Origin of the sequence: Tautonia marina (assembly GCF_009177065.1) — a bacterium.
Taxonomy (GTDB): Bacteria; Planctomycetota; Planctomycetia; order Isosphaerales; family Isosphaeraceae; genus Tautonia; species Tautonia marina.
This window is the reverse complement of the sequence record NZ_WEZF01000012.1, coordinates 1-57,671: the sequence shown is the minus strand read 5'-3', so window position 1 is coordinate 57,671 and position 57,671 is coordinate 1. Positions and strand designations below refer to the sequence as shown.

Here is a 57,671-nt window from a genome sequence, read left to right as displayed (position 1 = left end):
GAGTTTTGTCCAGTCATTGTGCCCGAGCGACACCTTGACTGTCGTCGGCGATCTGTGTGACTTTTGGTTCTCGAGCCGACAGCGGAATAAAGAGCCCCTGAGTTGTCCCGGTCTTCACGCCCTGGCCGATTTTCGTGACCAGGGCGGAAGACTCTTGATCTTACCGGGAAACCACGATGCCTGGCTCACTTCCTTTTACGAATTGAATCTTGGTGCCGAGTGTGTGGATGGTGCCTGGGAAGGTATCAGCCATGACGTGAGAGTCTCCGCGGTTCATGGACATCGTCTCGGTGCTCGCAAGCCCTGGAAAGCGATGATGGAGAGTCGCACTTTCCTCGCCGCATTTGAAGCGCTCCCGGGTCCGATCGCCTGGAGACTGGCCGATCGGCTCGAACGTTCGAATTCCCAATCACTTGCAGAAACGCATCATCGCCATCTAATCATCTACCGTGATCATGCCAGTTCAAAGATGAGTGACGGACATTCGGATCTTGTCCTCCTCGGCCACGTTCACGATGTTTTCGATGAAATGATTGGAGGGGGCCGAATGATCGTGCTCGGAGACTGGATCGGTGGTTCCAGTTACGTCCGCATCGACGAGCAGGGTGTCTCCTTTGTCACGGATCGACCCTTGGCGACGACCTTACAATCGGCTGTCCGATGATCTGGTGGCAGTTCCTCGATCCTCGGAACCCTCGGCATCGTTCGGAGTGATCGAAGCGTGATTCTGGAAGTCGCCAGCCTCATGAGAGTGGACACTGAACTCTCGCGAAGATGAACCCTCATTCGAACATTGATGTGGTTCAACTGCCGTTTCTGATTCAGAAATCGTCTCTCGTTGCGCTCATCTCAACCCGTTGGAATCTCATGTTCAAGATCGATCATCATCTGCATACGACCCGGCACTCTCCCGACAGTTATATGGAGCCGGAGGAACTGATTGAGCAGGCCAGAATTGTCGGTCTGAATGGGGTCGTGATCACCGAACACGACGCTCTCTGGGATTCCGAGGAGCTCTCGGAACTCTCAGCAAAGTTCGATGACATAACGGTTCTCTCAGGCGTGGAGGTTTCTGCCCGCGAGGGGCACTTCCTGGTCTATGGGTTGACCGACCTGGATGACTGCCCTCCTGGGGTCGAGTTGGCAGAGCTTTTGAAGATTGTCAGAGCCCAGGGGGCGGCGATCGTCGCGGCCCATCCGTTTCGATGGGACCAGGATTTCGACGCCATCGTTGCCGAACACGGCCCGGTTTTCGACGGGCTGGAACTGGTCAGTAATAACGTTTTCCCGGAGATGCGAGTTCAGATCGAGGCCATGCTCGCTCGTTATCCGAACCTGGGAGCAACAGGATCGAGTGATGCGCACGACACAATGACCGTCGGCTGTTACTTCACGGAGTTTCCGGTTCCGATTCGATCGATGCGGGAGTTCGTGGCCGCGCTGAAAGCGAAGGCGGGGCGCCCACGTCATCGACCGGGCGCGGTACTCCTCGGCGGGCCAATCGATTGAGGAGGCGCTTGCCGAACAGCGGATCGGGGCGTGTCTGGCGATTCAGGTTGTGTTGCGCCTGAGTCCAGTTGTCGATCGCCGGTCGAGTCAGCGTGGCGAGCGCTTGCTCAAACAGGAGAAACTCGTCGCGAGTGGGAGGTTTGAACAAGGCTCGAGCGGCGAGTTGCCGCACCGTGCGATAGGACTCGGAGGTCGATCCTTGATCGAATCCAGACGGGTTCCCGACAAGCTGACGGAGTGAAGCGAGAAGCGCAAGACGACGATTCTCGATCTCCGCTGGATCTCCGGGAATCATAAGAGGAGGGCGTCTTGCGATGTTCGGTTGTTTGGGAACCACGACGAAGACCGGGTTCAGACCCCGAACCGCGAGAGCTCGATACTCCTGATCAAGCCTCCAGAGAACTTCAACCATTCGTCCCCAGTAGGCAATGCGATCGGAGGTCGCTTGCTCGACCTGTCGATGCTGGATTTGCACAGCGGCTGAGCTGACCAGGATTGTGAGTCCGACGAGCCCAGCAACCCGAGTCGTTCGAGACTTCCGCCAGAGCAACATCCTGCGGTCGAGAAGCCCGACGAGTCCACCAACGATCGCTCCCGCCGCATGGCCAAGGTTGTCGATGTTCGGGAGGATGAATCCAAGGAGCGCATTGGCAAGCAAGATTGCAGCCATCCAGATGGGTGCCCGCCGCGGAAATTCCGTGGGATTCCTCCAACCCACCACCGCAACCAGCCCGATCAGACCCAGCACAACGGTCGATCCACCGCCACTGTGCAAGACCAGGGCCGACCCCCCACTGGTCCACGGCCGTAACAGGTTTGCGATCAGATTTGCACCCGAGCCGAGCACGACGTAGATGGCCAGAAATTGCGACGATCCGTACCACGACTCCACCACTCGTCCTAGTTGCACGAATGCGATCAGATTGAGTGTCAGGTGTAAGAGGTTGAAGTGAATAAATGTCGCAGTGAGGGTGCGCCAAACTTGACCACCGTACAGCCCTTGCGGTGTGATGTCACCGAAACCGTGGCTGATCTGTGAGGAAATGAAACCTCCATAGATGAGCGATTTGGGAAAAATCGGCTCGTCCCGAGCGAATCCGAGCAGCACAAAGATCAGAATCCAGGTCAGTGCGATGAGAGTCGTGACGGGAGCGCTCAGCAGAGTGGGACGTTCACATTCTGGGTCTGCCGGAGCGCCCATCAAAACGCTCCCCCATCAGACTCTTGCAAAGCCCGGATTCTCGCCATGCGTTGGTTCAGTGTTGTGTCGTCGAGAGTCGGAATCAGTTTGTGCGTCCCCACGGGTTCATCCAGCGGAACCCAACTCTTGCAGCCGCTTTGCTCCTGGGTCATGACGATTCGAGGGGGCGGATCGGCCCGAAGGACTCGCACCCCCAGTACCCAGAGCCCTGGCCTTCGATACTCGAATCGCTTCAAGACTGTTTCGGAGGTCCAGACGTGAAGATCACTGATCGCATCTAACATGTCGGGGTGATCCACCCAGGTCATGCACTCGACCAGGGCCAAGGCAGGCAGTTCGAGCATGCCTGACGGAAGTGGTTTTGCTGCTGGGGCACGCGTGTCTCGGAGTCCCTGCTGCGCTTCATGCAGGTGCGTCGGGTACAGCCAGAACGAGGGGTGCTCAGGACGAAACTCCCCTGCGTCCTCAGCGATGCCCCCTTTGCGGAGGATCAACGATTGACGACCATCGGCCAGAGCGTCACACACTCCCGCCCATTCCTTGAACGCGATGGCACACGTATGTGGAGGAGTTGACTCAGGGATCACGGCCACTCGTCCTTGGTTTCTCGATCCATGAGGTCGGAGACGGCTTCACTCGGTGATTTGCCATCGAAGAGAACCTGTCGAAGTGCCGTGGTAATCGGCATTTCGATGTTGCGCTGATGGGCCAGCTCGGAGACGCCTTGGCAGGTCGGCACTCCCTCGGCAACCTTGGGGCTTGAAGCCAGTATTGCGGCGAAGGATTCTCCTCTCCCAATCCGTTCTCCAAAGGCTCGGTTGCGACCGAATGGACTGTAGCAAGTGGTGATCAGGTCGCCGACCCCTGCAAGTCCAAGGAAGGTCGCGGGCCGAGCTCCCATGGCCGAACCGAAGCGAGTCATTTCGGCCAGACCCCGGGTGAGCAGCCCTGCTTTGGCATTATCTCCAAATCCGAGTCCATCGCAAATGCCTGCTGCGACACCAATCACATTCTTTAGTGCACCGCCTAGCTCGACTCCAATGGCATCAGAATTACTGTAGACCCGAAACCGATCGGTGTTGAACGTATCTCGGACAAGACGATTCAAGGGGCCATCGGTGCCCGCAACAACCACTGATGTTGGTAATCCTCTGGCAATTTCTTCCGCGTGACTCGGACCGCTCAGAACCGAAATGGGCCGTTCTCCCAGTTCCTCTCGGATGACCTGGCTCGGTCTTGCAAAGGTCTGCTGCTCAATCCCCTTGATGACACTGACGACCGGCAATCCAGGGGGCACCACGGAGGCCGCCAATCGAAGTGAGCCTCGAAGATAGGCAGAGGGGATCGCCGCGATCAGGAGGTCCGTTCCGTCGATGGCCTCTACGATGTCGCTTGTCAGAAGGATCGAGTGGGGAATGGGAATTCCGGGAAGGTAGCGTTCGTTCTGCCCGACCGCTTGGAGTTCTTCAACAAATTCCGGCCGACGAGCCCAAAGCCGAACCCGGTGTCCGGAACGATCCAGAAGGACCCCCATTGCGGTCCCCATCCCACCGGCCCCGAGGATGGTGATCTGATCGAGTGTCACGCGGTTGACCTTCAGTCAGAACCGTGAAGATGCGCCAGAGTTCATGATCGCGTTCAGTATACTCAATCACGCAACCGCTGGCCGCAGGGAAGGAGTCTCCCCCGATTCGGAACCCAGACCCGAACCATTACCCCAAGAGCTCCAATGATCGTCGAACCGATTCGAGTCCAATCCATCCTGACACGAACCTCCGGGTACCTGGAAGGGATTGCGTCACACTCTCTTCAGCCCTACCGAGGCTGTGCTTTCGGTGCCACCCTGTGTGGCGTCGGATGCTACGTGCAACATGCCCGTCATTTGCACAAGGGAAGGCGTTGGGGATCATTTCTCGAAGTTCGGACCAACGCGGCCGAGCGGTACTTGAGTATGGTCGATCGTGAACGTCGTTGGGCGAGGCGCGAACACAATCGCTTCGGGATTTTTCTCTCCAGCGCGACCGAGCCGTTTCCTCCTCAGGAGGCTCATTGGGGAATCACCGGTTCGGTCCTGGCCGCAATGGAATTGGAGCCACCGGACCTCCTCATTATCCAGACTCATTCCCACCTCGTGCAGCAGTCCGTGTCGGCACTGTCGCGACTGTCAGAGCGGTGCGTGCTGCGGGTCCATCTTTCGATTGAAAGCGACCTCGACCGCCTCCCCGGTCTTCCGGGGCATGGTAGCTCGATCGATCGACGTTTTGAAGCCGCATCACTATTGAAGCGATCGGGCCTGAATGTCGTGATCACGGTCGCTCCCTTATTACCGATCCGTGAACCCGAACAGTTTTTTGAACGGATCGCCGAAGTGGCCAACGCGGTGGTTCTCGACCATTTCATTGGAGGAGATGGGACAGAGCAGGGGGCTCGCACCCGACAAACACCCTTGCCCGCAGCGATGGCAAAGGTCCAACCCCTGTCGGTGAAGCTGGCCTATCGGGATCGCATGGCTGAGATTGCCGAACGATTCCTGCCTGGTCAAGTCGGAGTCGGACGCGCAGGGTTCGCAAGCAGATGGGGGAAGTTCTGAGCGGTATCGGTTCTCATTGCTGGTGTCAAACCGGGAACGAAATCTCGTGATCAAAGGCCAGTGTTGACAGTCTGTCGCAGAGATCGCAAAGATCTCGAAGGGAATGAGGAAGGCCTCGTGATCCTGTTTTCCGAAATTTTTTCGGAGAGGCGCGAACATCTTCAGACCGGAATCGGTCTATGGTCGCGTGTGGCAACTCGGATTCGCAATCCGCAGACGCCACTCATACCCAGAGAGCCTCGGATGGATTGGTGCGCACACTGGCCCGATTCATCTGGCTGATCGTGTTGGTTTCTTTCGTCCGTTTCTGTTCGAGGAATGTATTCTCCTGCGACGGCCGAGCCTTCGCTCCGCGATTGGTTCGGTCCTCCGACGGCGGTCATGCTACCGCCGATCTGAATGTCGCCTCACCACCGTTTCCACCTCGTTGAGGTGGCTGTGAGGACTCCTGCGATGTTGACCAATCACACCAACCTGACCCAATCGGCCACGCAGACCCTGCTGACCATCGGCACGCGGTCGCTCGCCCTGGTGGTGGATGTCAACAAGGCGCAGGCAAATGCCCCTCGCTGCCACAAACGCTTCCACCTCCATGTCGGGCCATTGATGTCCGCCGGAATGACGTCCAGGTCGATGAACCCCGATCCCATTCGGATTCATGACTGTAAGCGCATTCCGGGTTCACCGCTTGGCGAAGGCTGGCCGGGTTCCGGTCAGTCGGAATCGTCGAGTTCGTGGTCGCTGGTCCAGTTGCCCTCGCGTTTCAGGGATTCTGTACGACGTGTCGTGACCAGACGACGTGTCGTGAGGCCCGGACAGTTCACAGGGATTCCTGTGGCAATCCGGGCTGCTTTCGCCTCGAACGCGTTTGCGACTGCCAACGATCGCGCTCCCTTCTCGGCACTGGCCGCATGGTATCGGCCTGCCCTGATGGGGGGGTGAACGCCAACCCCCGGCCGCCTCATTGACCGTATCGTCGTGTTCCGATGCGCTCGCAGCTCGATCCGTTCTCTCCAATGTTCGGGAGAGGTCTGATCTCGCCGCAGCTCCATCAAGACACGACGTGCTTTGAGAGCCGAGCGGGTGGTTGGCCCGCACTTGGCGCCGCCTCATTGTGCCAATCGAGCTTCTCCAGCATCGGCACATCGGGAGTCGGGTCGCCACGTGCCCGAGCCGTCACCGTCGGGTCCGGATGGTTCCGTGATCTGGCCGTCTGCGCTGCTCCACGACCTCATGCCTCAACCGGCGTTTGATACGCCGATCCTGAGCGTTTCGTGTGGTCAGGGGTCGCTGAGGACGAGCCTGCCCGAACCAGTCCGCACCTGTGGACCGCTTGACGCCGCCAGTTCGCTCTGCGCCTCTCCCTCATTCAATCAGGAGGTGGCCGGCGAGTTGGTGACACTCCGGAGGATGGGAAGACACCATCGTGATCGCTTTGATTTCTGAGGAACAGGTCCGCTCCAACCACTGGTCGAGCACTGCGGCTCTGGTGATTCGGGCTCGGGACGGGGATCGTGAGGCGTTCGGGCAGCTGGTCGAGCAGTTTCAGCGCACCGTGTACGCGGTGGCTCTGAGCCGGCTTGGCAACACCAGCGAGGCAATGGAACTCACTCAGGAAGTCTTCCTGCACGTGATGGGACGCCTCGATCAGTTGCGCGAACCAGAGCGGTTCGCGGGCTGGCTCCGTCAGGTCACCGTTCGGATGGCGATCAACCGAGCCACCCGTCGCATTCCACCAACGAGCATTGAAGATGAAGTCCTCGACGGCGCGGCGGTTCATCGTCATGAGCCGCTTGACGAACTCATCTCCCAGGAGCGAGCCCGAAGGCTCTGGGACGCCTTGAATCAACTCAAGTCCCTGGACCGTGAAGCCCTTGTGGCCTTCTACATCCGGGACCTGTCGCTCATTGAGATTGCAGAGGAGCTTGGCGTGCCGATCGGAACGATCAAACGACGGCTGCATACCGCTCGAAAGCGGCTGAAGGCCCAGCTTCGGGCCGTTGCCGTTGATCCCGAGGAATGGGCTGATGCGTTCGAGCCCGAGGAGGAGGAAGAGCCCGTCGCGCTTCTTGCCGCCTGCTGATTCCTCTTGTGGAGCCCTCGGTCGTTCGTGCAATCAACGACCGAGGGTGACCTTCTTCGTCTCCCAGATTCATTTATTGAACGTACCGGGATTGATTCTGCTCGGATCCAATCTTCGCCTAGACCTGGCAGCCAACCTGGGTTACTCGTCTTCAAATTCTCCGAGAAGGTCATTGATCTCCTCGTCCAACTCGTCCATCTCAAACTCGTTGGAGGAGGAACGCGCGGTGATGTCCGGGGGTTCTTCTTCCTCGAGTCGGGGCTTGGAGGGATCAGTCTGCGTCCTTGCTCGGAGGTACAATTTGATCGGGACATCGTTAAACGGGAGTTGCTCCCGAAAAACATTCAAGAGATAACGTTGATAGGTTGGATCGAACAAGCCAGGTCGGTTCACGAAGAGGACGATCGTCGGTGGGGCTACACTCACTTGCGTGGCGAAGTAAATTTTCGGAACGCGGTTTTCCCGGACTGGTGGGGCGTGGGCAGTCACCGCTTCTCGAAGAATTCGATTCAAGGTTCCGGTTCCGATCCGTCGATGGGCGCGTTTGTACATGGCCTGGGCCAGGTTGATCAACGCCTTGACGTTCTTCCCGGTTTGTGCCGTGATGAAGGCAATGGGGGCATAGGACATTCCCTTGAACGCATGCTGGACCATCGTCGCATAACGGCCGGTTTCTCCCCGAGCCGGTCCGGCGAGGTCTGAGAGAATAAGGTCCCATTTATTGATGACGATCACGCAGGGCTTGTACTGCTTCGTGATGTAATCAGCGAGTTGTTTGTCAAGCCGGGTCACTCCCTGGGTCGGATCAATAAACAAGAACACCAAATCAGCGCGACGGATGGAGCGTTCGGCGCGGTGAATCGAGTAAAAATCCAGATCGTCACGGATTTTCGCCTTCCGACGCACCCCGGCTGTGTCAATTGCGACAAACGGTAGCCCATCAAGCTCGAAACGAACATCGACCGAGTCGCGGGTAGTTCCCGGGATTTCGGAAACAATCATGCGTTCCGCGTGCGCAAGCGTGTTGATAAAGGTTGATTTTCCCGTGTTCGGTCGGCCGACCACAGCCAGTTTCATCGCCTCAGAAGCAACCTTCGACCCATCATCTTCCGGTGGAAGGTGGTCGAGGATGAGCGAGATCAGTTCGGATTTGTTGCGGTTCTGGTGCGTTGAGATCGGAATCGGCTTTCCGCGGCCGAGCTTGTAGAATTCCTGGCCCTGAGCATCGAATTTTGGATCATCGGCCTTGTTCAGTGCCAGAATCACCGGAGCCTGTACGTATCGGAGACGGCGTGCAACCTCCTCGTCGAGCGGCATCATGCCATCTCGAACGTCGACGACGAAGAGGACGACATCTGCCTCGCCCAGCGCCGTCTCAATCTGCCGTTCAACATGCTCGCTGAGATCATCGCGATCAACGATCCCCACGCCTCCGGTGTCGATTAGTTCGATAAAGCGGCTGTTTCGGCCGTCCGGCAACTCGGCGAGGGTGGCAACACGGTCTCGTGTCACGCCGGCAACATCGTCCACAATGGCGATCCGACGCCCAGCGATCCAGTTCAGGAGCGACGACTTCCCCACATTGGGCCGACCGACGATGACGACACGGGGCAGGGGCATGGCGATGACGTCCCAAGTACCGAGCTCACGCCTTGACGTGGCCTCGGACGGAGGGCGATCCTTTTTGAGGTGGGGAGAAACGAGGAATCTACGACCGGGCGCCGAGACTCATTGTAGTGAACCACGAAACGCCGGGACCGTTCCATTCTAAACCGGCTCGCTTGAACTGGACAACGTTCGGGGGCCTCGATCTGACATGAATGACAATTCGGAGGGATTGATCAAACGGTCTGGGACGATTGCAGCAGGATTCACACTGCTCGATGGAATCGCGCTGGTCATCGGCGCAGCCATCGCCTCAGTGCATCTCAAGCAGGCTGCTCCCCCCGATCCCTTGACGGGAACCGGATGGGTCATGATGTGGCTCACCTTTGCCGGAGTCGCACTGACTGCTTCCGGGCCGTTTCTTGCGTGGATTCGACGCCGTTCAGGTCGTCCGGGAACCAGTCTGCGATTGGGAGATTGGCTCTGGGTCCTTCTTGGAACACCCTGGGCCCTCGCTGCAATCCCTCGAATTGTGACGGGTGCCCGCAACGATGAGCAGCACGATCTTGCGCGCCAGCTTTACGACGTGATTTTGATCTCAGGACTCGGAGCCGCCAGCCTTGTCACCCTGGTGATCGTCTGGGCTCGATGGGTGATTGTCCCTCCCAACCCGCCGGACGTGGGCCAGGGGACATCGGGAAGCTGGACCGAACGGATTGGCCTGACCCTGGCGGTCGCCTGGCCGTTACAATGTGCCTTTGGGATGGTGGTCCTGGGTACGCCTTCCTGAAGGAATTCGGCTCCGGATCCACCTGAAACCGTAGATGGAGAAGGGCCGAGTGTCTGACCTGCCGAGGAATCCCGATCGCAGCAGGCGTCAGCGAGGGCCTCGGTTGATCGATCTGATCGGCCTGATCGTGGGCTTTGGAACTGCCGCTCTCCTGATCCGATCGCTCTGGCCGTCCAACCGATCCATGTCTCCCGAAGTTGGGGTGGTCGTTGGTTTGCTTCACCTCTGGCTGGGGCTCGCCATGGCGGGACCGGTTTTACTGCTGATTGATCGGAGAGGATTGCATGATACCACTCGCCAGCTCAGTTGGGCTCAGGTGGCCTGGCTGCTGATCGGATCGTACTGGCTCGCACTCACCGCGCTGGTCGTCCCGACCCGGATGCTAGTGCATCCCTTGCTTGGCGTCTTACCAATTCTTGCCGCCTTGCTCCTGCGGGGGATTGGTCCGAAGACTTCCGAGGCGAGACTCCGAGCTCAGAACTGGACCGACCAGGTTGCCCTTGGGCTCATGGCCACCTGGCCCCTGGCCTGGATCGCCTTGATCCTCCTCAGCAATACCCTTTTCTGACCACCAGGGACAGAGTGTTCCACGACGGGATGCGCTGCCGAATGAGCGTTGATCTTGAAGCCGGTCTCGTCGGACGATAGACTTTGTGGTTTACCCTTGCACCTGCAATAAAGGGCTTGGACCGACTTCCCGGTTTCGACGTCAGAGGACGCAACCTCAATGCCTCGTAAACGCTTCGGACGAAGCCGCAAGAATCGTTGCCGCTTTTGCACCCCCGAGGGATGCCCCCGGCCGGCTTACGTCGACTACAAAGATATGAGCCTGCTGAAGAAGATGCTCACAAATCAGAGCAAGATGTTCTCTCGCAAGCGGAGCGGCAACTGCGCAGCGTTCCAACGCGCTACCGCTGATGCCATCAAGCGAGCACGCTACATGGCCTTGCTGCCGTATGTTGGTGAGTGAGGCGAATCGGCCTTCTCGGATTTTCCTGCGAGCCGTCCGTTCCATCCTTGCAATGGTTTCTGTTCGACGTCCTGACCTATCTCCTCCTGAGAAGGTTCAGGGCGTCGATGATCGTTTCTAGCGGACGCGATCAATCAATCGTGACCGATTCCTGCTCGATGCGTTCGGGACGGATCGGCTGGGCGACAAATTGACGAAAGAGCTGGTCAAGCAGAACGTAAGAACGATCGAGGTGGGTTGAGAGATCTTTCTCCGCTCCGGCTCGAAATTGTCCCCGATAGGCATCGCGCGCGTAGTTGAGAAATGCTTCACGGTAGGTGCCGTGATCGTGATCCATCAAGAACACGGTTAGGGCGATCGCCTGCGCATAGTGAAGATGCGGATCCCCTCCGTTGCTTCCATTGAAGGTTGCTCGATCCAGGGTGACGAACTGGTCGATCGGGATCAACTCGTCTCGTTCGACGTGACGACGGTGTGCTTCCTCGAAGCGCGGGCCGACGCGGCCACCATAATGGATCGATCCGTCCGGCTGGTGTTCCAGGGTTTCGAAGTAGGTTCCCAGACCCTCAAACACCCAGAAATTGCCTGCGTTCAAGAGATAATCCGAACGACCAGCCAATTCGAACAGGAGTTGGTGTGAAACCTCGTGGTAGAGCGTGGCCTCGACCGGGAGGACTCCCCCTTCGTCCTTGAAAAAATAACTGCTCTTTTGCGTGTCGAGATAAATCCCGAGCGTATCCTTGATCCCAGGATCCCTCAGCCGAGGGGCAAGATAGTCCACGTATTGTTGCTTCGTTCCGAAATAAAAGACTCGGTGTTGGCGAGGAGCATTCGGGGGTGCCGTGGCGGAGGATGACCGCTTCAATTGGGCGAGCTGAAGCCGTTCGGGGCCGATCAGATCTGCTCCCACCGATGTGAACAGGTCGTAAAACGCTTCGAGTCGGCGCCCGAACTCGATGCCCTCGTCCAGGGGTACGCTCGCCTGAATTTTGAAGTGGGGGGTGGTGATTTGCCAACCACTGGTGATGGAACCCTGCCGAGCCGCATCAGCCTCTGAGGCAGGCACCCATCGCAAGCTGGACCTTCCCTGGCGAGAGGGCGCGGGAAGCAACCCTTGCTCAAGGTTCTCAACCCAGTCAGCCGGAATCCAGCCGTAGGTCGGATGGGGAATGTCTCCGTTCTTGAATCTCAGGATCGCATGCGGGGTGGCCCAGCCTCCCTCGTGCGGAACGTATCCCAGAAGCCGACGTACTTCGGAATGGTCTGGGCTTCTACGGAGGACCTCCCGGAGACTCGCATCGGCGAGGGCGAAACGTTCTTGCTCGAAGGCCTGGTTGGCAAGTTCCTCATACTTCTTTGCAGCCTCTTCACGAATGACAACGACCTCGGGAAGATGCCTCGCATCCTCTTGTTCGTTGTCCGATGCAGGAACGATTTCGAGCAAAGGGAGGAAACGCCCTGGTCCGTCGGGCAGAGGAATTGGTTCGATGACAGCCCGAACAGTCTGAGCTTGTAAGACTTCCCCGCTCGCCTCCAGACGATTCGCAAGTTGTTCAAGCGCCTGCGATTCGGAAGCCAGGATCTCGAGGCGTTTGGCATGAAGCGCGTGACGATCGTCCCCCCGGGGAGGGATCGCTGCCGCCTCGTCTGTCTGAACGAACCCAATCCCAAGCAAAAGTAGACCAAGTAGTCGTAGGGACCATTCAAGGATTGCCAGATTCTCCACTGGACCCACGAAACGGATGGTCGCAGAATGCCCCCCAGGTGTCAGAACGATCTTCGAGGGCTGAAGGGTTGGTAGCATGGCGATTCGATCCCTCGTGCCTTGCGTGCTGGGAATGCTGGGGGGCCTGATTATGGGCTGGCTTGCAGCATCGTATTCTACCCCGAGTGTCCGGGCCGGTCAGGGGGATCGCTCGGGTGAGTCCATCCTCGCTACGGGGCCTGTCTCCGTGGAGATGGATCGGGTGACAAAGCAACTGAGCACAACCGACGCGGTTTATTTCCTCGACTATTCTGGTGGAAGACTCCTGGCGACCATACCGAGCCTTCGACAGACGGTTTCGGGCACGCAGGTTCTGGGTGATTTCGCGGTTCGAGACCTGGTCGCGGACTTTCAGCCTCCTCGAGGGGCAACACCTCGATTTGCCATGACCATCGGTCAGGTCGGTCTGGGCACCGGAACGGGGTGGGCGCCCCTGTTTGTCCTGGAGACACAGACGAGGAAAGTGGCAACTTACCGCCTGACCCCCGGCCCACTTCGCCCAGGGGGAGAGCAGCCTCCCACGTTTGAACTCCTAGAACTCAAGCAACTTCCCTGATTCGATCACCGACTCTTGCCCATGAATCTGATGACAGAGACAATGACAGCACACGAGACACCCCCGGATCGTTGTGTTGTGCAACACCTGCGCGATCGGATGACGAATTTCTCGACGATCGTGAGAATCCTCCGAGGTGTTTCGACCGGACTTCGGCCCGATCCGATCGCTCCCTGATTGCATCATGAATGTTCACGAGCAAACCGGCGGAACGGTTCCTGATTCTCCTGAACCTCACGTTCAAGAGTCCAATGACCCTGTGTCGAAGAGACGCCTTTTCCTTCTTGGCGGAGGGATATTTCTTGGAATCCTCGGTCTCGTTCTCCTCCTGAGACCCAACCCCGACCCTGACCGACTCTGGCAAGACGCTCAGCAAAGCCTGAAAGCCGGTCGTATCGAGGATGCCGAACTCGCCGCGAAACGGCTTGCTCAGCTTCGCCCGCCGACGGATTCGGATCAGATGCTTTTTGCCCAGGTCGCGATTGCTCGGGAGCGAACAGACGACGCGCTTGCCATCCTTGCCAAACTTCCCGAGGCAAGTCCCCTCCGCCCTCAGACTGAGCTTCTCGCCGGACAACTCGAATTGCGACGCGACCGGATGAGAATCGCCGAGGACTTTTTCCTCAAGGCAATCGAACTCGACCCGACCCTGACGCAAGCTTACCGTGAGCTGATCTATATCTATGGCTTTCGGTCGCAATCTGACGAGATCGACAAAACGTTTCGTCGCCTGTCTCAGCTCGGGCCATTGAGTGCCAACGAGGCGTTCATCTGGTCATTTATTCGAGGAGTGCAATGGACCCCCGAGGAAATCGTCGAGACCCTCTCCCGGGCTGTTGAGGCTGACCCCGAAGATCTTCGTTCTCGGATCGCCCTGGCCGATGCACTCCTCGAACTCACGCGATTTGAGGACGCGGCCACGGTTCTCGCTCCCCTGGATCGCTCAGATCCCGACGCAAGAGCCGCTCTCGGTCGTCTTGCCCTGGAACGAGGGGACGTCCCCGCCCTTCAAAAATTACTGGCCGATGCTCCCGAGAATCACGCGGGCATTGCGCTGCTTCGAGGAAAGTTGCAACTCCAGCTCCGTGATCCCAAGTCCGCGGTGAAGTCGTATCGATCAGCCCTCGACCTCAGACCGAATGACCGAGAGGCACTTTCCGGCTTGGCCCAGGCCCTGAATCAATCCGGAAGGCAAGAGGAAGCGTCCGAGGTGGTTGAGCAACTCAACCAGGTCAACGAGCTCAACAATCTGTTAAGCCAGCTTCCTTCGTTCGACGGGAATCCCAATGCTGAACGTTATCTCGAACTCGGTAGGATTTGTGAGTCGATCGGCTTTTTGCCACAAGCCCGGGCCTGGTATCAGAATGCAATCCGGACCGACCCTTTCCACAAAGAGGCCCAGCAAGCGATCGCTCGAACGGGTGAGGGACAATCCGAAGCGCGTGATGAGGATCGAGAGACGGAGAATTGACCTCGATCCCCAGCTTTCAGAATCCTGTATTCGTCGGAGCGAGCCCGGCGGCGGCACCTGCCTGGCCCCCGGGGATCCCTGGACCGCCTCCTCCTGGCATTCCGGGCTGGAGTTCTCCTCCCGGTGACGCACCGTTTGGAGCAGCGTCAGTGCCTCCTTGCGAGGTCATTTCCTGCCGCCAGCCTTCTCCGAACGGCCGAGCATCTTCCTGGTCGATCAGCCAGCGGCCCTCGGGATCGAAGACACGCTTGTTCTCAAACTCGCCAAACGGATCGATCGCCGTTTCATCGTAGGTCGAGAACGGATAGCCGGTCGTGTGTTGAAAGAAGGCAAGGAAGCGGTGGTCGAGTCCCATGCCAAACGGAGGGCGGGTTTCGTGACCCACCACGTTGAAAATCTTCTTGTGGACCGGCGCCGTGTGAAAGACCAGAATCATGAACGAGGTGGCCACCGCGGCCGCCGCCAGCCCGAACCCGATTCGACCGGCGTGGAAGACCGGCATCGGGAACCGGATCATCGTCGGTCCCAGAGAATCGGTCGTGAGACGGAGGACCACGAACGACACCAGGAACAGGACCAACAGACACACCAGATCGGCATATCCGTACGACCACGATCCGGCATTTTCCGTGATCAAGGTCGCCAGGGGCTCATAGAAGTTAAAGGCGATGACGCTGGCAAACAACACGTTGAAAAAAACGAGAGCGGCACCCCAGAGCCCTTCGCTCATGACCGTGTAGGTCAGTCCAAGAAGCACGGCCACGATGCCGAGGTGAACGACGATTTCCATTCGGTTGAGTCCCCTTCGGACCTCGCTTCGAGGCGGAAAATGGAGTGAGAATGAGGCCGAGTTACTTGACCACCCGCATGAGTTCTTCGATCGAGGTGCGTCCCTGGATCACCTGTCGTAAGCCATCTTCGGTCAGGTAGATCATCCCGTTCTTGCGCGCCTCATCCTTAATCGCCTTGACCGAGGGATTCTCTCGAATCAACTCGCGCATGGGGTCGGTAATCAGCAAGAGTTCGAAAATCCCGGTTCGGCCCATGTAGCCTGTGCCGCCGCACATTGGGCAAACTTGCTCGGGTTCCTTGGGAGGACGGTAGAAGACGTCCACCTTGTCAGGAGGAAGGTTTGCCTTCTTCAGGAACTCTGCCTTGGGCTTGTAGGGTTCCTTGCAGGTTTCGCAGAGCAGTCGGACGAGCCGCTGACCGAGGATGGCTGTGATTGAGTTGGCGATCATGAAGGGCTCGACCCCCAGGTCGAGCATTCGAAAGAGGGCCGTCACCGTGTCGTTGGCGTGGACGGTCGAGAAGACCATGTGACCGGTCGTCGCTGCCTGGCAGGCGATTGTCGCAGTCTCCTGATCACGGACCTCACCGATCATGATCACGTCGGGGTCCTGGCGCAGAATCGACCGCAACTGCTGGGCAAAAGTCTGACCCGCCTTGGTGTTGATTTCGATCTGAGTGACGTTGTCAATGTGGTACTCGACCGGGTCTTCGACCGTGATAATGTTCTTCTGAAAGCGGTCAATCTCTCGAAGACAGGCATAAAGCGTGGTGCTCTTGCCCGAGCCGGTAGGTCCACAACAAAGGAACATTCCGTGAGGCTGGTTTACGATCTCGCGAATCGACGCCACCATCTTCGGTCGCATCCCCACTTCTTCAAGCCGGCCAACCGAGGCGGCATTGTCGAGAATTCGCATGACCAGCTTCTCTCCGGCTTTCGAACCGGAGGTCGCGACTCGGAAATCAATCTCGCGTCCCTCAAACTTCGCCGCGAAGGAGCCGTCCTGAGGCTTGCGCTTTTCGGAGATGTCCATGGCGCAGAGAACTTTAAAAATGTTGATCACGGCGTCGCCGGTCGAGCGATCGAAAGGTTCGGCGGCGTGCATGATGCCGTCGATCCGGTAGCGCACGGCAAGCTGGTCGGGACTCGGCTCCAGGTGGATGTCGGTCGCTCGGCGGAGGATTGCGTCGTAGACCAGTTCCTTCGCCCCAATGAATTGAGGCGAGCCCTCGGCTTTGGCCACTCGGTCCTCGTCAACCTTGCCGGTAGACGACTTCCCCATGAACGTGATGGGCGGCCCCCCGTGATAGTCCGTCCCTTGCTCGACATTAAAAATACGACGTTTCAGTAATCCGTTGATCAACTCGCCGAAGTGATAGGGCGTCAGCACCTTCTCATCATCGGGAACAGTCTGATTTCTTGAGTAGGCATACGTTAACGAAGGTGCCAGATAGGCAATCAGGAGGAGAACCAGGCCAATCGGATAGAACGGGATGATCCAGACGAGCAGGAATCCGAGAATCCCACTGAAGAAGACCAGCGAGTTCCACATTTCGAACCGGATGTTCTGCAGTTCCCGGGTATCGTCGTCCACCCAGTCCACCGTCTTGACCCAGGCAAGATAGATCAGGACGACCGGAACAAACTTGAACAGGTTCAGGTACAGACCAGGACCTCGGAGGGTGTTGATGGCCGCGGACTGGGCCAGAAGCAACCCCGGCAGTTCGGCTGCCTCGGCCCCGTTCACGAGGCCAACAAGCGCCAGGGCAATCATCGCCAGGACCAGGCGCGGGCGGATCATAAGTGGAACTCCGAAGCGTCGAAAACCATTGGGAATCCGAGAACCGTAACCGGGGCAGGCAGAAGGGGAACCTCGACCATGACGTTCCCCTCCGAATTCCGTGTTAAAGAATTCCAGGCTGGGCGATGGTAATCCCCTTCAACGCCATCTTCAACGCCTCGGGGCTGGGAGCGACCTCGAAGGCCGTCGCTCGTTCGACTTTTTCAGCCTGAACAAGTTGCTTGAGGCTTTCGGTAAAGTCTTGCATCCCATCTTCCTTGCCGATCCGGATCGCGTCACCGAGCTTGCCGTCTTCTTCGTTGAGGATCAGCTTACGCACGGTCGGGCTGGTGCGCATGATCTCGCACGTCGGTATCCGGGTCTGGCCGGTCTTTTCTGCCCAGTCTTTGGCCGTCGGCAAGAGCTTTTGTGCGATGATCGCCTGGAGGTTGAAGGCCATTGACTGCCGCAGCGCCGGGTGCATGTCTCTCGGGAACAGGTCCAGAATACGGCCGATCGTCGAAGGGGCCGAGGAGGCGTGAATCGTTCCGAACACCAGGTGGCCCGTCTCGGCCGCGTGCATGGCCGCATTGAACGTGTCGCGGTCACGCATCTCACCGACCAGGATAATATCCGGGTCCTGTCGCACAGCGTGCTTCAAGGCCGTATCCCAGTCAATGACATCGATACCAACCTCTCGCTGGTGGACGATCGATTTCTTGTCGACAAACGTGAATTCGATCGGATCCTCGATGGTCACGATATTGCAGCGTTCTCGAGAATTGACGTACTCCAGCATTGAGGCAATCGTCGTCGATTTTCCGGAACCGGTGACACCCGCCAGGATCACAATTCCCTGGTCGTGACTGGCGATTTCGGCCAACACAGGAGGCAATCCGAGTCCTTCGAAGTCCGGAACCTGATTGTTGACCCGGCGGGCGACCAGGCTGAGCTTGCCTCGTTGTCGGAAGAGATTCACGCGGAAGCGGGTCTCCATCCCATCCGGATCCGTCACGATGTGGGCGAAGTCGACACCGCCTTCCTCTTCCAGGATGGTTTTCTGCCGAGCTGTCAGCAGCGGGAACATCAATCGTTCCATGTCTGCCGTGGTGAGCGGCGGAAGCTGCATCTGACGAAGTACGCCGGTCAACCGCATCGCCGGAGAGACGCCGACCTTCAGGTGAAGATCGGAACCTTTGTGCTTCATCACCATCCGGAACAGCTTGTTGGCTTCCGGCTCGCTCGGGTTGACAGGCTCGATCGTCTGGGCATCGATACCGGTGGCCATGGAGGTTCTCCTGGGACGTGAGACCGGGGCAATCGTTCAGGGGATCGGTGGGATGGGGTGAGAACGAGTTGGAATCATGGGAATCGAGGAGGTCAACGGGGCCTGAACATGGCACACCCCATTGCGATCGACGTGCGACTGTCACACTCCGGTCAACTCTCGGACGGGAACGTGATGGCGGCTGAGATAGGCTTTTGTTTCGGCAATCGTAAATTCTCGATAGTGGAAGATGCTTGCGGCAAGGGCCGCATCGGCTCCTCCCTCAACCAGTGCGGCTCGCAGATGCTCCGGATGCCCGGCACCGCCGGAAGCGACCACCGGAATCGTCACGGCATCACTGACCGCGCGCGTCATAGGAAGATCATACCCGTTCTTCGTGCCGTCGGCATCCATGCTGGTAAGAACGATCTCGCCGGCCCCGAGTCGCTCGACCTCGCGAGCCCAGGAAACCGCCTCCAGACCGGTTGGGATGCGCCCACCGTTGATATGCACCTCCCAGACCTCCTGATCGCCTCGTTGCACCCGTTTCGGGTCGATATTCACGACGATGCACTGGCTTCCGAATCGCCGAGCAGCAGAACGGACAAACTCAGGATCACGAACCGCCGTCGAATTGATCGAAACCTTGTCTGCCCCGGCATTCAGAAGCGCTCGAATATCGTCGAGGGTCCGGATTCCGCCACCAACGGTCAGCGGCATGAAACAGACTTCCGCCGTCCGACGGACCACGTCGAGAATGATTCCTCGGCCTTCGTGACTGGCCGTGATATCGAGAAACACCAGTTCGTCCGCTCCCTCGGCATCATAGCGAGCGGCCACCTCAACCGGGTCTCCGGCGTCTCGAAGATTCAAGAAATTCGTGCCCTTGACAACACGGCCCGCGTTGACGTCGAGGCAAGGAATAATCCGCTTGGCGAGCATGGCGCGACGATCCGATGAGGCAAGCAAACGGAACGGGCCGACGGTCAGGTGAGACGGGCAAACCGATCGACCCTGTATCTGAATCGCAGAATTGTACCGCTCAAAGTCAGCTCATCCTAGGGATCGCCGGACCGCTCACCCCGAGAGATCTCAACCCTTTCGATCGCTCGGGAACCCATCCGCCATCAACGCAGGTCATCAATTCGGTCGAAGCGTATCGATCATCCGAGGACAATCCGGGAGCCCATCCAGAAAAGCTCGGCCGTAGGGCTTGGTCAAGACTCGGGGGTCAAGGATCACCACAATCCCCCGATCGGTTCTTGAACGAATCAAGCGTCCAAAGCCTTGCTTCAGCTTCAAGACGGCCTCGGGAACTTGGTGTTCGAGGAAGGGGTTGCCGCCTCGCGCTCGAATCGCCTCAAGACGCGCTTCAAGCAACGGTCGTTCGGGCACGCTGAACGGGAGCTTGGTGATGATGACGTTCCCCAGGGCCTCCCCCGGGACATCCACCCCTTGCCAGAAGCTGTCGGTACCGAACAGAACGCTTCCAGGGTTGGATCGGAACGACTCGATCATCTTCGATCGGGGCAGTCCATCGCTCTGCGAATAAAGCGGAATGTTCCGTTCGATGAACCAGGGAAGCAAGGCTTTCGCGGCCGACTCCATGAAGCGATACGAGGTGAAGAGAACAAAGGCCCGGCCCCCGGTTTTCTCAAGGTACGTGGGAATGGCTCGGAGGCAAGCGCGCTCGAACCCGGCCGGGTCGTCGGAAGGGTCGGGCATGTTCCGAACCAGATGAAGACGGGCCTGATCCTCGTACGCGAAGGGACTTCCCAGCTGGAGCGATTGCCCACTGCTCAGTCCCAGTCGGTTCCGGATGAATCGGAAGTCAGGCGGCGACCCCGAGCAGAGCGTTGCTGAGGTGAGGATGCAGGTCGGCACCTCCTGAAACAGGAGTCGATTCAGGACGGGACCAACCTCAATCGGTGCCGCCGCGAGGGAAACCCGGCGCTTCTGGAGATTTCCCTCAAGGTCAACCCAGTACACCCCATCCGGCTCGGATTGCTCCAGCCAACGATCGATGCTGATGGCCGTCAGATCGCAGCGGTCGCCGACGGCAGTCAGCTCCAGCCGCTGCCCTTCGTCTTCGATCTCCTTGGCCCCCTCGAAAATTGCACTCGCCAGTCGTCTGAGGGTTTCGGGCAGCTCCGATTGAAGGCCCATCGGACGGCGAAGTCGACCGTTCGGCTGACCTTCGGATTCTCGCCATCGCATGATGGCGGCAAAGAACGCCGACGCGGCAATCCGCGCGGGTCGAGTCGCATCGATTGCCTCGTCAAGGTCGAAGTGGGCGAGCAACCCTTTTCGCGTGCGCTCGTTGTAGAGTCTGCCGAGCAGGTAATCGACCTGACCGGACGTAATCCGGAGCCCGAGATGATCTCCCGCGATCGCCTCAAGCGTGTGGGCCTCATCGAAGACAACCACATCGTAATCCGGAAGCAGACCGAACCCTTCGGCCCGAAGGGCCAGGTCACTGAAGAAGAGGGCGTGATTGACGACCAGGATATTGGCCGTTCGCATCCGTCGGCGAGCCTTGAAGTAGTAACAGTCCTGAAATCGAGGACAGCGTTTCCCAAGGCAATTGCCGTTTTCACTCGCCACCGCATCCCAGACGGCCGACAGCGGCCGAAAGTTGAGATCCGAACGGCTTCCGTCCTCCGTCTCCCTTGCCCACGATTTCAGGCTGCTAAACTGGTCGAACTCGTCCGGATGCTGAAAGGTCGCCAATGCCCTTCCACCGGCCGACTCCAGGCGACGAAGACTGACGTAGTTCGATCGTCCTTTGACCAGGGTCGCCGTGAATTCGCACGGCATGACCGCTCGAAGAAAGGGCAGATCTTTCTGGAGTAACTGCTCCTGGAGACTGATCGTGTGGGTCGAGACGACAACCTTCTTCCCCCCCCCGGCCGCCGCGAGAATGCTGGGGACAAGATACGCGAAACTCTTGCCCACCCCGGTGCCCGCCTCAACGACAAGGTGGCCACTCTCGCCGATGACCCGGGCGACTGCCTCGGCCATCGCCAGTTGCTCGGGGCGAGCCTCGTAGCCTGGCATCCGACGGTTGACGGCTCCTCCGGGGCCAAGGATCGGGGCCGGGTTGAATTTGAGTTCGGTCATGTTCGGCCTCCCGACCGACCTTTCGTCTTCACGGATCGGGATTCCACAGGGCCTCGGAATCGCGCGAATCAACCCAGGATGAGTCCTCTGGCCAGCGAGCGGTGATCCGATTGACCATCACATCACGGCTCCAGAGGACGATGATCGGTAGCGCGACACAAAAATACAGCACTTCAACAGCAATCATGACCGGCAGCCACCAGCCCGCATTCGGAGGGGAAACCAAAGGAACCCAGCAGATCGCCACCGAGACCGAGAAGATCACCCCGAGGAGTCCAAGCATCGCAACCAGCGGCACCCGGTTGCGCGATCTGCCAACCCAGGCCCTTACCCGACCCTGTCTTGCGACGACGATCGCCGCCATCGTCACCATCGTCGCTAGACCAGCCCCAAAAAGCATGACAAGCGCCGCAGTCACGAACTCGACAGGAGCCTCCCCTTGAGCGGGGAGCTGCATGAGGTGTGTGAGGATTGAGATTCCGATCACGATTCCGAGCATCAATCCGAGCGCGATTCCTGTCGACTGCCAGAGTCCCCAGGCAATCTCAAACAATGCCTCAGCTACTCGCTTCGCCCGGTTCGTTTCTTGGCGAGGACCGCTGACGACAGTTCCGATCGCACTAATTGTCGGCTTCAAACTCCCGACGGCCACCGCGTGAACGGGATTTGCGGTCACTTCGAAGACAATCCAGGCGATCGAGGCGCTGGCAGACCAGAGGAGGAGTCGGCGGTGATTCCTGACAACTCCATCTTCCTCAAGACTGCTGGGACTCCACGCTGATTCCTCGGCATCAAGCACCCGAGTCCCCTCTCTTGATCCTCAAATCCTCGATCAGGAAACACGAGGTCGGCCGCGACGCTCAATTCCATCCGAACCGCCGTTGTCGTGTTCCCCATTCGGAATCGTCCGAGTTAAGGCCGATGAATCATCCCCTCCGTCGGACTTGATGCGGTCGCATACAGCTTCTTCGGAATCCGACCGGCCCCGCCTGCAAGGCGGCCGGCCTCGCAGGCCAGGCGCATGGCGTGGGCCATCCGGAGGGGATCGGTGGCCGAGGCGATCCCCGTGTTCAGCAACACGCCGTCGCAGCCAAGTTCCATCGCAATGGCCACATCGCTTGCCGTGCCGACACCGGCGTCAATGATGACCGGATAATCGGGATCATTTCCCTTCAGGTCCTCCAGGATGATCCGGATGTTGTTGGGATTCAGCACACCCTGACCACTGCCGATCGGACTTCCCGCCGGCATGACGGACGCCGCGCCGGCGGCCTTCAAGTGCCTCGCCATCACCGGGTCGTCACTGGTGTAGCAGAGGACCGTGAAGCCGTCCTTGACCAGCACCTCGGTGGTCTGAAGTGTGGCGACGGGATCGGGCAACAGGGTTCTCGGGTCGGCGAGGACTTCGAGTTTTACCCAGTCGGCCCCGGGATTCCCGAGTCCTTCGAGCAACTCACGCCCAAGCCTCGCGGTACGCAACGCTTCCTCGGCGTTGAAGCAGCCGGCGGTATTGGGAAGGATCGTGTAGCGAGCCGGGTCGAGGTAATCGAGCAGGTTCCGCCCTTCTTTGTCAAAAAGCCTTTCGCGACGAACGGCAACGGTCACGACTTCCGCTCCGCTTGCGTTGAGGCAATCCCTCATCAGTTCCAGCGTTGCGTACTTGCCGGTCCCGACGAACAGACGGCTTCGGAATCGGTGCGATCCGATCGTCAACTCGTCGGGACCGAACGCACCGGCCTCAGGGGCACCCCCCCCTACGAGCGTCACGACCTCGACTTCATCCCCTTCGTCCAGCACCGCCTCGGCATGGCGTGCCCGAGGGACGAGGACGCGATTGACCTCGACGGCCACAAACTCAGGCCGGACTTCCAGATGCTTGAGGACCTCGGCCACGCTGAGTGGTCCGGAAAACGTGCGTTCTTCGCCGTTGAGGATGATGGTCACGTCGGGCGACCCTCGGAAAGGCTCGGTCGTCGGATCGGCCGTATTGGCCGGGGTTTGCGTCAACATCTGTCCATCGTAGAGTAGGCGCTCGCGATGGTCAAGCCAACCCGGTTTCCTGGGGCTCAAACGCTTCTGATGACGATTGAGTTGACAGTCTTGCTTCGATTCCGCATCTTCCTGGCGGTCGGAAGAGGTCGCCGTGGCCAAGGTTGATTTCTCCCTTGGCCTTCTTCCGAGCGGATGCCGAACCCCACAGGGTTCCTCAGGGATACTTTCGTCACACGATCAAAGGGGGGGCCTGTGTCTCATCGCGAACGACGCCGAAGGATGCAGCCCCGACTGGAATTGCTCGATGATCGTGTTCTTCTTTCCTCGGCTCCGTCCGTCGCAATCCAGGATCGGGTTCTGTTCGTGGTCGGAACCGAAGGCAACGACGAGATCGACGTGACCATTCGACCGTTTCGCTTGGGGGCCCAGACCATCCCATTGGTTCGGGTGGCCGGCATTCCCAGATGGTTCCCGGCCACGCGATTTGATCTGGTCGCTGTGAATGCAAGCGCAGGCGACGACCTCGTCACGATCCACGACCGAGGTCTCCCCTTGATGTCCGTCTGGATCGACGGTGGCGAGGGAAGTGATACGCTGCTCGGCAGTTCGGCCAACGACACGATCATGGGGGGACCGGGGGATGACATCATCGAGGGTCGAGGCTTCGGGGATGTCATCGTAGGTGGTCCCGGCTGGAACGTGATCAACGGAATCGCGGAACCGCCTTCGCTGGGAGGTTATCCCTTACCGACCTTCGACCCGGACGAGGGATTCCCCGGGGGCGACTCATCGACGCCGCTCTCGAGTTCGCCTCCGTCGTCGATTGCACTGACCCTTGATGAGTGGGCCATCGTCTCCCAGACCAATCAGGAGAGAGCTAAGGTAGGACTGCCGTCACTGGTCGTCAGTGAATCACTGCAACGAGCCAGTCGAATTCAAGCGGAGAACATGGCGAAATTGAATCGAATTTCCCACGTCCTCCCCGAGTCCAGTACGCCCACACTCGCCGATCGGGCTCGTGCTGTCGGGTACGAATTCGCCGCCCTGGCGGAGAATCTCGCATTCAACTACGCAACACCCTCGCTCGCGGTGGAGGGATGGCTCAGCTCGGATGGACACCGAGACAACATCCTCTCAGACGAGTACACGGAGATCGGCGTGGCGATCGCTCGAAACGGGATCGGACAGCCCTATTACGTTCAGGTATTCGGAAGACCTGTCGTCTGAGCGAACATTGGAAGTGCCCCGAACGATTTAGGGGCATCCCAAGACTTCGAAGACTCCCTGACTTTAGAGGACTGTTCGAGGCAACTGGTGTCTGCTTATCATGGAAGTATGAACACCACGAGCCCGAGCCACCCCATTCTGATTGGTTGTAGTGGATGGAGTTATCCCGACTGGGAGGGCGTCTTCTATCCCCCTGGCCTTCATACCAGCGAGACGCTTTCCTATTACGCCGATCGCTTTCCAATCGTCGAGGTCGATTCCACCTTTTACCGCGCTCCAACTCCGGGCATGGTCCGCTCCTGGTATGAACGGACCCCCAGCGCATTTCGCTTCGCTTTGAAGGCCCCTCGCTCGATCACGCATGAAAAGCTGCTCAAAAATTGTGAGGAGGAGGTCGAAGGCTTCGTTTCCTCGATTCTCGGACTCCGCGAGAAGCTCAGTTGCGTGCTTCTGCAAATGGGCTACTTCAATCGGTCGGCCTTCGGAACCCAGTCGGAGTTCCTGAAGGTACTCGACACGTTTCTGACTCGTTGGCCTTCGGGGCAAACTCCCCTGGCGGTTGAAGTGCGCAATGCCCGATGGATCAACTCCGAGTTGGCCAGCGTGTTGACCTCACACGGCGCGGCCTTGACGCTCACGGAACAGTCCTGGATGCCGACCCCTCGACAGGTCGCCGATCAGTTCGACCCCCTGACCGGCCCCTTCGCTTTCATCCGCTTGCTGGGCGATCGCCAGGGAATCGAACGGGTCACCACCACCTGGGACCGGATTGTTCTCGATCGTTCGGCCGATTTGGCCGAGACCGCCGATCTGATCCAAAGCTTGTCCCTACACGCGCCGGTCTTCGTGTTCGCGAACAATCACTACGCTGGGCATTCTCCGGAGACGGTCCGACAGCTTCGGCGGCTCCTGGCGCTTCCCGAACCCTCCCCACCTGATCGACCGAGGTGGACCCTGTTTGATTGACTCGCTGCGGCATCGAACGCGGTCTCCCGGTTCGGTTACCATGAAGCTCCGCTTCGATCCAACAAACGGCGATCCGCGTCTCACGACAGCAGTCGAGCGAGTGGCCGCCGCGTCCCCAAGTCTCGGTTCACTGAGCAATGACTCTCCCTGCATCAGAATCCCGATCGGAGCCGTCGAGCCTGGATTGGCCCTCGCGCCAACGCGAATGGCAACGCCGGCTTCCCAGACTCCGGCTCGATGCGGAACCAATCGAGGAGCAATTGGAGCGCTACCGACAATCGACGATCGCCCTCTCCGTCGTCACGATGGGGAGTGCCGGGATCGTTCTGGTTGTGTTCACCCTGTTTGGGGCCCCCTGGTTTGGAGTGTTTCTCAGCCTCCTCCCGGCCGGGGCGGTGATCAGTGCGGCCTGGCGATCGCACCAGCGGCTCCAATTCGGTGCGACTCAGTACCTCCTTGAGCGACAATCAGTCCAGGCGCACGAGAACCGGAGCCCGCTCGGAACCGGTTGACCCTGCGTAGAGGCCATACCCTTCCTACAAGATCGAATCTGCCCCTGTTGGAAAGAGGACGTTTCGGAACGATTCGGAGGGCATCCTTCCTCCTGTTGTGAACTCTCCCTGATCGATCTCGAAGCTCAATGACGATGAACAGAGAGAATCCGACTCGATTGCGCGAGTGACTCTCACGTCTCAAGGCTGTTCAGTGACCATTCGGTCCTGGGTGGAAGCTCCTTCGACACGACGGCAAAGGGATGGGGATGGTTCATCATCTTCCACCAGTGGCTGTCGAGTCGTGGTCCAGGGAGGGGGGGAAACCCTCACTACGGATGCTGCCTCATTTCCATTCCAACCAACGCATGTTCGGAGTCCTCGATTCGGATTTGGTCGGGCTTCCTCCAGCCTTTGCGGCTCGAGTCTTTTTGCATCGACGAGGCTGGACAACTCACCAGGCGTCGACCGGATCGGGTCAACTTGTTGTCGCAATCGCCGAACGGGGAGAGGAGCGCATTCGATGCGAAGCCGATGAACCCGCCTCCGCTTGGTGGCAGGTCCTTCGATCGGCAGAGCAGACCCAGGCTCGGACGTTGATCATCTAGCGGAACAAATCGATCTCTGCCGATTTTCCCGAACGTCGCGGAATCAATATCCGGTTGCCGACCCCTCTCGCAGATCAGCGGACGAGATCGGTGGGAGCCCAAGTCGTTGTCGGCATTCGTCCAGGATCTCTGCGGTTCGGCTCGCTCCCACGCGAGTCACGCCGAGCGACCGGACATCGAGCAACGTGTCAAGATCCCGCACCCCTCCGGCAGCCTTGACCTGAACATGCGCCGGGGAATGCGCTCGCATCAGCTGCAAATCCTCCCGAGTCGCCCCACCAGTACCGTATCCGGTCGAGGTCTTCACCCAGTCAGCGTTGAGTGAACCACAGAGTTCACAGAGACGAATCTTGTGCTGGTCAGTCAGGTAGCAATTCTCAAAGATCACCTTGACTTTGCGACCCTCTGCGTGAGCCACGTCGATCACGGCGCGAATGTCCTCCCGAACGTCATCCCAGGCATTGCTGAGGACCTTCGAGATGTTCACGACCATGTCCAGTTCCTGGCAGCCGTCCGCAATGGCCTGAACGGCTTCCGCCACCTTAACGGTCGTTGTGTGACCACCGTGTGGAAAACCAATGGTGGTGCTGGGCTGAACCGTGCTGCCCGAGAGAAGCTCGGTACAACGGGCCATCGCATAAGGCATGATGCAGACGCTCGCCACATCGTAGGCGACAGCCAGCCGGCAGCCTCGTTCCAGGTCGGTCAGGGTGAGCGTGGGATTCAACAGCGAATGGTCGATCATCTTGGAGATGTCGCCGTATGACGCGTCCATCGCGGAAACTCCTGGAACGAGCTATCGAGGACATGCGACGACAAGTCCTGGGGCCGCATGGCTCAGGCCTTCGTTCGCCTTAACCGGTAAGCCGCACGTCATTTGGTGATGCCGCAGCCCCAGGAGACGTGGGGAGGTCACGTTTCCCAGTTGGGAGAAACCCATCATCCGACGGGTGTCGGCACCGCTCCGTGCGGACAGCGTTGATCAACATGATCGCAAAAAAAAAGCCCCGGGCGAACCCGAGGCATAAGCGATTCGAACGAGGATGACGGGGCTCGAACCCGCAACCTCCGGCGTGACAGGCCGGTGCTCTAACCAATTGAGCTACATCCCCTGAACAAGACGTTCGCAATATTACAGGACGGCTCGTGGGTCGTCAAGAGTCTGGTCCCTTGTCCCGATAGACCGGTCGAGAGTATGGTGACTCATCGGTTCCGGATCGGATTGAGCCAGAGAAAATGAACGCCCGAATCCGGTCCAGAGAGATGGTCGGCGAGGAGGGGGAGTTGTGCAGATTCGTAAGGCGGTAATCACGGCGGCCGGTCGAGGTGCCAGGCAATATCCGGCTTCCGATACGGTCCAGAAAACAATGCTCCCCCTGGTCGATCGGGATGGTTTGACCAAGCCGCTTCTGCAAATCATCGCCGAAGAAGCGCTCGACAGCGGGATCGAGGAAATCTGCGTCGTTTCGGCTCCCGGTGACGAGGCCCGCTACCGATCGCAATTTCGTTCCATCGCCGATCATCTCCGGTCGGCCTTTCGCGGCGTCTCGTGGGCGGAAGAACAGATTCGAAAGGTCGGTGAACTCGATTCCCGGATTCGCTTTGTCGAGCAGCAAGAGCCCGAAGGATACGGCCACGCGGTCTGGTGCGCCCGAGAGTTTATCGGCCCCCATCCGTTCCTCTTGTTGCTCGGTGATCATCTCTACATTTCCCGAGAGTCCCGGAGGTGTGCCCGTCAACTGATCGAGCTTGCCTCCTCCGAGTCCTGCGCCGTGTCCGCGGTTCAGGCAACGCGCGAGCACCTGATCCATCAGTACGGCACCCTCACCGGCCGTCGGTTGCACGACCGAACCGACGCCTATCAGATTGATGAGATTCTCGAGAAGCCCAATCCCACCCTTGCCGAGCTTCGTCTTCAGGTTCCAGGGCTTCGGGCTGGGTATTACCTGTGCTTTTTCGGCATGCATGTGCTGACGCCGACCATCTTCGAATTGCTCGACGACCTGGTGCGTCGCGACGAACGAGATGGGGACCAGATCCAGCTCACCTCGGCCTTGAACAGTCTGGCCAATCGCGAAAAATACCTCGCGCTCGAAACACTCGGGTCGAGGCACAACCTCGGAATCAAGTTCGGCTATGTCGAAGCTCAACTCGCACTGGCCCTGAGTGGAGCCGACCGGGATCGCTTGCTGACGATGCTCGTCGAATCGGTTGCGCGGGAGCAGGCGACCGATCAGCGATCTCCGTGAATCACCCTTCTTGAGACGACGGCATCCTCTTGTTCCCGTTGAGCCCATGACCCTCGAATGGCCAGTTCCATGAGAGGTCGTCGGCTGTTCTCGCCTCGCATCTGGCCTTTCTTTCTTGAACGATGGACCGGACCACCTCACATGGCTGACGCGAAATCCTTGATCGAGACGATCACCTCGACCGACCCGGAACTTCGCGATCGTTCCCTCCGGTCCTTGATCGCAGGAGATCCAACTTCCACAATCCTCTCGCATTGTGAGGAACTGGAACGGTTTCGCAAGCGATCGACCAACCTCTACGAACGTGTCCGTGCGTCATTGTTTCTTCATACGCTCTACCGATACGTCTTGCAGGAAGCTCCCGACCTCCCCTCAACCGGATGGATCCCGGTCGAGGGTGTTGACGACCTCATGCAGCGTCGCTTTGAGCAAGCGATCTCATCCTTTCGCGCCGCCATGCACCGGGATGGCCCCAACGGAACGATCGCAAGTGCCCTCGCCAGGGCCTATGAGGAGATCGCTCTGCAAACACTCGCGGATCAGGTTCGGCGATCCGTGCGGAGTTGCCGGGGCAATCGCTGGATGTTCCGCGTCGGCTCGGCCGACGAACATCCGCTCCGCCTTCATTCGCAATTGCTGGAGCGGGAAGGAGACGACCACCTCTTTCCGGTCCTCGTCGAGCGAACGCCGGTCCGGCTCGATCTCTCACATAGCGGTTGGTCCGATATCTTCTTCTTGGGGATGGATTTTCCCGAAGGTGCGAGGGTTTTGAACATCTCGGTCGATCTCGGCGTCTTCGGTCGCGATGATCAGCCCAGGCCACCGATCGAAACCTACTGCCGGGTGATTGCCGAGCCGATCCTCAGGCTTTCCAGCCTCGACCTCAACGACGCCAAAGATATTGATTCGCTCGAAGAGTTGTTTAACTTTGGAAATGACTATCTTGGCCTGGTCAAGGCCGGGGTCATTGCTTCGGGCTTGGTTCCTCCGTCGCTCGAAGGGTCCTCGACCACGTTGCAACAGGTTCTCGACCGTGTCATCCGCCCCGGTCACGGACTTGAGGTTGTCAGCAAGGTCAACGACATTCCCAAGGGTTCCCGTCTCGCCGTTTCGACGAACCTCTTGGCCTCGCTCATTTCCCTCTTGATGCGAGCGACCTGCCAGACGAGAGCGTTGGCCGGCCCCCTGCATCCTGAAGAGTCACCAGTCGTTGTCGCCCGAGCGATTCTCGGCGAGTGGCTCGGCGGTTCCGGAGGCGGGTGGCAGGATTCGGGAGGCATTTTCCCCGGCATCAAGCTGATCGAAGGTGTTCCCGCAAGCGAGGGCGATCCCGAACACGGTATCAGCCGGGGACGCTTGCTTCCGAAGCATACCTTGCTCGACCAGAAGGGAGCTGGGGAACAGTTCCATGACGCTCTGGCTCGCAGCCTGGTGCTGGTTCATGGCGGAATGGCTCAGAACGTCGGGCCAATTCTCAACATGGTCACCGAGAAATATCTCCTGCGAGGCCAGGAGGAGTGGGAAGCTCGTCAGGACGCCCTCCAGATTTTCCAAGGGATCGTTTCGGCCGTTCAATCGGCCGATGTCCAGACACTCGGGAAACTGACCACCCAGAACTGGGACGGACCTCTTAAACGCATCATTCCCTGGGTCACGAACCGATTCACCGAATCGATCATCGCGGAGGCGAAAGCCCATCTGGGCGAGGATTTCTGGGGTTTCTTGATGCTCGGCGGTATGTCCGGCGGTGGCATGGCGTTTTTCGTCGCTCCCCACCGTCGCGATGCCTTTCGATCCGAAGCCCTGGCCATTCTGAAACGGGTCAAACATCGCCTCGACGATGCCTTACCGTTCGCCATGGAGCCGGTGGTGTATGACTTCGCCATCAACCCGCTTGGCACGGTCGCCGAAGTTCTTGAGGACGAGGCGGCGCTGATGCCCCCTCGGTATTATTCCTTGCAAATTCCCCGGATGATCACGCAGGGGCACACCGAGGTTCATCCCCAGCGCCGGGTCGATATCGACCGATTTGCCTCTCAGAGTGCCGACACCACCGAACTGCTTCGGCTCTTCCGAACGACGATCAATACCCTCTTTCCTGTTCCTCGATCCGCGCTCGATCCAACCTCAGCCGATTGGAACGCCGAGGCCGATCGTATCCGTCGAGAGAACGGTTTCGACTCTGTCCAACACGAACAACTCCGAGAGGACCTTCAACGCGGTCGGATCGGTCTTGCTCGCAATCGATTGCCCGTCGATACCGAAATCCGCGATGTTCAGGACGACGATCTGATCGACGCCCGATCCCTGAATGACGATCCCAACCGATCGCCTCTCGGAGCCAAGCTGGGCGAGATCGCCGTGGTCAGTCTTGCCGCCGGAGTTGGCAGCCGGTGGACGACGGGAGCCGGGGTGGTGAAGGCCGTCAATCCGTTCGTCATGCTCGACGGCACCCACCGCAGCTTCCTCGAGATTCACCTTGCGAAAACGCGGCAAGCCATGCAGCGATACGGCGTCACCATCCCTCATGTGGTGACGACCAGTTACCTGACCCACGCGGCCATCGAGCATCACCTGCAGATGACCCGGAACTACGGACACCACGGACCGGTTGTCCTGTCTCGTGGTCAGTCCATCGGTCAGAGATTAGTACCAATGACGCGCGATCTGACGTTCCTCTGGGAGGAGCAGGCTCACGAAACGCTTGACGAAAACAAGCAGAAGGTTCGTGAGGCGTCCCGACGCGCGATCCTTGGATGGGCTCAGTCTCAGGGAGAAGGCGCTGATTACGTCGATAATGTCCCGCTTCAGCGATTCAATCCCCCCGGGCACTTCTACGAGGTTCCGAACCTTCTCCGCAACGGAACTCTCGCCGGGCTGCTCGATCAGTTCCCGGACCTTCAATGGTTGCTCGTTCACAACATCGATACGCTCGGCGCTGACCTTGATCCAAGAATCTTCGCCAAGGTTCGAGAGTCAGGAGCGACCCTGATCTTTGAGGTCATCGCCCGACGGCTCGACGATCGCGGCGGCGGTCTGGCCCGGGTCAATGGCCGGCTTCGGCTCCTGGAAGGACTGGCCCAACCTCGTGAAGAGGTCGAATTCTTGCTCCGCTACTACAATTCCATGACCACCTGGGTTCACATCGACGGTCTGCTTTCCGCCTTCGGACTAAATCGAGCTGACCTCAGAGAAAACCCGGATCGTGTCGCCTCGGCCATCCGATCGATGGCCGCTCGTGTTCCAACCTACGTGACCATCAAGGACGTCAAGCGGCGATGGGGACACGCGCAAGAAGACGTCTTCCCAGTCGTTCAGTTTGAAAAACTCTGGGGAGATTTGACCGCACTTCCTGATCTTCCCTGCTCATTTCTTGCGGTCGATCGTGCTCGCGGTCAGCAACTCAAAGACCCGGCCCAGCTTGACGGGTGGGCCAATGACGGCAGCCTGTCGTATGTCCGCTCGCTCTGTTCGTTTCAACCGGGTACAGTTCCGAACTGAGGCTTGCGGATGTGGCAGGGTTGGATCGTCGAGGAGCCTGCAAATGCTTTTCCCCCTTCTTTGGAAAGCGCTCTGAAGTGGCTCACGACGTTCGTCGGCGTTGCGATGCGTCGGAACGCAGATCACGTTTTCCTTGCGGCTTGGCAACCCAAATGTCGAGCGAATGACATCACACCAATTTTCGTCGGTTTGCGATCCCGAGGGGATCTCGAAATTTCGGGGCACGAGTGATGAAGTCGTGGGGCCAGCCTCGACTCTCCCTTGGTCAACTGCTCACCATTCCGTTTTTTGCGGCGGCGGCCCTGGCGTGCATCGTTCCTGTCGTTCGTTCGAATGCGGTCGCGCACTATGGGATTGTCCAGGTCCTGTTTCTCGAAGCTATCATGATCCCGATTGCGCTCGCGCTGGTGGCTCAGGTGATGCTGGCTCGACAGACAGTCCGCGATCGGCTGGTCGCGCGCCTGCTCTGGCTGTCTGCCCTTGCAAGTCGCGTTGCCATTCTCGCGATCGCCGCGGTCACGGTCTGGGACATTGGAGCGAGCGTTTCGACCGGCCGAGGTCTTCCGGTCGATCTCCTCGCATTTCTGATCGTTCTGGTCGGTGGGTTGATCGCGCTCAACGAAGTGGCACTCGTCCTTCGAGGAAAGCTCGATGTTCTGCGCTGCCCCCGATGTGGGCACCCCACAACTCCTCTGAATCAGCCCGAGAACTCACGCCTGAGCAGCTTAGAACGTTCTTGCATCAACTGCGGCGCGCGGCTTCCCGCCAGACAGGATGCACCTCCAACCGATCGTGATGAATCCGTTCCTCCCCATGAGTCTCGATGGTCGACGCTTCTCGATCAACGCGACGAGGCCTAAAGCCTCTCGGACGGCGGGTGATCGTCACGACACTGACGTTGCGTAATGGGTTCCGAAACCCAGCGTTTCCTCGATCATGATGGTCCATTCTGAACAGGCAGTCCCCCTTGGAGCCTGCTGGACACCCTGCGTCTTCACTCCACTTCGTGAAGTCCACGGTACCCCCTTAGCAACGTTCGGGGTCGTCGGGAAGAGGACCGAAGGACCGTTCAGCCTCACGAACTTCCTTCGCTCCGAATGCCCTCCTTGGTCAGGAGTCGCCCAGACGTTTACCTCTTGATCCTCATGGTCGACGATCATTCCACGCTCTCCTGGTCGGGAAAATCCGAGAGGCGAGCCAAATTTTTTTCCTGTGCGATCGCTGAGACCCTTTACGAACGGTGAAGAACCAGGATGACGTTTTTCAATGGACAGTTCCCCTCCAGGATTCCGAGTCATACTCAGGAAAAACCAAGGGATTTTAATGACTGTGTCAGAATTCTAAAGAACATCAACTGAATGAAATCAAAATTCACAAAAACAATCGCAAATTGAATCGATTTGATCAAATTGTTGCCGATTGGCTGGAACACCTGAGAAAACCGGCTTCCTTGCTCCTTCGCTGTCTTCACAGGCGTGTTATATTTCGCTAAGAAAATCACTGCAAAGGCCGGTGGACCGGTTCCGGCCAGTCGGTTCCTTTCCACTGAGGGTGTGAGACGATGGCGGCGAAGAAGACCGGGACGGCGGCGAAGAAGACAACCGCGACCAAGAAGAAGACCACGGCGGCTCCGGCAAAACCAAAGGTTGCGAAGACTCGTCCTGCAACGGCTCGGAAGGCGGCCGCCCCCAAGGCGTCGAAGACTCCCGCCAAGGCAGCCGCCCCAGCGTCTTCGGCGACGGCTGCGAAGACGAAACCTGCCCCCAAGGCAGCAACCAAGAAGCCTTTGAAACTCACGGACGCTCAGGAGAAAATCCTTCGCCAGATCGAGGCCGCTGGTGAGCCTGGCTACACGCCAGCCCAGAAGACGGAGCTGAGATCGATCGACAAGCTCCGAGAATTGAAGCTCGTCAAGCGAGGTGCAAAGGACAAGGAGACCGGCAATACTCCCTTCCTCACGACTGCCGCGGGGAAGAAGCATCTCACCGCCTCGACCTCCGCATGATTGATCAGCGCTGCTTCGCCGCATGAGCAGGGGATCCTTCGACCTCCCTGTTCATGCGGTCGAGTACCGAGTTGTTTATCTTATTGATTGCGAGAAGTCGTCGCCGGTTCCTGGCGACTGGTGGGTTCTCTTGCAATCGGAAGGGATGGTCAGCCCGATTGATCGAACAACCTTCGCTGCCCTGTCGTCTTGGCCTTACCGGTCATAGAGTGCGGCACAATCGACGAGTCTGGCGGAGTCACCGTCGTGAACCGCCATCCGGGCTCCCGACCAGATCGAAGCACCTCCGAAGCTCCCGTCCTTGCGAACACAGTAGAACGTTACGTCAAAATTTGGACGTCCCTGGTCGTCTCGAAGTTTCGGGTTGAGGTTCGTTCTGGCGATCTGCTTGCACGCTTCGAGCGCGGCGTCTTGTGGTGCCTTGCCGGCTCGCAGGGCCTCGACAATGCGAAGGCTTGAGCAATTGAGGAGGTTGGCTTCACCTCGTCCGGTGGAACCAGCCGAGCCGAACTCGTTGTCCAGATAGAGCCCGGCCCCCAGAATCGGTGAATCTCCCACCCGACCTGGAATCTTGAAAGACAGCCCCGACGTGGTTGTCACGCAACCAAGATTGCCGTGCGTATCCAGCGCCGAGCAGTGGATGGTCCCAGTCTCTCGAATCCCGAAGAACTGTCGGACAACGGGATCGACCTGATCGTCGGAAGGCGGAAATCGATCGTCGCGATCGCTCAGCGTCTCCTTCCAGTGCAGCCAGATCTTGCGAGACTCCTCGGTCAGCAGGTTCACCTCGGGGAACCCGTGCATCCGGGCAAAGCGGAGCGCTCCCTCACCCACCAGCAGGCAGTGATCGGTGCGTTGCATCACCATCCGAGCCACGGCGGCCGGGTGCATGATGTTTTGAAGTGACGCCACTGCCCCCCCGTTGGCCGTGGGGCCATGCATCACGGCTGCGTCAAGTTCCACCACGCCGTCCTCGTTCGGTAGGCCGCCATAGCCTACGCTTCGATCGTTTGGGTCGGCTTCCACGATCGCCACCCCTTCAATCGCCGCATCGAGCGGATCCGCACCGGCGAGGATCAAATCCATCGCTTTCGTGACCGTCTGCAAGCCATTGGCGCTGGCAACAACGACCGGTTTTCCCTTCCCAACCTGGCGTCGTGGGGCTGCACCGATCCCCAGGGTTGCAGCGCAAAGTCCAGTGACTCCAGCCGAAAGCAGGGTCCGGCGATCAATCGGTTCCATCATGAGAACGAACTCCATCCAAGGACCGAGAAGGACGAGGGTGAGTGCGAACTGGCCGTGGGAGAGGTCGGCCTGAGCGGCTGAGCATACCGAGGCCGCCAGCCTCGAACCACCAGCCAAGTCGCCCATCTCGTCCCGAGCTGACCTTGACCCTGAACCGATCCCCGATCATGATCCCGGGCCGATGATCCCGGCCGACCGGTTCGGACACCCTTGGATGGCCACCTCGTGACCGTTCTCGGTCCCCTCCCGACTCGATCCTCCGCAATCGCGGTGGGAGCCCCGTTCATGGAAGGTCAGAACCTCCCAATGATTCCGACGCTCCACCGGTCCCTGGCGACGAAGCTGGTCTGTCTGGTCGTCATGGTTTCCGGGTGTGGTGGGGTCGGGTTTCTCGGAACGACCGCATCGAGCTTCCTCCGGCATGTCCAGGAAAGCGACAATCCGAACGTGCGGTACGCTGCGTTCACGAAGCTCGCCGATCCCAGTTGTTACAGTGATGAGAGCCAGAAGACCGAAGCAGTCGGCGTGCTCGTGGCAGCGCTAGAGGGAGGGAAAGAATCGGTTGCGACCCAGGCGGCCATCTGCCGAACCCTCGGAGCGCTGAACCGTCCCGAAGCGCTCACGGTTCTCCGCAAGACCGCACTGGCCGACGATCCGATCGTTCGGACCGAAGCCTGCCGCGCGCTCGGCAAGATTGGCACGATCGAAGACGCCACGCTCCTGGCTCGCGTCATGACGACCGATGTCAGCCGAGACTGCCGCGTGGCCGCGATCGAGGCCCTGGGAGACCTGGCACCCGAGGATCCCCGCATCGGCCTGACACTCGTTGAAGGCATGCGCAACCCTGACCCCGCCATCCGGGCCGCAAGCTACCAGACCCTCAAGCAGATCACAGGGCAGGACCTCGGTTTCGAGATCAGCCGATGGGAAGAACTCGCCCACGCTCGTCTCAACGAAACGCAGCCGCCCGATATTCAGACTGCTCCCTGATCCCTCGACTCGTCTGGCAGATCGTTGCCGCTTCGTGCGACAATCAATCCGGGTCATGCATCATCCGACTCCGATGAGGTGACCCGAATCGAGCCGAACCTGCTCTGATCGGGCTGTGTCGTTGAGGGATCATGGATACGCATACGCTGGAGCTTCTCGAATTCGACCGCGTCCGATCACTGGTCGCTTCCTACGCGGCGTCTCCCCTCGGCCGGACTGCCGCCCTGGCTCTCCAACCCAGTCTCGAACTGGGCGAGGTGCGTCAGCAGCAGGCGCTGACAACCGAGATGACCGACGCCCTCTCGGCCGGACTCACCCCTCCGCTCGCCGGATTGCTCGATGTTCGCAGCGCGGTTCGGCGATCGGCCATCGGCGCGACCCTGGCGGCGGAGGAACTGGCCGAGATTGCCTCCTCGCTGCGGATCATCGCCGAGGTCGATCGTTACCTCGTCCGCGTTGGTGATTCGTTCCCGAGACTCGGCGCCTTGAAGCAAGACATCGGCGAGTTCTCCGGCCTCGCCAACGCCATCGACGGCTGTCTCGACGCCCGAGGTCGCGTACTCGACACCGCAAGTCGTCGCCTTTCTGAGATCCGTCGGGAGATTGCCGGGGTCGAGGAGCGCATTCAGGAAACGCTCCGTCGGATGCTCCGATCCCCTGAGATCCGCCGCATCCTCCGCTACCCGAATTTCACGGTCGTCGGCCAGCACTACGTCCTCCCGGTCTCCAGAGACTTCCGAGGAGAACTCAAGGGGTCGGTCCACCGGACCAGCGCCAGCAACGAGACCGTCTACATCGAGCCGCAAGCCGTGGCCGAGCAATCGGCCCAGCTCTCCTATCTTCGGGCCAAGGAGACGAAGGAGGTTCGTCGCATTCTCCGGTGGCTCAGCGCCCAGGTCGGTCAGGTCGCCGACCCGCTCACGTCCACCTTCGAGGTGATGGCGACGCTCGACCTCGTTCTCTGCCGAGGACGCTACAGCCTCGACTACCGAATGACCCCTCCCGACCTGAATACCGAGGGCCGGATTCTCTTGCGAGGGGCCCGCCATCCGATCCTCGAACACCTCTTTCGAGAGGAAGCCCGGCGACTCCGTGCCGAGGCCGAGGCAGGTCGTTTCAGCGAGCAAGAGACCTCGATCGACGCCTCGATCGAGCCGGAACCAACCGCAACAGACTCGCCCGATGCGCCATCGGCCGATCGAGCCTTCTCCGTTGGCTTTCATCAGATGCCGGTCGGTTCCCGGCCCCAGCCACCCGAGCTTCCGGCGTCGTTCCGCGGTTTCCACCAGCTTCCCGTCGGTTCGCGGCCGGCCCCCTGGGTCGATCCGAACCAGGAGTTCGACCGATCCCTGTTCCAGCCTCCCGTCGGTCAGACATTGGTTCCCGAGGTGTCGGAGGTCGAACCCGGCGAGCTTCCCGACACGGACGAGCGAACGGAAGATCAAGACGAAGCGACCCGTCTGAGAGGCGGCTTGTCCGGTCGTCCCCTCGAACAACGCAGACGAGAACGCAGCGAATCGTCACCAGCCCTTCAGCCGGGCGATTCGTTGTCCCTCCCGTCCGATTCCAGTCGATCCCGCCCCGACTTCCCGTCCCGATCGGTCGTTCCCATCGACGTCCATCTTGGCTTTCAGTTCAACATCCTCGTGATCACCGGGCCGAACACCGGCGGCAAGACGGTGGCGATCAAGACCGTCGGTTTGCTGGCGATCATGGCCCAGTGCGGCCTGCACATTCCGGCCAATCAGGGCTCGCAGCTTTCCCTGCTCGATGACGTACTGGCCGACATTGGCGACGAGCAAAGCCTGGAGCAATCCCTCTCGACCTTCTCCTCGCACGTCCGCCGGATCACGGAAATTTTCTCTCGAGCCACCGAACGCTCACTGATCTTGCTGGACGAACTGGGCGCCGGCACCGATCCGGCCGAAGGGGCCGCCCTCGGGCGTGCCATTCTCGACGAAATCGACCAGATCGGCTGCCGAGCGATTGTGACCACCCACATCGGCGACCTGAAGACCTACGCCTTCTCCAACCCTCACGCCGAGAACGCCGCCGTCGAGTTCGACATCGAAACGCTTCGACCTCGCTATCGTGTCCACATCGGCGACATTGGCGCGTCCAACGCCTTGCAGATTGCTCGACGCCTGGCCATGCCCGCTCATCTCGTCGATCGTGCCGCTCGCTACATCGAACGGTCCCGAGACGAAGGGCAGGGCTCCCCCGAATGGGAGGTCGTGCAACGCCTCCGATTCGAGGCCGAGCAGGCCCGTCAGGAGGCGATGGCTCAGCAGGCCGAGGCTGAACGAACCCGCGCTGCCCTCTCCCAGAAACTCGCCGACCTCCAGTCCCAGGCCGAACAAGATGCCCGACTTGCCGAGGCCCGCGCCCGGCTCCAGCCGGGAGATCGCGTCGTCGTGCCTCGGCTGGGTTACGATCGCCCCGGTCGGGTCGTCCGGATCGAAGCCCGGAAGAACAAGGCCGTCGTGGCGATTGGTCAGATGAACTGGGATGTCACGGTTGATGAGTTGATTCCCCAGGTCATCAAGACCCCCGAGGCACCTTCGGCATCACCGGCTCGGACCTCTTCCGCTCGTGGGAAATCCCGATTCGAGTGATCGTACTTGGTCTCACTGGGGCCTTCCGCGTTGCTTGCCTGGGATGATCTTTTCCCGAACACCCAGCCTCGTCACGAGGACGCGTCGAATCGGTTATGATGGAGCGTGTCCTCACCTGTGAGACGAGTCGATGGGGCCGGGGCCGGATGGAGCAGATCTACTACACACAATGCCCGATTGGTTACGGCCTCGGCGCGAGCAACGGTTTTCAGATCAAGCGGCTCGGTTCCGGCTATCCTCCCTCGGGAGATGTGCGACACCTCGCGCTACGGCCCTTCCTGCCCGGCTCTAACGGGAAGCAACTCGCCCCCGGAACCCTTCGCTACCGTCGCGTTGGGACCCTCACGGAAGTGGCCTGGCTCGAACCTCGTTCCCGAGAATACGAAACGGAGCGCGGCCAGTGGGGGCGCCCTGGAGGCTACTTCGCTCATGGCCTTCGCCTGGACCCTTCGGAATTTGAGTCGATTGCCTGCTGGCCTGCCGGCCTCTACGGCCAACCCTGCTGGCGACGCTCGGACCCCGAACCTAGCCGAGGCCGTCGGCCCGACGATCTCTCTCTTGGTCCCGACGATCTGATCACTTCCCCCGACCTGCCTCACGTTGCCCCGCTGCTCGACCTTGATTCCGAAACACTGGCCGCCTTACTCGCTCGGGTGGCCGAGGCAGTTCGGACCGGTCGCACGCTCGTTCTGATGGATGACCCGCATCGCCTGGGGCCCCGTATTGCCGCCCTGACCTTTGCGTTTCCTGCCGTACTCCGCACCGAGCTGACCTTCTCGACCTATCACGACCGACCCGAGGAACTCAGCGGCTTCCGGATTCACGGAACCGTCCCCGCCACTCAGAACACCCGTAGCTTGCTCGCCAGCCTTGGCCCGGTGGTGGATCTCACGACGGATCGGAACGACTCGACCTCACCCACGCCTCCAAACTGGGCGCGCTCTCTGGCCTCCTGGTTTTTGTCTCACGACCCGCGAAGCGTCGAGAACTGGACCCTGACCGATTCCCGAGCGCGACAAGCTCAACGCCCGTACGATCCCTCGGTCCTCTGGTCCGACGCCTGGCTTGATGCCCTGATCGGGCTGGCCGAAGCTGCTCGATCACCCGTTGCACCTCCTACAACGCCGGCGCAATGGCAAGCGTTTGCCCGACAGGTTGCATGGACCGTGCAGGTCGGCCTCTCGGCAGAATTTCCCGAAGCTCGCCAACCCGACTGGTGGCGTCCCCTGGTGCGAGACGCCAGCCGCGACCCTTCCGCACGCGATGCCTTCTGGCTCCTGCTCCTCTCTTCTGAAACCTGGGTCGACAGAACCACAACCGAAGCAACCCTCTGGGGAGCGATCACCGCGTATTTCTGGGTCCGCGAGTCCTCGATCCATCGTGAGCAGCGGCTCAACGCAATCGTCCAGCGGATCACGTCCACGGAACTCCTCGCTCGATTCCTGGACGGGCTGATTCGAACCGTGCCCTCGGATTTCGGTCAGTTTGCCCTCAACTGGATGGAACGTCGATCGACGATCGATCCTCGTGTCCTCCTGCCGCTCCAGGCCCGAAACGCCGTCGGACTGGTGCTGGATCGAGGCCAAACGAAAGCCTTCGAACACGTTCTGCACCAGGCCATGCGCTTCGGCGAGACCCTGCCAATCGTTCTCGACCTCATCGCCGACGAGGCCGGGCGCCTTGGAAAAACCGCGTCCATTTCCTCGCTGCTTGCGGATCAAATGGAACCAGCCGACCTCGACGCCCGTGCTCGATTCGAAACCTGGGCGCTGGAGCGACGTGTCGAGGGGCAGGGGGAGTGGATCGCCTCCGCCCTGATTCGTCTCATTGCGGAGGACCATCTCCGGGACCAAGGTGAAACACTCCGCGATCGCATCCCTCCCAGGTTGCTCCCGGTTCTGGCCGAAAGTCTTCTCGAAGTGGCCGACCGTGACGACGCGAACCCCGACGCGTTTCCCTGGGCGATCGAACACCTCGTACTCGGGCTTCCAGAGACGGACCGGGCGGCCATCGAGCCGATCTGGGCCGAGCGCTATCTTCAACGTATCGGTTCGCCACTCGACCTCGCATTGAGCCTCCGCCAGGCGCCGATGACCCTTTCTGCGTGGCTGGCATCCGCTCGTGCCCGAATTCCCTTCACTCCGGCCTCGATCGCCTTGAGCGACGATGCCCAGCACCTTGTCCGTTTCCTTGACGAGGGGGACCTCCTGCCCGAAGAGTCTCTTCTTCGCCGACTTCCCGCAACGGACCGAGCTCCCTTGCTCGACCTGATGATTGATCGTCTGGCCGAGGAGCAGTTTCAACCCGCTCGGCCGATTCTGGAGCGATGCGGGCGCTGCTGGCCCGGAGCCTTTGACCCAGGCGCGGCAGGGATTGAACTGCTCGTGAAGCCGATCGCGGATCTCCTCCTGCAGTTTCTTCCCGATCCGGCGCTCTGGATCGAGTCCCAAGACCAGGTTTTCGAGTGGCTTGGATTGAGCCCAGGGCTTGATCAGCACCTTCGGCATGCCGGACTTGCGTCATTGATCGTTGCCGAAACCACCCGCATCACGGCGGATTTGAATGCCGCCTGGAGTCTCCGGGCCGCGCTGCTTCGCCATCCTCGCCTGGCATCGACCCTCGTTGAGGATCTCGGTCGTGACCTCCATGCCGTTCGGCCCGCCCGATCGATCGAGGTCGCTCGCCGTTGGACTCTCTCCCTGGATAAGGGAGAATTTACGGATCGATTCTTCGAGGTCCTCCTGAACGCCTGCGATGGACCGAGGCTCGCGGTCATCGTACCGGAATACTCCGCCGAACTCTGGACGCTCAGGTCTCTTGCATGGTGGTCTGCTCCACCTTGCGAGTCTCATGCGTTTGACCTCCGCGAAGGGTTCGCCCAGCTCATCCCGATGGCCCCGCTGAAGGACCTCCGGACTCGGTCGTACATCGAGGCCTGGTTGTTTCAACGCAAGCCGAGCGAATCGGCGCTCTCCATTCGAGAAGAGCATCTGCCCCCGTTACTCCCGGAGCCCGACCCGGATGACCCACTCGTTTCGCCAAGTGAGCTGTCGCTCGGCCTTTCCGAGCTTGCGACCATTCGCTGGCAGTGTGTCGTTGCCCTGACCGAATTTCACTGGGAAGGAAAAACGTCCGACGCGCGATGGAAGGATCTCATGCGGTGGCGAAACGCCGATCCTTCGAGTACCGCGCCGCCCGTTTCGCGGCTCAACCTTGACGATCGGTATGCCTTCGTCGCCTGGGTGGTCATGGCCCTTGACCCTCCGGTCGACAACGATTACGCCCTGGAATCGCTGGCTCGATGGATGACCAGGGAACTCGGGATGCGATCACGCGGCCGGATTGTCGAGTGCCTCGACCAGATTGCCGCTCACGGGATTGTGGTTCCCGCCGATCGCGTTCGACTCGCGCAGGACCTGGCCCATCAGATCAGGTTTCAACTCGATGATGAATTCAGCAATTGAACCGGAACCGGGGTGGCCACTTTCCCGAAGTGCCCGACCCTGGTACTTCATCAGGTTAAGACACCGCGATGTCGCGATGCGGGGCCAACGAGCAACCACGGAGCGGAAACGATGACAACGCACACCGAAGGGCCGCTGGTCCTGGGAATCGACCTTGGGGGAACCAAGATCCTGGCCGGAGTGGTAGACGCCGAGCACCGGATTCTCGGGCGGGCCAAGGAAGTAACCCCCGCCCGTGAAGGTGGGGCCGCACTTCAAGACGCCCTGATCGAAGCCGGACGCAACGCCCTGGCCGCTGCCGGTCTGGAGCCCTCCGACATCGCTGCACTGGGGATCGGTTCGCCCGGTCCCCTTGATGTCGAGGCGGGTGTCATCCGATCCAGTCCGAATCTCAATGTCGTCGATTTCCCCTTGAAGGACACCCTCCACCAGGCCTTCGGCGTTCCCGTCGCGGTTCAGAACGATGTCCGCGTCGGCGGCTATGGCGAATTCAAGCTCGGCGCGGGGCGAGGCTATCGCGACATCGTGGCCGCCTTCATCGGGACCGGAATCGGTGGCTGCTTGATCCGAGACGGGGCGATTGTCTCCGGAGTCACGAACAACGCCGGCGAGATCGGCCACCTGATCGTCAAGGCGAATGGTCCCAAGTGTGGTTGCGGCCGTCGCGGTTGCCTCGAAGCCGTCGCCAGCCGGACCGCCATCACCCGACGCATCCACAAGGCCATCAAGAAAGGTGCCTCAACCCCGCTGCGAGACGTTGTCCGCAACAAGAACTCTCGGCTCAAGAGCAAGGAACTCTCCAACGCCTATCGCTCTGGTGATCCCGTCGCCGTACACGAGGTCGAGCGGGCCGCGCGATTCATCGGCCTGGCCCTCGGCGGCCTGATCAACGTTCTCGGTCCCGAGATCGTCATCATCGGAGGCGGCGTGACTGAGGCACTCGGTTCTCCCTTCGTCGAGCTGGTCCGTAACGCAGCCCGAGGCCAGGCGATGGCCGACCCCGACCGCCGCGTCCACATCGAACAGGCCGAACTCGGAGACGACGCCGGGGTCCTCGGGGCCTCGTTGATCGCCCGGGAACGCTACCTTTCCGCCCCCACCTTGACATGATGGCTCAAGAACGTATAGGTGCCTTCATGGAATGAATGGCCTCCGACGTTGCTTAAACGATTGCGCCGAAGCCTGGGGGATGAGGTCAATAGACCGCGATCCCCCAGCTCGCCAAATTGCCTATTTTTCCAAAAGAGGTGGTCTTGTCCTGAAACACGCCGTAGAATTGAAGTGACAACTCGATAGGATCGTCGGTCGCAGGAGGTCCTTCGGACGGAGCGCCGCCGAAGGGATGGGAACCGCAGTTGCCGTTCTGGCAGTCCCCTTGGTTCCTTCGAGAGATTGCGACGATGAAACGAGGCCCGAATCGGCATCGCGCCAAGTTCGAACGGCTCCGCCGTCATCTCGACATCTGCCTTCATCCAGACAAGCCGCGACGCCACCGGACGCGATCCGCGAGGTATGCGGCTGCGCTGGCGGAACAGCTGGGATTGATCACCCGGCCGAAGGTCTGTACGTGGTGTCGGAGACGACAGCGGTTGCAACGCCACCACTGGAGTTATGAGGAACCCTTGAACGTGACCTTCCTTTGCTCGGACTGCCACGAGATTGCCGATCAGATGGTGTGGGGCACCCTTATCGCCTGAGGTGTCCTGGTCTCGGTAAGTGGGCTCAGCTCGCATCCCTCCGTTCGAGCCGTTGCTGAGCGGGCAGTTCCGCCCAATGCTCCGGATCGATCGGTAGTTCGATTCGGGTCAAGGTTCCTCCCTCGTCCGGGACGTGCCAGGACAGAGAGCCCCCGACCGCTTGAAGAAAACGAGCCACCCGAGGAAGTCCAAGCCCTAGTCCCCTCCCGGCCTGACGGCCACAGTAAAACGGATCGAGGACGTGAACCGATCGATCCTCATCGAGCCCGATTCCCTGGTCCTTCACGGTCCAGACGACGGTTCGATGATCGCCCAGCGACTCCACGAGCACTCGCCCTCCCTCGGAAGTGGCCTCCAGGGCGTTCCGGATCAGGGCCTCCGCCAGATGCCGAAGTGCTTCTGGATCGGTCGAAACCGTGGAGCCTGGTTCTGGAGTCCGACACGACAGACGGATTTTCCGAGTCAACGCCTCGGTGGTGAGATCCTCGACAACGCTCCGGAGGATCTGATCCGGCACGCAAGGAATTTCTCTGGGGGCCGGAGGTCGAGCAATGTAGATCAGGTCCCTGAGAATTTGATGAGCCCGTCTTGCCTGCGTGATGATCGTCTGAAGCGCGCTCCGATGTTCGGGATCCGAGGTCCGAGCCTGGAGCAATTGAGCTCGTCCCGCGATGATCGCCAGTGGGTTATTCAACTCGTGAGCGGCCCCGGCGGCGAACTCGGCCATGGCGTCGAGCGTGGAGGAGGCGTGCAGCGGAAGTCGTTCCGGAGCGGGAGGTTCCCAACGAGCGATGACGGCTTGGAAGCGTTCCGTAAGTTCGGCGAGCTCCGCGTCGAGTTGGTCGGCCCTCAGACGCTGATCCAGGACCTCGCCGAGCAACTGGTGAGAGGGCAGCGGCTCGGTGGCTTGACCGAGTCCTCCCGCACATCGCGCCTGGACTGCGGCCATGAGCCATCGCCGTTGAAGGTCGGTGGGGGTGGGATCGAGATCGAGATGAGGGCCGGGGAGTGCCCAGGGGGTCCGCATCGCCCAGCTTCGACCAAGCCGCACCCATCGCAGGTGAACCGGGTCGTGCGCGGCCTCGATGGGAGGCTCGGTCGCCAGCCCCGCGAACAGCACGGCGTCGCTCAACTCGGGAGGACATCCCCAACGCGTTGCGAGGTGGAACCCGAAGGCGGCGGAGTGACGGCCGAACCAGCGGGTCTCCAGCTGCTTCCGGTCCCCCTCGTGTTCGGTGGCCATCCAGTCCGAGAGCCGATCGGGAGCGACGGCTGCCAGGGCCCAGAGTGCCAGCGGATGAAGCAACCCAGCCCGACCGACAGCCTCAGGGTCGGGGTCGCCACCCTCGGCCGCCAGTCGATGCGATGCCAGGGACGTGGCGACACAGAATCGCCAGAGGCGTTCGCGAGCCTCCGAGCCAGGAGGCTCGGTGTCGGTCCACAAGGGCCATTCCCGCCGTTGTGCTCGCCAGAACACAGAACCCGAAGTCGATCTGAGCAGAGCATCGCCGGGATCGACGCATGCCTCAAGTTTCGAGATGTGTGAATCTGTTTGGCTTTCGGAGCGTAGGCGAGTAAGGCCCTTCAGTGACGTTGGGCGGATTGGAAGGCCATCGAGGCGTTCCAATCGACTCCGGAGCGAGTCGAGTGAATCAGAGGTCGGTCGAAACCCTTGCACCCGATCGGGCTCCTTCCCGAGGGGCCGGCAGGAGGGCCCGGCCCGGCGATCGTGACACCGCGTCGTGCGGCTGTCGAGTGAGCGTAGGATGTTTGGCGATTCCGGTCAAGCGGAGCCGGAGCCGCTTCGGCGATCAGGATTCTCGGGACGCCTCGATGTCGAGCAGCTTGCAAATGCGACGAAGCAGCTCATCGACGTCGAGCGGTTTGGACATGAAGTCGTCGGCGCCAGACTCGTGCAGCTCGCCGATCTTGTCTTCCTCGATCATGCCTGAGATGCAGAAAATCTTGATGTCCGACATCGAAGGGTCGCGGCGCACCAGTTCGCAGACGGCCTTGCCGTTGATGTCCGGGAGCATGATGTCGAGGACCATCAGATCGGGATGGTACTCCTTGGCCATCATCCCCGCACCGAAGCCGTTATCGACGTCCTTGACCTCGAAGCGGCCGTCGGCCAGCAAGGCATCTTTGATGATCTGGACGACCTCGGGTTCGTCATCCACCACCAAGATCCGTCGTCGGCCGCTTTCCAGGGCGTCGGTCGGGATGTTGTTGTCCTTCATGAAGCGATACAGGGCATCGCGCGGGATGCGACGAAATCGTGACCCGGGCACGCGGAAGCCCTTGAGCTGACCGGAGTCGAAGCAGCGGATGATCGTCTGCTGACTCACCTTGCAGATCTTCGCGGCCTCACCGGTGGTAAAAACGGTTTTCATCGTCGGGATCGCCCCCTTGACACGAGCCCCAGGCAACTTTCCGGCTCGACCTTACAGACCAGACCTCCCGTCCGGTTTGCAATGGTCCCCTCGCCGGGCGCCCTCGACTCCTCCCTGATCACGGACTCGCCCGCAACAACGACGCCGAAACCTCGGCTCCGAGATTCGATCCCCGACCCGACTGGCGGCGACGGGTTTCACTTCACGGAACCCAACGATCCCGCAAAGCTGGTCAAAACTCTCGATATTGCCGAATTTACCGACATCGCCAATTATAAGATAGGTCCTGGTTCTGTCAACCCAGAGAAGACAACGTGAAGAGGAGGACTCGAAGGCCCCAGGTCAACCCTGGGGGGCAGGGACTATGGGAGGGGCACGCGCTCATCAGTGGTCGGGGACTCGGCGGTGGACGATCCGTCGACGGGGGCCGGGGTGGTCGGGCGGTGAGGGCGGGTGCCGAGGTCCGACGGGGCTCGGCGCTTCAGGAAGACGACAAGTGTCGAGAGGTCGGCCGGGTTCAGGCCGCTGATGCGAGACGCTTGTCCGATGGACCGGGGGCGGACCCGTCGGAGTTTTTCCCTCGCTTCGTGCCGAAGTTGGGGGATGCGGTCGTAATCGAAATCACTGGGAATCGCCTTGTCTTCCAGGCGGCGAACCTTCTCGATTTCCTGGGCCTGTCGAGCAATGTAGCCCCCGTACTTCGCCTCGATGGTCGCCTGTTCCACGGCTCCGGTGCCGTCGGCGTCGAACGCGGAGAGGCTCGGGTGAAGGGTTTTCAGATCGTCCCAGGAGACGTCGGTGCGCCGCAGCATCTGCTCCAGTGAGACCCCATCGACTCGAACCGAGCGGAGTTGATCTCGAAGGGCTTCGATCCGATCCCGACGGCGGACAAAGCGCGACCAGCGATCATCGTCGACGAGCCCGAGCCGACGGGCGAGGTCGGTCAGGCGGAGATCGGCGTTGTCGTGTCGGAGGAGGAGGCGATACTCGGCGCGGCTGGTAAACATGCGGTAGGGCTCATCGACCCCCTTGGTCACGAGGTCGTCGATGAGGACGCCGATGTACGCCTGGGTCCGGTCGAGGATCAGGGGTTCGTCTCCGGTACAGGCCAGGGCGGCATTGATACCGGCGACGATCCCCTGAGCGGCGGCTTCCTCGTAACCGGTCGTGCCGTTGATCTGCCCGGCGAAGTAAAGACCGGGAACGCGCTTGGTTTCGAGGGTGGGATGAAGCTGGGTCGGCGGGGCGAAGTCGTATTCGACGGCGTAGCCGAACCGCATAATCTCGGCCCGTTCCAGGCCGGGAATCTGCGGGATGATGGCCTCCTGAACGTCTCTCGGGAGGCTCGTCGAGATGCCGTTACAGTAGTATTCGAGGGTTTGCCGCCCCTCGGGTTCGAGAAAGATCTGGTGCTGCTCGCGGTCGGCGAAGCGAACGACCTTGTCTTCGATTGAGGGGCAGTAGCGCGGCCCGGTACTCTGGATCTGACCGGAATACATGGGAGCCCGGTGCAAGTTCTCCCGGATGAGGTCGTGAACGGCCGGATTGGTGTAGGTCAGGTGGCAGTCGAGCTGCGGGGACTCGATGCGATCGGTGAGAAAGGAAAAGGGAATCGGTTCGGGATCGCCCGGCTGGGGTTCGAGCGCGGCGAAGTCGATCGTTCGACCGTTCAGGCGGGGAGGGGTGCCGGTCTTGAACCGCTGCAGTTCGAAGCCGAGTTCTCGGAGGTTCCCCGAGAGTCCTTCGGCGGAAACGTCGCCGGCCCGGCCGCCGGCGGTCTGCTGCTCGCCGGTGTGCATGAGCGCCTTGAGAAAAGTCCCGGTCGTGACGACGACCGCGCGACCATGGTAGATCGCTCCGCCTCGGACCCGGACCCCAGCGGCTCGGCCCGATTCGACCACGACCCCCTCGACCATCTCTTGCCGGAGGGTCAGGCCCGCCTGGCGTTCGACCATGAGCTTGGCGGCGATCTGATAGGCTTTTTTGTCGCACTGAGCGCGGGGGCTATGCATGGCAGGCCCCTTGCCGCGATTGAGGAGGCGGAACTGGAGTCCCGCGGCGTCGGTGAGCAGCCCCATCGCCCCACCGAGGGCATCGACCTCGCGCGCAATCTGTCCCTTGGCGACGCCGCCGATGGCCGGATTGCAACTCATTTGGCCGACGCCGTCGGCGTTGATCGTCAAGAGGACCGTTCGCCTGCCCATTCGAGCCGAGGCGAGGGCGGCTTCGAGTCCGGCATGACCGGCCCCAATGACGACGACGTCGTAACGGTAGGGATCGAGACGTTCGAGGTCAGACATCGCAGTGGCAGGGACTCAAGGGAGTGGATCGAGGAATCGTCCGAACGGTTGAGTCAGGACACGGGGAGACGGTTTCCGCAGTGTTCGAGGGAACTGGCTACCCGTCTTATCTTACCAAGGGATCGCGGAACGGTTTTCGTGAATTGAGACAGCGAGGTGATTCCTGTGCCAACAGACGACTGTTCGGCCAGGATTCGCTGCAAGGTGCGCCTCCCGGTGCGCCCTCGGGGCGCCTTGAGGTGCGCCAGGGTGAGCGTCTCAGGATTCGGCGTAACGTCATGAATTCTCAAGAATTTGTGAGCAGTCGAGTTCGTTTGTTTCGGGGGACGTTCTTGGGGTTGCGTAATCGATTGTTGGCAAGAATTCCAGGGTGCTGAGAGGCCGGAAGGGTTGAGGACGGGGGCGTTTGAGGAACCTGTTTGGGGAAGATGAGGGGCTTGGTGCGCAGGAGTGACTTTCCTTGGATCAGCCGCGGTGCGCTCACTGTGCGCCTGTCGGTGCGCCTCCGGTGCGCCTCCGGTGCGCTTGATTGTTCTTGGGCGTCGTCTTTCAACCTGTTGTCGTCAAGGAGGTTGTGGAGATTCGTGTCGGTTCGTTTCGTCAAACGGCAGGAGTGTTGTCGGGGGCTGGGGATCGGGCCCACGCGCTCGAGGGCGGGGCGAAGTGCCTGGAGCGTCCGTATGCGGTAGTCCGTCGCACGAGGATGTGGGGGCGGCACCGAATCGAGCCAAGGGTGCGCCAACCGGTGCGCGCGAGGTGCGCTCGATTCTCGCTGGGAGCGATGTTCCAAGTGGTTCAAGAGACAGCGCTTCGCGTGATTCATCTCGGTTCGTTCCGTCAAACGGGTGGTGTTCCGAAGCGTTGGGTGTTCGAGAGTGAGGTTTCGATTATCGTGGTGCGTCTGAACTGGGATGAAGGTTGAGAAACCGGAGGGGCGAACGGGTCGTGTTGGGACAAGGTGCGGCTCGGGAGAATCGCGCATCTCTCACATCATCGTGGAAATGAGGAGCAATAGTCAGGAAAAGTTGATCCAATCGGTGGAGATTCGGCGAGGGGTCGCCGGAACGGGGAGGGGGGGATATACTCGGCCCTTGACCTGAGGGAGGACGGGGAGCGCGAGAGATCGACCCCTGATCGCTCCGCAATCGCATCGCGGAGGGGGATTGCGCTCCGAGGAACTCCGCTGCGCATTCCTCGCCAAGGCTGAGAGGCGTTGCGTCGTCGGCTCGGTCGGACCAGGAACCCTGGCAGTTGCGGCGACGAGCCGTCACTCTTGGGGCCTCCAGACGATTGAACGCTCGACGAGGGGAACTCGGCCCATCGGGGGCCTTTTGGGGACAATCCACAGGACAATCGAGTGAGTTCACCGTGGCGAGCCGGGCCGATCGGCGGAGTCGGGTGAAGGGATGGGAGCGAGAGTGGTGCCGGCGCAGATCCTCGATGGGAAAGAGACGGCCCGAGCGATTCGCCTCGAACTTCGAGATCGGGTGGCGGTGCTTCGGGAACAGCGGGGGAAGGTGCCCGGCCTGACGGCGGTGCTGGTCGGGGATGATCCGGCCAGTGCGATCTATGTCAGAAACAAGGAGAAGGCGGCGCGAGAGGTGGGAATGGAGGGGACCGTCCATCGCCTCCCGTCCGCAACGAGTGAAGAGAAACTGCTGGCGGTCGTCGATCGGCTGAACGACGACCCGGCGGTGGATGGGATTCTCGTGCAGTTGCCCTTGCCCAATCAGATTGACCCGAACCGGGTGATCGACCGGGTGAGCCCGAGCAAGGACGTGGACGGGTTTCACCCGGAAAACGTCGGCCTGCTGGCGATCGGTCGGCCGAGGTTCGCGTCGTGTACGCCGCTGGGGGTTGTTGAACTGCTGCGCCGGCACGGAATCGAGACGAAGGGTAAACGAGCGGTGGTGCTAGGAAGGTCGAACATTGTCGGCAAGCCGATGGCACTGCTGTTGCTCCAGAAGGGTGCGTTCGGCGACGCGACGGTCACGGTCTGCCACTCGGCCAGCCAGGAGATTTCGGAGATCGTTCGAGAGGCGGACGTGCTGATCGCGGCGGTCGGGCGGCCCGAGTTTGTCCGGGGAGACTGGATCAAGCCGGGGGCGGTGGTGGTAGACGTGGGGATTCACCGGAAGGAGGACGGCAGCCTTTGCGGCGATGTCGTGTTCGACGAGGCCGCCGAGGTGGCCTCGTGGATCTCGCCGGTTCCGGGAGGAGTCGGCCCCATGACCATCGCGATGCTGCTGGCCAACACGGTTGCCTCGGCAGAGCAATCGGCGGGGGTGTGACGCAAGCTCATCGGGCAATGGGGGGAATCGAGCCGTCCCGGAGTGACGGAATCGACTCACCGCGACTGACTCTTCGTTGTTGATCGGACGCCATCATTCGATCGAATTCTCTTTCTCATCGGAACAGGACAACGCAATGATTCGATTTGGCATTTGCAATGAGTTGTTCGAAGGATGGGACCTGGCACGGACCTGTGCCGAGGTCAAGTCGATCGGGTACGAAGGGATCGAGCTGGCCCCCTTCACGCTGGCCCCCTTGATCACCATGTTGGGAAAGGATCGCCGCGCCGAAATTCGCCGAACGATCGCCGATGCGGGTCTCGAAACGATCGGCCTGCACTGGCTCCTGGCCAAGACGGAAGGCTATCACCTGACCAGTCCCGATCCGACGGTACGGTTCAACACGATCGATTATCTGAAGGTCTTGATCGAAGCGACGAAGGACATGGGCGGTTCGGTGATGGTCTTCGGATCGCCGAAGCAGCGAGACATTGCGATGGACGTCTCGCGGGAAGACGGCGAGCGATTCGCGGTCGAGGTGCTTCAGGCGGTGACCGACGACCTGGAGGCGCACGGCGTCGAGCTGTGCATGGAGCCGCTCACGAGCGAGGAAACGAACTTCTTGACGAGCATTGACGAGACGCGGGCGTTGATCGAACGGGTGGGGCATCCGAAGGTCACGCTGCACCTGGACGTCAAGGCGATGTCGAGCGATCCGGGCGGGACGGTTCCCGACTTGATCCGGCAGCATGCCCCGTATGCCGGTCACTTCCATGCCAACGACCCGAATCTGAGAGGGCCGGGCATGGGAGCAACGGACTTCGGCCCGATCATGAAGGCGCTGGTGGACTCGGGATACGATCGCTGGGTTTCGGTTGAGGTGTTTGACTTCACCCCCGGCGCTGAGGAAACCGCGCGTCAGAGCCTCGATTGCCTCCGGCGAACGCTGGCGGCAGCTCAGGGGTGACGTGATCATGGTTCGGTGGAATCATGACCCAATCGAGATGAGAATCCGTGGGATGGGAGAATTGACCGATGGCAGCAACGCGCAGCGGCGAAGTGACGATGAAGGGCAACCCGATCGACCTGGTGGGGCCCCGCCTGAACGTGGGAGACTCGGCTCCTGAGTTTTCTTGCGTGACGAAGGGAGCGTCGGGTCTGGAAGTGGTGACGTTGAAGGAGACGAGCGGCAAGGCCCGGCTGTTCAGCGTCGTGCCGTCGCTAGACACCCCGGTTTGCAACACGCAAACCCGGACCCTGTCGAGCACCTTGAAAGAGCTGGGGGACAAGGTCGCCGCGTACACGATCAGCACCGACCTGCCGTTTGCCATGGCCCGCTTCTGCGATGAGGCGCAGATCGGGAACATGACGAACCTTTCCGACCTGCATAACCAGAGCTTCGGTACGCATTACGGCGTTCTGATGTCCGGAGTTCCGGTCCCGTTGCTGGCAAGGGCGTTGTTTGTGGTCGATCCGAACGGAACGATCACGCATGTGGAATATGTGAAGGAAGTGGCCAGCGAGCCGGATTACGCTCCTGCGATCGAGGCGCTGAAGAAGGCGGCCGGCGTTTGAGGTGACCGCTCGGGTTCGACGACGGTGCGAAACGGGACTGCCGATCGTGAGGGATCGGCGGTCCTTACGCATCGAACGGGGCTCGTCGGGGGATCAGGGAGCCGGCTCGGCGTTGGTCCAGTAGGACGAATCGGAGTGCATGCCGCAGGGGTCGGGATGACCTTTGGGCCAGGTCTGGTACTGGATGGTGGTTCCCTCGATCTCGATGTGGACCCGGCAATCGGGGGCACAGAGCAGGGCGGAGTCGGCATCGAGCTTGCGATAGACGAGTGATCGACCATTGGCATCGCCGCGATGGGGCAGCGGGTCGTCGGAGCGTTGCAAGGCATCGTCGAACAGGACGGGCATGCGGCCGCGCTCGCTGAAATCGTCAACGATCAGTTGGGCCACGCGCATCAGGTGGGTTCGTTGGCGAGCGGCAGCGGCTTCTTCACTTTCGAGCGCCATGCTCGCGAGGAGTCCCATCGAGAGGGCGGGAGCAAGGACGAAGAGGATCACGATTCGGCCGGTGGAGCGGGTGTCGGGAAGGCGTCGGAGCAGCGGGAGCCAGCAGATCAAGGCGACGGTGAGCATGAACGCCGAGACAAAGAAGAGCATGCCCAATACGAGTTGATCGGACACCAGATACGTGCCGTCGAACCGAATCGAGGCACCGGCCGCGACCAAAGTGACGCTCAGGGTGATCCAGGCGGCAAGGGGAAAGCGACGCAGCATGAGGACCGAAGGGCGATTCAAAGGCCCAGTCCGGAGCAAGAGGAATTGAGCGGATACCTTCAGATCTTAGTCCCGACAGACTTCGATGAACAGCCGATCTCGATCGAGGCGTGAACGGCTGGGGGAATTCCGGGAGGTTCACCGATCTTCATCGGGGTGGTCTGGACCGTTGAATGCACCAGGCAATTCAGCGACGATGGATTGATTGCCCGGTGATCGCGAGGTCGCCGGTCAGGCCCCTTGGCTCTGTCGTCCGAGTCTGCCGATGCCACTGGACCTGTTGACTCGACTTGATCCGCTTCGGCGCGTGCAGTGCCCGTTCTGCTTTGAGCGGTTCGCGGCCTTCGAACTGCATCTAAAATGTGAGAGTTCCGTCTGCGAAACCGATTTTGGTCGGCAGGTCGAGGACCCGATTCTGACGAAAACGTTCTTCGGGCCGAACGCCGACTCGATGGTTCGGAGTCCGTGGTGGGTCGATCCGAGGCGAGACGAGCGTCGGGGCGTTCGTCGCCTGATGGACTGGATGATCTTGCCGGGATCACTGGATTGTCCCCAGTGTGGTCGAGCGACCGATTGCCGATTGTGTCCGCGATGTCATCAACGAATGCCCGAGGCGGCGATCGCCAGGAGGTCAGGGCACTTAACGATTTTCGGGCCGCAATCGGTGGGAAAAACGACCTTCATGACGGTCGTGCTGCATGAGCTGAATCAGCATGTCGGCCCCGAACGAGGCTTGCTGCTGGAGCCAATCGACGAGGAGGTGCGGCGGCGCTATCGTCAGGAGTACCAGGACGTGACCTACGGGTCGGCGATGGAGGGGGTTGGGGTCGGTCAGTGGGGAGAGGTCACTCGGCAGGCTCACATGCCAACGCCCCCTCTTGAGATGAACCGGCGCGTGTTGCAGCCGCTCGTGTATCGGGTGAAACGCCGAGGCAAGGGGGGGGCCGAGCCCTTGCTCTCGTTTTCGGACATGGCGGGTGAAGACTGGGAGATGAACTTCTCGGTCCTTCGTCGCGAAGCGGGTCACCTGATTCAGCGAGCCAAGGGACTGCTCTTGCTGATTGATCCGATGCGATTGCCGCAGGTCGCGTCCGATCCTCGGCTTCGTCTGACCCCGAAAGAGGCGATCGCCCCGCCGGCCGACTATCGCGAAGACCTTTCGAAACTCGCCAGCTTTTTCGAACGGACTCCGGTTCGCGTACCGCTGGCGATCTGCCTGAACAAGCTGGACCGCTGGGGGCCTCTGATGGCACCTGGCACCGCGCTGCACGAGGTGGCGGCGTCGGTTCCGGGAGCGAAGGCCGACCAGCCGAGTGACCAGCTTGTTCATGACGAGGTTCAGGCGGCCATGAGGCGATGGGATCAGATGTCGTTTTTGGAACATTTGAGCATTGACTTTCCCCGTCATCGGTTTTTTGCGTGCTCCGCACTGGGGGATGCCGCCGGAGCCGAGGACGACGCGGCTCAGCCACTGCCGACTCCGTTGCTGGTCGAACGGCCGCTGCTCTGGTTGCTTCGGCAACAAGGGTTGATTCGCTGATCAATGCCGACCTATTGGAGCCGTACCCTTTTCATTGATGAGCAGATGATGAACGACCCGTCTCATCCCGATGATCCCGAGCGTCCCCCTGAGTCCGAAATCGAGACCGAGGACGAGCCGACCCCGTCCGGAGAGCCCGAGGCGGTTGAGGTTGCCGTGATCGTGGCGGCCTCAGCCTATCAGGTGGTGGACACCTGGGATCAACCGACCGACGACGTGATTGGCCCTGAGCCGACCGAGACTCAGGATCCGACGGTGGACGTGATGGCTCCGGTCCTCGATGCCATCGCGCAGCTCGGCGGACGGATTGAGAAGCTCCAGGCCGTGGTGGACCGGGAGTTCCGGGCGGAATCGAGTCGGGAAAAGGTGGTGGATCGGCTCCACGGAGAGTTGCAGGAGTACAAGAACGATCTGCTGTTGAAGATCACCAAGCCCATCTTTATCGACCTGATTCAGCTCCATGACGACCTGGGGAAGATGGCCGAGGCCGTTGGTGAGGAGCGTGAGATCCGATTGCTCCGAGACGTGCAGCAAGGGCTCGAAGACATTCTCTATCGTCAGGGGGTCGAGCCATTCCGAACCGAGGACGACACGTTCGAACCTCGGCGGCAACGGGCGGTTTCGACGGTGGCAACCGATCATCCGGAGCAAGCCAAGCGCATCGCCGCTCGGCTCCGACCGGGATTTTCGATGGGAGAGAAAATGATTCGGCCGGAACTGGTTTCGGTGTTCGCCTTGAACCGATCGTCCTCTGGTTCGGGGTCATCCGACGAGCATCGCTGATCGTTCTCCGAATTGGAGCCTGCTCGATGAGCCGATCGTCCGCTGCTTGACGCTGTCTATTGGTAGGAGCTTCCCGTTTATTCCCCGATCGTGGGAACCGTGTTTTTGTCTGACAGGAGGGCTGAGATGGGATCATGGGAGAATCGTCGAATCGATCGACGGCAGATGATCGGTGGGCTTTCGTTCGGCGCGGCCATGTTCATGACGCGAGGGGCCTTCGCGGAGGAGCTGGTCCGCACGCCTCCGCAGACCGAAGGGCCGTTTTATCCGAACCAGCTCCCGCTGGATACGGACAACGATCTGTTGATCATCAACGACGAGATCACGCCGGCCGTCGGTGAGGTCACACACCTTTCGGGGCGTATTCTCGATGCGTCGGGATCGCCCGTACGGAATGCCCTGGTCGAGATCTGGCAGGTCGATGCTCACGGAGCCTATCTGCACACCGGCAGCGCGAACCGCTCCGATCGGGACGCCCATTTCCAGGGGTTCGGCCGCTTCCTGACCGGCTCGGACGGGTCCTATTACTTCCGAACGATCAAGCCGGTTCCCTATCCCGGCCGCACGCCTCATATCCATTTCAAAATTTGGAACGGCCGCACGCCACTGCTCACCACCCAGTGCTACGTCAACGGACACCCAGGCAATGAACGTGACGGCATTCTGCGACGGATCACCGATCCGGCAGATCGCCACGCGGTTCTGGTCGATTTCAAGCCGATCGAAGGTTCTCGGATCGGTGAACTGGAGGCGCGGTTCGACGTGGTGCTGGGGATGACCCCCGAGGGGTAACGTCTCGACTGGGGTACGGTGCCTGCGAATTTAGGAGAGGAATGAAGGACGCTTGGTTCGGCATCCTTAGGGTGCCAAGGAGCTATTCATTCCTCTCTGCAGGCTGGAATGATTCCTATGTCAACCAACTTTATTAAGTTTCGCTTAATTCGGTGCTTGATAACGCTTCGAGTTCTTCGCCATTATTCGGAGGGGGAGCCGACAGTTTAGGCTTTGCTTGTTGGTTTGTGTAGAAAATAACAGTATCGACCAGCTTTGATTCGTGTTTATAGATGTCAGTTATCGTTTCGATTGGGAACTTTTCTTCGTTTCGCTGGGAATCGAAAAGACCTATATACTTCTGTGAATAATTGAATCTTAATCGGCAAATCGGCTTGCGATTGTTGTCGTCAAGTAGGACTCCGCAATAGCTTTTGGTGTCGCGAATAACGATCCGCTGAGGATTAACGTGTTTTGAGAGAATTGCCCGGACGATATGGTAACCTTCGAGTTCCTCTTCAGTAGTTACGATTTCTTCATCACCCTCCTGGCAATCGAGACTGCGGGAGTCCGGGACTGTTTCAGATGCACGAGGCTCGACTCCGTCGAGAGCGGTTTGGATTCGTTGTTGGACCATTTCTTTGATAAAATCACGAAAGGCATCCCCAACGAGTTGAGTAAATTGCTGTTTGACATTCGTGGTTATCGACCCGTTGTATACCTGCTTTGTGAAAAGGCGAACGAACTCGTCTGAAGG

Annotated in this window: 46 protein-coding genes, 1 tRNA gene and 2 pseudogenes (1 of these 49 running past the window's edge); 28 read left to right on the top strand and 21 right to left on the bottom strand. The window is 60.2% G+C overall.

The genetic code is table 11. The features are described from left to right. Together GA615_RS28735 and GA615_RS15445 are read left to right on the top strand one after the other, a co-directional pair. Positions 1-502 (top strand): annotated as a pseudogene (locus tag GA615_RS28735) (metallophosphoesterase) (its annotated part extends 221 nt beyond the left edge of the window); the annotation flags it as partial. Positions 503-774: 272 nt separating this feature from the next. Further along, a complete protein-coding gene (locus GA615_RS15445; RefSeq protein WP_235905478.1) occupies positions 775-1,509 on the top strand; it encodes a PHP-associated domain-containing protein in 735 nt (244 codons plus the stop codon). Here GA615_RS15445 and GA615_RS15440 read toward each other — a convergent pair. The 3 genes from GA615_RS15440 to GA615_RS15430 are packed head-to-tail and all read right to left on the bottom strand — an operon-like array spanning position 1,391 to position 4,295. Further along, positions 1,391-2,710 (bottom strand): rhomboid family intramembrane serine protease, encoded by a 1,320-nt coding sequence (locus GA615_RS15440; protein WP_152052210.1) that lies wholly within the window; start codon positions 2,708-2,710, stop codon positions 1,391-1,393. The two genes, GA615_RS15445 and GA615_RS15440, sit on opposite strands and share 119 nt — an antisense overlap. Next, positions 2,710-3,297 carry a DUF1802 family protein gene (locus GA615_RS15435; protein WP_161602358.1) on the bottom strand — a complete coding sequence of 196 codons (588 nt, stop codon included), beginning with the start codon at positions 3,295-3,297 and terminating at the stop codon, positions 2,710-2,712. Before GA615_RS15435 ends, GA615_RS15440 begins: the two co-directional genes overlap by 1 nt. Next, a complete protein-coding gene (locus tag GA615_RS15430) occupies positions 3,294-4,295 on the bottom strand; it encodes an NAD(P)H-dependent glycerol-3-phosphate dehydrogenase (RefSeq protein ID WP_235905476.1) in 1,002 nt (333 codons plus the stop codon). Before GA615_RS15430 ends, GA615_RS15435 begins: the two co-directional genes overlap by 4 nt. 279 nt (positions 4,296-4,574) lie before the next feature. On the opposite strand from GA615_RS15430, the gene GA615_RS15425 reads away from it, so the two are divergent. The 3 genes from GA615_RS15425 to GA615_RS15410 all read left to right on the top strand — a co-directional run bounded on the left by GA615_RS15425 (position 4,575) and on the right by GA615_RS15410 (position 7,383). After that, complete coding sequence (locus GA615_RS15425) at positions 4,575-5,300, top strand: hypothetical protein (RefSeq protein ID WP_152052208.1); 726 nt, start codon at positions 4,575-4,577, stop codon at positions 5,298-5,300. Positions 5,301-6,500: 1,200 nt separating this feature from the next. After that, positions 6,501-6,746, top strand: coding sequence for a hypothetical protein (locus tag GA615_RS15415; protein ID WP_152052206.1), 246 nt, complete (start codon positions 6,501-6,503; stop codon positions 6,744-6,746). After that, positions 6,727-7,383 (top strand): RNA polymerase sigma factor, encoded by a 657-nt coding sequence (locus tag GA615_RS15410; protein ID WP_235905472.1) that lies wholly within the window; start codon positions 6,727-6,729, stop codon positions 7,381-7,383. Before GA615_RS15415 ends, GA615_RS15410 begins: the two co-directional genes overlap by 20 nt. Positions 7,384-7,524: 141 nt before the next feature. Here the strand turns inward: GA615_RS15410 and der are convergent, their stop codons facing one another. After that, positions 7,525-9,003 carry a ribosome biogenesis GTPase Der gene (gene der / locus GA615_RS15405; protein ID WP_152052204.1) on the bottom strand — a complete coding sequence of 493 codons (1,479 nt, stop codon included), beginning with the start codon at positions 9,001-9,003 and terminating at the stop codon, positions 7,525-7,527. A 196-nt stretch (positions 9,004-9,199) separates the two neighbouring features. On the opposite strand from der, the gene GA615_RS15400 reads away from it, so the two are divergent. The 3 genes from GA615_RS15400 to rpsR all read left to right on the top strand — a co-directional run bounded on the left by GA615_RS15400 (position 9,200) and on the right by rpsR (position 10,748). Beyond that, entirely contained in the window at positions 9,200-9,778 is a 579-nt protein-coding gene (locus tag GA615_RS15400) for a hypothetical protein (protein ID WP_152052203.1), read from the top strand. Between the two features lie 103 nt (positions 9,779-9,881). Then, positions 9,882-10,346, top strand: a complete 465-nt coding sequence (locus GA615_RS15395) for a hypothetical protein (protein WP_152052202.1) — start codon at positions 9,882-9,884, stop codon at positions 10,344-10,346. 159 nt (positions 10,347-10,505) lie between these two features. Then, positions 10,506-10,748 (top strand): 30S ribosomal protein S18, encoded by a 243-nt coding sequence (rpsR, locus tag GA615_RS15390; protein WP_152052201.1) that lies wholly within the window; start codon positions 10,506-10,508, stop codon positions 10,746-10,748. 130 nt (positions 10,749-10,878) lie between these two features. Here the strand turns inward: rpsR and GA615_RS15385 are convergent, their stop codons facing one another. Further along, positions 10,879-12,192 carry a DUF1570 domain-containing protein gene (locus tag GA615_RS15385; protein WP_152052200.1) on the bottom strand — a complete coding sequence of 438 codons (1,314 nt, stop codon included), beginning with the start codon at positions 12,190-12,192 and terminating at the stop codon, positions 10,879-10,881. A 358-nt stretch (positions 12,193-12,550) separates the two neighbouring features. Between GA615_RS15385 and GA615_RS15380 the strand changes: the two genes are divergently transcribed. Continuing rightward, a complete protein-coding gene (locus GA615_RS15380; protein ID WP_152052199.1) occupies positions 12,551-13,069 on the top strand; it encodes a hypothetical protein in 519 nt (172 codons plus the stop codon). Between the two features lie 460 nt (positions 13,070-13,529). Further along, the gene (locus GA615_RS15375; protein WP_161602357.1) at positions 13,530-14,540 is read left to right on the top strand and encodes a tetratricopeptide repeat protein; all 1,011 of its coding nucleotides are present in this window, start codon (positions 13,530-13,532) and stop codon (positions 14,538-14,540) included. A gap of 16 nt (positions 14,541-14,556) precedes the next feature. Here the strand turns inward: GA615_RS15375 and GA615_RS15370 are convergent, their stop codons facing one another. The 7 genes from GA615_RS15370 to thiS all read right to left on the bottom strand — a co-directional run bounded on the left by GA615_RS15370 (position 14,557) and on the right by thiS (position 23,441). Beyond that, the gene (locus tag GA615_RS15370) at positions 14,557-15,330 is read right to left on the bottom strand and encodes a hypothetical protein (protein WP_152052197.1); all 774 of its coding nucleotides are present in this window, start codon (positions 15,328-15,330) and stop codon (positions 14,557-14,559) included. 61 nt (positions 15,331-15,391) lie between these two features. Continuing rightward, positions 15,392-17,131, bottom strand: a complete 1,740-nt coding sequence (locus GA615_RS15365) for a GspE/PulE family protein (RefSeq protein WP_152052196.1) — start codon at positions 17,129-17,131, stop codon at positions 15,392-15,394. Positions 17,132-17,234: 103 nt separating this feature from the next. Then, entirely contained in the window at positions 17,235-18,398 is a 1,164-nt protein-coding gene (locus tag GA615_RS15360; protein ID WP_152052195.1) for a type IV pilus twitching motility protein PilT, read from the bottom strand. A 141-nt stretch (positions 18,399-18,539) separates the two neighbouring features. Continuing rightward, on the bottom strand, positions 18,540-19,319 hold the full coding sequence (gene hisF / locus GA615_RS15355) for an imidazole glycerol phosphate synthase subunit HisF (RefSeq protein WP_152052194.1): 780 nt from the start codon (positions 19,317-19,319) through the stop codon (positions 18,540-18,542). Between the two features lie 198 nt (positions 19,320-19,517). Next, the gene (locus GA615_RS15350; RefSeq protein ID WP_152052193.1) at positions 19,518-21,497 is read right to left on the bottom strand and encodes an ATP-dependent DNA helicase; all 1,980 of its coding nucleotides are present in this window, start codon (positions 21,495-21,497) and stop codon (positions 19,518-19,520) included. A gap of 28 nt (positions 21,498-21,525) precedes the next feature. Beyond that, positions 21,526-21,861: a hypothetical protein gene (locus GA615_RS15345; RefSeq protein WP_152052192.1), complete on the bottom strand. Its 336-nt coding sequence runs from the start codon at positions 21,859-21,861 to the stop codon at positions 21,526-21,528. 548 nt (positions 21,862-22,409) lie between these two features. After that, complete coding sequence (thiS, locus tag GA615_RS15340; RefSeq protein ID WP_390622238.1) at positions 22,410-23,441, bottom strand: sulfur carrier protein ThiS; 1,032 nt, start codon at positions 23,439-23,441, stop codon at positions 22,410-22,412. A gap of 327 nt (positions 23,442-23,768) precedes the next feature. Between thiS and GA615_RS15335 the strand changes: the two genes are divergently transcribed. The 3 genes from GA615_RS15335 to GA615_RS15325 all read left to right on the top strand — a co-directional run bounded on the left by GA615_RS15335 (position 23,769) and on the right by GA615_RS15325 (position 26,194). Beyond that, on the top strand, positions 23,769-24,716 hold the full coding sequence (locus GA615_RS15335) for a CAP domain-containing protein (protein ID WP_161602356.1): 948 nt from the start codon (positions 23,769-23,771) through the stop codon (positions 24,714-24,716). 87 nt (positions 24,717-24,803) lie between these two features. Then, positions 24,804-25,682, top strand: coding sequence for a DUF72 domain-containing protein (locus GA615_RS15330; RefSeq protein ID WP_152052189.1), 879 nt, complete (start codon positions 24,804-24,806; stop codon positions 25,680-25,682). Between the two features lie 260 nt (positions 25,683-25,942). Further along, positions 25,943-26,194 (top strand): hypothetical protein, encoded by a 252-nt coding sequence (locus GA615_RS15325; RefSeq protein ID WP_152052188.1) that lies wholly within the window; start codon positions 25,943-25,945, stop codon positions 26,192-26,194. Positions 26,195-26,824: 630 nt separating this feature from the next. Here GA615_RS15325 and deoC read toward each other — a convergent pair. Together deoC and GA615_RS15315 are read right to left on the bottom strand one after the other, a co-directional pair. Next, positions 26,825-27,556: a deoxyribose-phosphate aldolase gene (deoC, locus tag GA615_RS15320; RefSeq protein ID WP_152052187.1), complete on the bottom strand. Its 732-nt coding sequence runs from the start codon at positions 27,554-27,556 to the stop codon at positions 26,825-26,827. Positions 27,557-27,819: 263 nt separating this feature from the next. Beyond that, a tRNA-Asp gene (locus tag GA615_RS15315) sits at positions 27,820-27,893 on the bottom strand. Positions 27,894-28,067: 174 nt separating this feature from the next. Here GA615_RS15315 and GA615_RS15310 point away from each other — a divergent pair. The 3 genes from GA615_RS15310 (at position 28,068) to GA615_RS15300 (ending at position 33,391) form a co-directional block, all read left to right on the top strand. Beyond that, a complete protein-coding gene (locus tag GA615_RS15310) occupies positions 28,068-29,030 on the top strand; it encodes a UTP--glucose-1-phosphate uridylyltransferase (protein WP_152052186.1) in 963 nt (320 codons plus the stop codon). 141 nt (positions 29,031-29,171) lie between these two features. Beyond that, on the top strand, positions 29,172-32,531 hold the full coding sequence (locus GA615_RS15305; protein ID WP_152052185.1) for a UTP--glucose-1-phosphate uridylyltransferase: 3,360 nt from the start codon (positions 29,172-29,174) through the stop codon (positions 32,529-32,531). A 230-nt stretch (positions 32,532-32,761) separates the two neighbouring features. Next, on the top strand, positions 32,762-33,391 hold the full coding sequence (locus tag GA615_RS15300) for a hypothetical protein (RefSeq protein WP_152052184.1): 630 nt from the start codon (positions 32,762-32,764) through the stop codon (positions 33,389-33,391). 637 nt (positions 33,392-34,028) lie between these two features. On the opposite strand, the gene GA615_RS15295 is transcribed toward GA615_RS15300, so the two are convergent. Further along, the gene (locus GA615_RS15295; RefSeq protein ID WP_152052183.1) at positions 34,029-34,310 is read right to left on the bottom strand and encodes a hypothetical protein; all 282 of its coding nucleotides are present in this window, start codon (positions 34,308-34,310) and stop codon (positions 34,029-34,031) included. Between the two features lie 7 nt (positions 34,311-34,317). Here GA615_RS15295 and GA615_RS15290 point away from each other — a divergent pair, with 7 nt between their 5' ends. After that, on the top strand, positions 34,318-34,536 hold the full coding sequence (locus tag GA615_RS15290) for a hypothetical protein (protein WP_152052182.1): 219 nt from the start codon (positions 34,318-34,320) through the stop codon (positions 34,534-34,536). A 195-nt stretch (positions 34,537-34,731) separates the two neighbouring features. Here the strand turns inward: GA615_RS15290 and GA615_RS15285 are convergent, their stop codons facing one another. Continuing rightward, entirely contained in the window at positions 34,732-35,781 is a 1,050-nt protein-coding gene (locus tag GA615_RS15285; RefSeq protein WP_152052181.1) for a N(4)-(beta-N-acetylglucosaminyl)-L-asparaginase, read from the bottom strand. Between the two features lie 285 nt (positions 35,782-36,066). On the opposite strand from GA615_RS15285, the gene GA615_RS15280 reads away from it, so the two are divergent. From GA615_RS15280 to GA615_RS15260, 5 genes are all read left to right on the top strand, one after another. Then, positions 36,067-36,771 (top strand): HEAT repeat domain-containing protein, encoded by a 705-nt coding sequence (locus GA615_RS15280; RefSeq protein WP_235905470.1) that lies wholly within the window; start codon positions 36,067-36,069, stop codon positions 36,769-36,771. A gap of 131 nt (positions 36,772-36,902) precedes the next feature. Next, positions 36,903-39,386 carry an endonuclease MutS2 gene (locus tag GA615_RS15275; protein ID WP_235905469.1) on the top strand — a complete coding sequence of 828 codons (2,484 nt, stop codon included), beginning with the start codon at positions 36,903-36,905 and terminating at the stop codon, positions 39,384-39,386. A 95-nt stretch (positions 39,387-39,481) separates the two neighbouring features. Next, positions 39,482-42,850: a GAP1-M domain-containing protein gene (locus GA615_RS15270; protein ID WP_152052180.1), complete on the top strand. Its 3,369-nt coding sequence runs from the start codon at positions 39,482-39,484 to the stop codon at positions 42,848-42,850. 111 nt (positions 42,851-42,961) lie between these two features. Then, positions 42,962-43,960 carry an ROK family protein gene (locus GA615_RS15265; RefSeq protein WP_152052179.1) on the top strand — a complete coding sequence of 333 codons (999 nt, stop codon included), beginning with the start codon at positions 42,962-42,964 and terminating at the stop codon, positions 43,958-43,960. A 290-nt stretch (positions 43,961-44,250) separates the two neighbouring features. After that, positions 44,251-44,547, top strand: a complete 297-nt coding sequence (locus tag GA615_RS15260) for a hypothetical protein (protein ID WP_152052178.1) — start codon at positions 44,251-44,253, stop codon at positions 44,545-44,547. A gap of 25 nt (positions 44,548-44,572) precedes the next feature. Here GA615_RS15260 and GA615_RS15255 read toward each other — a convergent pair whose 3' ends face one another. The 3 genes from GA615_RS15255 to mnmG all read right to left on the bottom strand — a co-directional run bounded on the left by GA615_RS15255 (position 44,573) and on the right by mnmG (position 49,240). Then, a complete protein-coding gene (locus GA615_RS15255; protein ID WP_152052177.1) occupies positions 44,573-45,991 on the bottom strand; it encodes a histidine kinase dimerization/phospho-acceptor domain-containing protein in 1,419 nt (472 codons plus the stop codon). Positions 45,992-46,358: 367 nt separating this feature from the next. Next, positions 46,359-46,940: a response regulator gene (locus GA615_RS15250; protein WP_152052176.1), complete on the bottom strand. Its 582-nt coding sequence runs from the start codon at positions 46,938-46,940 to the stop codon at positions 46,359-46,361. Between the two features lie 362 nt (positions 46,941-47,302). Next, positions 47,303-49,240, bottom strand: coding sequence for a tRNA uridine-5-carboxymethylaminomethyl(34) synthesis enzyme MnmG (gene mnmG, locus GA615_RS15245; protein ID WP_152052175.1), 1,938 nt, complete (start codon positions 49,238-49,240; stop codon positions 47,303-47,305). A gap of 1,421 nt (positions 49,241-50,661) precedes the next feature. Here mnmG and folD point away from each other — a divergent pair. The 3 genes from folD (at position 50,662) to tpx (ending at position 53,106) form a co-directional block, all read left to right on the top strand. Then, positions 50,662-51,531, top strand: a complete 870-nt coding sequence (gene folD, locus GA615_RS15240) for a bifunctional methylenetetrahydrofolate dehydrogenase/methenyltetrahydrofolate cyclohydrolase FolD (protein ID WP_152052174.1) — start codon at positions 50,662-50,664, stop codon at positions 51,529-51,531. Between the two features lie 136 nt (positions 51,532-51,667). Next, a complete protein-coding gene (locus tag GA615_RS15235) occupies positions 51,668-52,498 on the top strand; it encodes a sugar phosphate isomerase/epimerase family protein (RefSeq protein WP_152052173.1) in 831 nt (276 codons plus the stop codon). A gap of 68 nt (positions 52,499-52,566) precedes the next feature. Beyond that, a complete protein-coding gene (gene tpx, locus GA615_RS15230) occupies positions 52,567-53,106 on the top strand; it encodes a thiol peroxidase (RefSeq protein WP_152052172.1) in 540 nt (179 codons plus the stop codon). A 93-nt stretch (positions 53,107-53,199) separates the two neighbouring features. Here the strand turns inward: tpx and GA615_RS15225 are convergent, their stop codons facing one another. Further along, complete coding sequence (locus tag GA615_RS15225; protein WP_161602355.1) at positions 53,200-53,820, bottom strand: hypothetical protein; 621 nt, start codon at positions 53,818-53,820, stop codon at positions 53,200-53,202. Positions 53,821-54,085: 265 nt separating this feature from the next. Between GA615_RS15225 and GA615_RS15220 the strand changes: the two genes are divergently transcribed. The 3 genes from GA615_RS15220 to GA615_RS15210 all read left to right on the top strand — a co-directional run bounded on the left by GA615_RS15220 (position 54,086) and on the right by GA615_RS15210 (position 56,935). Then, the gene (locus GA615_RS15220; RefSeq protein WP_152052170.1) at positions 54,086-55,360 is read left to right on the top strand and encodes a hypothetical protein; all 1,275 of its coding nucleotides are present in this window, start codon (positions 54,086-54,088) and stop codon (positions 55,358-55,360) included. 3 nt (positions 55,361-55,363) lie between these two features. Beyond that, on the top strand, positions 55,364-56,143 hold the full coding sequence (locus GA615_RS15215) for a nucleotide exchange factor GrpE (RefSeq protein WP_152052169.1): 780 nt from the start codon (positions 55,364-55,366) through the stop codon (positions 56,141-56,143). Between the two features lie 126 nt (positions 56,144-56,269). Then, positions 56,270-56,935 carry a protocatechuate 3,4-dioxygenase gene (locus GA615_RS15210; RefSeq protein WP_235905468.1) on the top strand — a complete coding sequence of 222 codons (666 nt, stop codon included), beginning with the start codon at positions 56,270-56,272 and terminating at the stop codon, positions 56,933-56,935. A gap of 133 nt (positions 56,936-57,068) precedes the next feature. On the opposite strand, the pseudogene GA615_RS27530 reads toward GA615_RS15210, so the two are convergent. Further along, a pseudogene (locus GA615_RS27530) lies at positions 57,069-57,671 on the bottom strand (hypothetical protein); the annotation flags it as partial.

Excerpts from the sequence above, each read along its gene's own strand:
- GA615_RS15445 (WP_235905478.1), top strand. The coding sequence starts at position 775 with ATGAACCCTCATTCGAACATTGATGTGGTTCAACTGCCGTTTCTGATT.
- GA615_RS15440 (WP_152052210.1), bottom strand. The coding sequence starts at position 2,710 with ATGGGCGCTCCGGCAGACCCAGAATGTGAACGTCCCACTCTGCTGAGC.
- der (WP_152052204.1), bottom strand. The coding sequence starts at position 9,003 with ATGCCCCTGCCCCGTGTCGTCATCGTCGGTCGGCCCAATGTGGGGAAG.
- GA615_RS15400 (WP_152052203.1), top strand. The coding sequence starts at position 9,200 with ATGAATGACAATTCGGAGGGATTGATCAAACGGTCTGGGACGATTGCA.
- rpsR (WP_152052201.1), top strand. The coding sequence starts at position 10,506 with ATGCCTCGTAAACGCTTCGGACGAAGCCGCAAGAATCGTTGCCGCTTT.
- GA615_RS15380 (WP_152052199.1), top strand. The coding sequence starts at position 12,551 with ATGGCGATTCGATCCCTCGTGCCTTGCGTGCTGGGAATGCTGGGGGGC.
- GA615_RS15375 (WP_161602357.1), top strand. The coding sequence starts at position 13,530 with ATGCTTTTTGCCCAGGTCGCGATTGCTCGGGAGCGAACAGACGACGCG.
- GA615_RS15370 (WP_152052197.1), bottom strand. The coding sequence starts at position 15,330 with ATGGAAATCGTCGTTCACCTCGGCATCGTGGCCGTGCTTCTTGGACTG.
- GA615_RS15365 (WP_152052196.1), bottom strand. The coding sequence starts at position 17,131 with ATGATCCGCCCGCGCCTGGTCCTGGCGATGATTGCCCTGGCGCTTGTT.
- GA615_RS15360 (WP_152052195.1), bottom strand. The coding sequence starts at position 18,398 with ATGGCCACCGGTATCGATGCCCAGACGATCGAGCCTGTCAACCCGAGC.
- hisF (WP_152052194.1), bottom strand. The coding sequence starts at position 19,319 with ATGCTCGCCAAGCGGATTATTCCTTGCCTCGACGTCAACGCGGGCCGT.
- GA615_RS15350 (WP_152052193.1), bottom strand. The coding sequence starts at position 21,497 with ATGACCGAACTCAAATTCAACCCGGCCCCGATCCTTGGCCCCGGAGGA.
- GA615_RS15345 (WP_152052192.1), bottom strand. The coding sequence starts at position 21,861 with ATGGCGGCGATCGTCGTCGCAAGACAGGGTCGGGTAAGGGCCTGGGTT.
- GA615_RS15335 (WP_161602356.1), top strand. The coding sequence starts at position 23,769 with ATGCAGCCCCGACTGGAATTGCTCGATGATCGTGTTCTTCTTTCCTCG.
- deoC (WP_152052187.1), bottom strand. The coding sequence starts at position 27,556 with ATGGACGCGTCATACGGCGACATCTCCAAGATGATCGACCATTCGCTG.
- GA615_RS15305 (WP_152052185.1), top strand. The coding sequence starts at position 29,172 with ATGGCTGACGCGAAATCCTTGATCGAGACGATCACCTCGACCGACCCG.
- GA615_RS15300 (WP_152052184.1), top strand. The coding sequence starts at position 32,762 with ATGAAGTCGTGGGGCCAGCCTCGACTCTCCCTTGGTCAACTGCTCACC.
- GA615_RS15285 (WP_152052181.1), bottom strand. The coding sequence starts at position 35,781 with ATGATGGAACCGATTGATCGCCGGACCCTGCTTTCGGCTGGAGTCACT.
- GA615_RS15280 (WP_235905470.1), top strand. The coding sequence starts at position 36,067 with ATGGAAGGTCAGAACCTCCCAATGATTCCGACGCTCCACCGGTCCCTG.
- GA615_RS15275 (WP_235905469.1), top strand. The coding sequence starts at position 36,903 with ATGGATACGCATACGCTGGAGCTTCTCGAATTCGACCGCGTCCGATCA.
- GA615_RS15270 (WP_152052180.1), top strand. The coding sequence starts at position 39,482 with ATGATGGAGCGTGTCCTCACCTGTGAGACGAGTCGATGGGGCCGGGGC.
- GA615_RS15265 (WP_152052179.1), top strand. The coding sequence starts at position 42,962 with ATGACAACGCACACCGAAGGGCCGCTGGTCCTGGGAATCGACCTTGGG.
- GA615_RS15260 (WP_152052178.1), top strand. The coding sequence starts at position 44,251 with ATGAAACGAGGCCCGAATCGGCATCGCGCCAAGTTCGAACGGCTCCGC.
- GA615_RS15250 (WP_152052176.1), bottom strand. The coding sequence starts at position 46,940 with ATGAAAACCGTTTTTACCACCGGTGAGGCCGCGAAGATCTGCAAGGTG.
- mnmG (WP_152052175.1), bottom strand. The coding sequence starts at position 49,240 with ATGTCTGACCTCGAACGTCTCGATCCCTACCGTTACGACGTCGTCGTC.
- GA615_RS15235 (WP_152052173.1), top strand. The coding sequence starts at position 51,668 with ATGATTCGATTTGGCATTTGCAATGAGTTGTTCGAAGGATGGGACCTG.
- tpx (WP_152052172.1), top strand. The coding sequence starts at position 52,567 with ATGGCAGCAACGCGCAGCGGCGAAGTGACGATGAAGGGCAACCCGATC.
- GA615_RS15225 (WP_161602355.1), bottom strand. The coding sequence starts at position 53,820 with ATGCTGCGTCGCTTTCCCCTTGCCGCCTGGATCACCCTGAGCGTCACT.
- GA615_RS15220 (WP_152052170.1), top strand. The coding sequence starts at position 54,086 with ATGCCACTGGACCTGTTGACTCGACTTGATCCGCTTCGGCGCGTGCAG.
- GA615_RS15215 (WP_152052169.1), top strand. The coding sequence starts at position 55,364 with ATGCCGACCTATTGGAGCCGTACCCTTTTCATTGATGAGCAGATGATG.
- GA615_RS15210 (WP_235905468.1), top strand. The coding sequence starts at position 56,270 with ATGGGATCATGGGAGAATCGTCGAATCGATCGACGGCAGATGATCGGT.